The 50,646-nt window shown below is 50.2% G+C and carries 40 protein-coding genes; 20 read left to right on the top strand and 20 right to left on the bottom strand.

All coding sequences use genetic code 11. The annotated features are described in order from the left end of the window. Positions 1-587: 587 nt before the first annotated feature. The 6 genes from ACG2E4_RS14950 (at position 588) to ACG2E4_RS14925 (ending at position 8,068) form a co-directional block, all read left to right on the top strand. Entirely contained in the window at positions 588-1,112 is a 525-nt protein-coding gene (locus ACG2E4_RS14950) for a hypothetical protein (RefSeq protein ID WP_395259345.1), read from the top strand. Further along, a complete protein-coding gene (locus ACG2E4_RS14945; protein WP_395259346.1) occupies positions 1,109-1,693 on the top strand; it encodes a hypothetical protein in 585 nt (194 codons plus the stop codon). Before ACG2E4_RS14950 ends, ACG2E4_RS14945 begins: the two co-directional genes overlap by 4 nt. An 8-nt stretch (positions 1,694-1,701) precedes the next feature. Continuing rightward, positions 1,702-2,229, top strand: a complete 528-nt coding sequence (locus tag ACG2E4_RS14940; RefSeq protein ID WP_395259347.1) for a hypothetical protein — start codon at positions 1,702-1,704, stop codon at positions 2,227-2,229. Between the two features lie 843 nt (positions 2,230-3,072). Beyond that, entirely contained in the window at positions 3,073-3,672 is a 600-nt protein-coding gene (locus ACG2E4_RS14935; RefSeq protein WP_395277038.1) for a hypothetical protein, read from the top strand. Positions 3,673-3,782: 110 nt separating this feature from the next. Continuing rightward, positions 3,783-4,643, top strand: a complete 861-nt coding sequence (locus ACG2E4_RS14930) for a hypothetical protein (RefSeq protein WP_395259349.1) — start codon at positions 3,783-3,785, stop codon at positions 4,641-4,643. Beyond that, positions 4,640-8,068, top strand: coding sequence for a hypothetical protein (locus ACG2E4_RS14925; RefSeq protein ID WP_395277037.1), 3,429 nt, complete (start codon positions 4,640-4,642; stop codon positions 8,066-8,068). The genes ACG2E4_RS14930 and ACG2E4_RS14925 overlap by 4 nt, the downstream gene beginning before the upstream one ends. Positions 8,069-8,274: 206 nt before the next feature. Here the strand turns inward: ACG2E4_RS14925 and ACG2E4_RS14920 are convergent, their stop codons facing one another. The 5 genes from ACG2E4_RS14920 to alaS form a co-directional block, all read right to left on the bottom strand. Beyond that, on the bottom strand, positions 8,275-8,649 hold the full coding sequence (locus ACG2E4_RS14920; protein ID WP_395277036.1) for a hypothetical protein: 375 nt from the start codon (positions 8,647-8,649) through the stop codon (positions 8,275-8,277). A gap of 750 nt (positions 8,650-9,399) precedes the next feature. Further along, positions 9,400-10,665 (bottom strand): pyruvate dehydrogenase complex dihydrolipoamide acetyltransferase, encoded by a 1,266-nt coding sequence (locus ACG2E4_RS14915; RefSeq protein WP_395277035.1) that lies wholly within the window; start codon positions 10,663-10,665, stop codon positions 9,400-9,402. Between the two features lie 111 nt (positions 10,666-10,776). Then, complete coding sequence (locus ACG2E4_RS14910; protein WP_395277034.1) at positions 10,777-11,760, bottom strand: pyruvate dehydrogenase complex E1 component subunit beta; 984 nt, start codon at positions 11,758-11,760, stop codon at positions 10,777-10,779. A 109-nt stretch (positions 11,761-11,869) separates the two neighbouring features. Beyond that, the gene (gene pdhA, locus ACG2E4_RS14905; RefSeq protein ID WP_395259354.1) at positions 11,870-12,970 is read right to left on the bottom strand and encodes a pyruvate dehydrogenase (acetyl-transferring) E1 component subunit alpha; all 1,101 of its coding nucleotides are present in this window, start codon (positions 12,968-12,970) and stop codon (positions 11,870-11,872) included. Positions 12,971-13,057: 87 nt separating this feature from the next. Beyond that, the gene (alaS, locus tag ACG2E4_RS14900) at positions 13,058-15,742 is read right to left on the bottom strand and encodes an alanine--tRNA ligase (RefSeq protein WP_395277033.1); all 2,685 of its coding nucleotides are present in this window, start codon (positions 15,740-15,742) and stop codon (positions 13,058-13,060) included. A gap of 634 nt (positions 15,743-16,376) precedes the next feature. On the opposite strand from alaS, the gene ACG2E4_RS14895 reads away from it, so the two are divergent. After that, positions 16,377-16,946, top strand: a complete 570-nt coding sequence (locus ACG2E4_RS14895) for a DUF502 domain-containing protein (protein ID WP_395259356.1) — start codon at positions 16,377-16,379, stop codon at positions 16,944-16,946. Positions 16,947-17,113: 167 nt separating this feature from the next. Beyond that, entirely contained in the window at positions 17,114-17,857 is a 744-nt protein-coding gene (locus tag ACG2E4_RS14890; RefSeq protein WP_395277032.1) for a sugar transferase, read from the top strand. Positions 17,858-18,170: 313 nt separating this feature from the next. Here ACG2E4_RS14890 and ACG2E4_RS14885 read toward each other — a convergent pair whose 3' ends face one another. The 3 genes from ACG2E4_RS14885 to ACG2E4_RS14875 all read right to left on the bottom strand — a co-directional run bounded on the left by ACG2E4_RS14885 (position 18,171) and on the right by ACG2E4_RS14875 (position 20,579). After that, positions 18,171-19,097 (bottom strand): hypothetical protein, encoded by a 927-nt coding sequence (locus ACG2E4_RS14885; protein WP_395277031.1) that lies wholly within the window; start codon positions 19,095-19,097, stop codon positions 18,171-18,173. A 405-nt stretch (positions 19,098-19,502) separates the two neighbouring features. Then, a complete protein-coding gene (locus ACG2E4_RS14880; protein WP_395277030.1) occupies positions 19,503-20,093 on the bottom strand; it encodes an outer membrane protein in 591 nt (196 codons plus the stop codon). A 126-nt stretch (positions 20,094-20,219) separates the two neighbouring features. Further along, entirely contained in the window at positions 20,220-20,579 is a 360-nt protein-coding gene (locus ACG2E4_RS14875) for a response regulator (protein WP_395259360.1), read from the bottom strand. A gap of 210 nt (positions 20,580-20,789) precedes the next feature. On the opposite strand from ACG2E4_RS14875, the gene ACG2E4_RS14870 reads away from it, so the two are divergent. The 10 genes from ACG2E4_RS14870 (at position 20,790) to ACG2E4_RS14825 (ending at position 33,134) form a co-directional block, all read left to right on the top strand. Continuing rightward, complete coding sequence (locus ACG2E4_RS14870; RefSeq protein ID WP_395259361.1) at positions 20,790-21,266, top strand: NfeD family protein; 477 nt, start codon at positions 20,790-20,792, stop codon at positions 21,264-21,266. A 160-nt stretch (positions 21,267-21,426) separates the two neighbouring features. Next, positions 21,427-22,365, top strand: a complete 939-nt coding sequence (locus ACG2E4_RS14865; RefSeq protein WP_395259362.1) for an SPFH domain-containing protein — start codon at positions 21,427-21,429, stop codon at positions 22,363-22,365. Beyond that, positions 22,362-23,303 carry an SPFH domain-containing protein gene (locus ACG2E4_RS14860; RefSeq protein ID WP_395277029.1) on the top strand — a complete coding sequence of 314 codons (942 nt, stop codon included), beginning with the start codon at positions 22,362-22,364 and terminating at the stop codon, positions 23,301-23,303. Before ACG2E4_RS14865 ends, ACG2E4_RS14860 begins: the two co-directional genes overlap by 4 nt. Positions 23,304-23,404: 101 nt before the next feature. Beyond that, complete coding sequence (locus ACG2E4_RS14855; RefSeq protein WP_395259364.1) at positions 23,405-23,773, top strand: DUF3127 domain-containing protein; 369 nt, start codon at positions 23,405-23,407, stop codon at positions 23,771-23,773. A gap of 483 nt (positions 23,774-24,256) precedes the next feature. Beyond that, positions 24,257-24,847 (top strand): DUF4168 domain-containing protein, encoded by a 591-nt coding sequence (locus ACG2E4_RS14850; protein ID WP_395277028.1) that lies wholly within the window; start codon positions 24,257-24,259, stop codon positions 24,845-24,847. Positions 24,848-25,989: 1,142 nt separating this feature from the next. After that, the gene (locus ACG2E4_RS14845) at positions 25,990-26,751 is read left to right on the top strand and encodes a hypothetical protein (protein WP_395259366.1); all 762 of its coding nucleotides are present in this window, start codon (positions 25,990-25,992) and stop codon (positions 26,749-26,751) included. A 571-nt stretch (positions 26,752-27,322) separates the two neighbouring features. Beyond that, a complete protein-coding gene (locus ACG2E4_RS14840; protein WP_395277027.1) occupies positions 27,323-27,913 on the top strand; it encodes an RNA polymerase sigma factor in 591 nt (196 codons plus the stop codon). 95 nt (positions 27,914-28,008) lie between these two features. Then, positions 28,009-29,481: a DUF5666 domain-containing protein gene (locus ACG2E4_RS14835; protein ID WP_395277026.1), complete on the top strand. Its 1,473-nt coding sequence runs from the start codon at positions 28,009-28,011 to the stop codon at positions 29,479-29,481. 28 nt (positions 29,482-29,509) lie between these two features. Next, on the top strand, positions 29,510-30,475 hold the full coding sequence (locus tag ACG2E4_RS14830; RefSeq protein WP_395277025.1) for a FecR family protein: 966 nt from the start codon (positions 29,510-29,512) through the stop codon (positions 30,473-30,475). A gap of 16 nt (positions 30,476-30,491) precedes the next feature. Further along, complete coding sequence (locus tag ACG2E4_RS14825; protein WP_395277024.1) at positions 30,492-33,134, top strand: carboxypeptidase-like regulatory domain-containing protein; 2,643 nt, start codon at positions 30,492-30,494, stop codon at positions 33,132-33,134. Positions 33,135-33,357: 223 nt separating this feature from the next. Here ACG2E4_RS14825 and ACG2E4_RS14820 read toward each other — a convergent pair whose 3' ends face one another. Both ACG2E4_RS14820 and ACG2E4_RS14815 read right to left on the bottom strand, forming a co-directional pair. Next, on the bottom strand, positions 33,358-35,499 hold the full coding sequence (locus ACG2E4_RS14820; protein WP_395277023.1) for a PQQ-binding-like beta-propeller repeat protein: 2,142 nt from the start codon (positions 35,497-35,499) through the stop codon (positions 33,358-33,360). Between the two features lie 310 nt (positions 35,500-35,809). Further along, entirely contained in the window at positions 35,810-36,070 is a 261-nt protein-coding gene (locus ACG2E4_RS14815; RefSeq protein WP_395259372.1) for a hypothetical protein, read from the bottom strand. A 258-nt stretch (positions 36,071-36,328) separates the two neighbouring features. Here ACG2E4_RS14815 and ACG2E4_RS14810 point away from each other — a divergent pair, with 258 nt between their 5' ends. Further along, positions 36,329-38,785: a Lon protease family protein gene (locus ACG2E4_RS14810; protein WP_395277022.1), complete on the top strand. Its 2,457-nt coding sequence runs from the start codon at positions 36,329-36,331 to the stop codon at positions 38,783-38,785. Between the two features lie 5 nt (positions 38,786-38,790). After that, on the top strand, positions 38,791-39,642 hold the full coding sequence (locus tag ACG2E4_RS14805; RefSeq protein ID WP_395259374.1) for a universal stress protein: 852 nt from the start codon (positions 38,791-38,793) through the stop codon (positions 39,640-39,642). Between the two features lie 74 nt (positions 39,643-39,716). Here the strand turns inward: ACG2E4_RS14805 and ACG2E4_RS14800 are convergent, their stop codons facing one another. The 10 genes from ACG2E4_RS14800 to ACG2E4_RS14755 form a co-directional block, all read right to left on the bottom strand. Further along, on the bottom strand, positions 39,717-40,103 hold the full coding sequence (locus ACG2E4_RS14800) for a RidA family protein (protein ID WP_395259375.1): 387 nt from the start codon (positions 40,101-40,103) through the stop codon (positions 39,717-39,719). Positions 40,104-40,371: 268 nt separating this feature from the next. Beyond that, positions 40,372-41,754: an ATP-dependent RecD-like DNA helicase gene (locus ACG2E4_RS14795; protein ID WP_395259376.1), complete on the bottom strand. Its 1,383-nt coding sequence runs from the start codon at positions 41,752-41,754 to the stop codon at positions 40,372-40,374. Between the two features lie 226 nt (positions 41,755-41,980). Further along, positions 41,981-43,093, bottom strand: a complete 1,113-nt coding sequence (locus ACG2E4_RS14790) for an acyltransferase family protein (RefSeq protein ID WP_395259377.1) — start codon at positions 43,091-43,093, stop codon at positions 41,981-41,983. 228 nt (positions 43,094-43,321) lie between these two features. Then, a complete protein-coding gene (locus ACG2E4_RS14785) occupies positions 43,322-44,209 on the bottom strand; it encodes an alpha/beta hydrolase (protein ID WP_395277021.1) in 888 nt (295 codons plus the stop codon). A 96-nt stretch (positions 44,210-44,305) separates the two neighbouring features. Then, positions 44,306-44,965, bottom strand: coding sequence for a lactate utilization protein C (locus tag ACG2E4_RS14780; protein WP_395259379.1), 660 nt, complete (start codon positions 44,963-44,965; stop codon positions 44,306-44,308). Beyond that, positions 44,958-46,406 carry a LutB/LldF family L-lactate oxidation iron-sulfur protein gene (locus ACG2E4_RS14775; RefSeq protein ID WP_395277020.1) on the bottom strand — a complete coding sequence of 483 codons (1,449 nt, stop codon included), beginning with the start codon at positions 46,404-46,406 and terminating at the stop codon, positions 44,958-44,960. Before ACG2E4_RS14775 ends, ACG2E4_RS14780 begins: the two co-directional genes overlap by 8 nt. Positions 46,407-46,466: 60 nt before the next feature. Further along, complete coding sequence (locus ACG2E4_RS14770) at positions 46,467-47,198, bottom strand: (Fe-S)-binding protein (protein ID WP_395277019.1); 732 nt, start codon at positions 47,196-47,198, stop codon at positions 46,467-46,469. 27 nt (positions 47,199-47,225) lie between these two features. After that, the gene (locus ACG2E4_RS14765; protein ID WP_395277018.1) at positions 47,226-48,677 is read right to left on the bottom strand and encodes an FGGY-family carbohydrate kinase; all 1,452 of its coding nucleotides are present in this window, start codon (positions 48,675-48,677) and stop codon (positions 47,226-47,228) included. Between the two features lie 92 nt (positions 48,678-48,769). Then, complete coding sequence (locus ACG2E4_RS14760; RefSeq protein ID WP_395277017.1) at positions 48,770-50,053, bottom strand: TIM barrel protein; 1,284 nt, start codon at positions 50,051-50,053, stop codon at positions 48,770-48,772. A 315-nt stretch (positions 50,054-50,368) separates the two neighbouring features. Beyond that, positions 50,369-50,542, bottom strand: coding sequence for a hypothetical protein (locus ACG2E4_RS14755; protein WP_395259384.1), 174 nt, complete (start codon positions 50,540-50,542; stop codon positions 50,369-50,371). Between the last annotated feature and the right edge of the window lie 104 nt (positions 50,543-50,646).

Raw genomic sequence — 50,646 nt, 5'->3', positions numbered from 1 at the left:
TTGTGAGGATACCCAAATTTGAGCTACCGGGTACTATCGCTGGATATCATAATATCATTGGCTTAAGCCGTAATTTGTTCTACTTCGTGAATAATTCGGGTTAATAACTTCTTGATTCTTGAGTCCCTTGTGGATCAAGACAAAAAGAACAACTCTGTTTTAAAAAAACTACTACTATTTTCTTATTGAAGCTTCCTAACCCTCCTTCCCTGTTCATTTTTTGTACGGACAAAAAGAAAAAAAGCCACGATACAACCGATGATGGCCGGAATTGTCATGGAAAACCGCTGAATATTTCAATACTTTGCTACCCGTAATTAGAGTAATATCATCTGCTGGTGTACTCACCACTTAAAAAGTATAATAAAGCAAGTAGCGTAACAATAGGCAAAAACTCCCCCTTTGAAGGGGGTTTGGGGGATGTAGTACTCCCACATAACTGTTTGGCTACGTAACAAATTTAGTGGTTATAACACTAGCAACGTGCAGGAAAAGCGATTACAATCTCTTAATTAAAAATTTATAACTGGTATTCTCCTTACAGATCCCTGATTTTCCAGTTCGTTATCCCAAAATAAAATCCTAATATGATCATCTCCGGAATGAAGCGGTTACATCTCATATACATAATCGGGCTCAGCGTATTGCTTGCGGGTCTCCATGCCGGCAAAGTTAACGCGCAGGGGAACGATGTTTCCATCGATGTGTCTGCCAACGTTATCAGTTCCGTTGAGCTGCTGACCCTCCGGTCGATGCAGCTTTCCGGGGATGAAGCGATCAACGAGGTGATCCAGATTGATCCCACCACCAGTGCAAACGCAGGCAAGATGGTGGCCTACGGCACCCCCAATTCCGATATTCGCATCAGCTACCTCACCTCCCGTGAACTTACCCGGATGCAGGGAACCGAAACGCTCATGTTTAACTACCGTGTGGCGGGAAACCAGCAGGAAGACCAGGGCTCGGCCGAACTGCTTGATATCGAAAACCGGGAGTTCCGTTTCAACCAGGATGGTAAATTTTTCCTCTGGATCGGGGGAAATGTAGATATTTCAACGGCCACACCCGGCAACTACCAGGGAGAGTTCACCCTTGAAATTGAGTATATATGACAGCGCGGTTCTGCTCCATACTTGCGTTCCTGCTGGCCTCCGGATGGAGTGGTTACGCTCAGGAGATCGAGTTCGGCAAATATGGTCCCTACCAGTTTAGCGACGTACAAGTAGCCAACCAGGAGGGATTACATTTTGGCCAGGTCATTACCGAGAGCGGTTTTTATGAAAAAGATATCAGCAACAATATTCCCCGCGTGGAACTCACAGGCGTCAAGTACCTCGATGCCTACGTCTACATCACTACAACCGGGGGATGCGGCAGCTACCCGATGTCTGACCTGAATTTTCAACTTAAAGCAGCATACGACAATACCGGTGGCTCCCGCCTGATCTCCGAAGCCAAATTTCTGCCGGTATCTTCCAACAACGAGTATATTTTCGAATTTCCCATCCTGGAACGCAAAAGCCTGCCTCCCGGTCCACCTCCTCCTCCGCCAACAAACGCCTTTGAGCAGTCGAAAGTGGAGGAAACAGCATATATCTACCTGTTTGGAAACATCGACGTCGGTGACGTGGCCGCCGGCACTTATTGCAGTGAAATCAATGTAGAGATAAGCTATGTCAGTTATGACAACTAGTGTCTATTATGAATTGTAATAATAAATCGTACGTTTACGTGCTGCTCTTTCTGCCGTTTCTGTTGACTGCGCCGGCAGAGAACGGGTACAGCCAGTTTCTCGATCTCGAGCTGGATGTCGACTCGGAGCTTACCGCCACTACGGAGCGCCCGCTGCATTTTGGGACGCTCTCGCCCAACAGCGGGCGGGTTGAAATACCGTTTGGTGCGGTAAATATGGGCATATTCAGCATTCGGGCGCTTGAGCTGCAAAACCTGGTGGTCTCTATTGATATGCCGGAAGAGCTGCACCACGATAACCCGGCGGTGGAGGAAGCTGTACCACTGGACCTGCAGGCGCGCTACGGATATTCACCTCAAAATTACCAAACTTCCGAGCCTCTCCCGGAACTGACCAGCAGTATCACGGTGGCACCCACACCCGGACCGGGACCCTGGAGCATATTCTATATTTTTATCTACGGTTCCGTTAACCTGGGCAATGTGCCGGATGGCGTATACGGCAATGACATTGTACTTAATGTGGAGTACATTTAACGCGTTTTTCGGCTAACAGGGAGGTTTTGATAACATGCTCCTCACTACTTATCAAATTGATGGAAGTGTCTCATTTCGTCCCTCCCTGAAGCGACAATTCCCTGTGTGAGCTAACCTTTGCCCGTCCCGATACTTCTTTGAGTGGAAAAAGAGTGTTTTCCCAACCGGGGTGTTCCTTTTGGCTTGATCCAAAAGGAACCTAAAAGATCCAGGCGGTGAATAGGGCACCTGCTCAATTCAAGGCCGGGAAAAGCCGATCTATATTTTTGTCCTGTCTCCTCGTCAAACAGAAATCTTCCGTTTTGGAATGATGCTATAACCCGTTCATGCTACTTTCTCCTTCGAAATCCATAATCCCCAATTCATAATCCTTCATTCCCTTCCGGCCCAGAGTTTATAAGCCGCCCGGGACAAGCGCAGCAGCGGTGCGGTTTAGTTATTTGTAGAGTGGTTATTCGTTATTTGTTTGACCAATAACTGATAACCAACCTCCCCCGGTACCTTTTTGGGTTCGTTATTTGGTCGTCCAAAAAATGAATAGGGAAAGCGAATGAAGAAACCCAAAAGGAAAAGGGCTACATTAAAGCTTTATAACTTGCCTGATCCCACCTCCACCTGTATCATTGGGGCGAGTTGAAAACAGGACAAAAAGCGTGCGAGAATGCAAAATATTCCACTTGCTCTTCCCCTAATAAATGTACGCTTGCGGGCTCCAGAGCCCAATATTAAAGAATTCTTAATTAATCGATCTTAATTTTACAAACAGCTTCTTTTTGCTAGGTTAACGACAGAAACAAGCAACAACAACAGTTTTTTAAACCGTAACAAACATACATAAAAATCATGAAACGTTTACTCTCATTCATCCCCGCGTTGGCTTTCGTGCTGATATTAAGTGGTAGTGCTTTTGGTCAGACATTAAACTCATCAATTAATGCGGAAGCAACAGTAGTAACTAATATCAGCGAAGATAAAACCCAAGATGTTATTTTTGGTCAAATTCCACAAGATATTCAAAACACAACTCCTGCTTTAGACCCAACTGCAGATGATGGAGCGCCAGTTGGTGTCTCAGGCGGAACGGTCCAAATTGGATATATTGTCTTCAGTGGTAATAACGGAGCTACTCTGTCTGTTACTAATCCTGGTGCAACTGAACTCACAAATGGTGGCTACTCTATAGATTTTACTCCAACTCTTTGCTACGATGATGGAGACGCGACAACAAATAATTCTTCTTGTAGTAACACCGCAGAAGCGAATGGAACAGATGTAACTATTGATGGTACAGGAGACTATACGTTTGGCGGTACTGGCACTATTTGGATTGGTGGAGAATTGAGTAATCCCTTGGATGACACTGATAGTTCAACAAGTTCATTAACAAACGGTACTTATAATGGTTCAGTATCATTCACAGTAGATTATACTTTCTCTTCATAAACTTAACTCTATCTTCAAAAAGCTCCAGACAGATCATCTGGAGCTTTTTTTATACACCCCAACTTTCTATATATTGTGGCCTTATTTATCAGGTTAAAAACTATTAAGCTATGTTAAAGACCATATCAAAACCTATACAACAGGCTACAATATTTTTCGGGACGCTTCTCTTCGCGACGCTATTTTTCGCAACACAAGTCCAGGCGCAGGTCAGCATTGCGCCCACCTCGCTGTTTTTCGACAGCCAGAACCGCTTTGGTTCATTGACCATCAGCAACGGGGGGCAGCAGGCCCAGGAGATCTCCATCAGCACGGAGTTCGGCTATCCCACGTCGGTTGACGGGGATCTGCAGATTGTACGGGATTCGTTGCTGGCGCAGGAGAAATCGCTGGCCTCCTGGATGAAAGTATTTCCTCAAAATTTTACGCTTCAGCCCAACCAGCGGCAGGTCGTGCGGTTTGTGACCCAGCCGCCCCAGGGACTGGACCCCGGCGGGTACTGGTCGCGCGTGCAGGTTTCTTCCAACCCGGTGTCGCCCCCTATCGAGTCGGTGGAGGAAGGACAGGTCGGAGCCCAGATTAACCTCGTCGTCAACCAGGTCATCTCGGCCCATTTCAGAACCAGTGACGCCACCACCGGCGTTGAGGTAACGGGGGTCGACTTCACGCAGGCAGACAGTACCAATACCGGCGAAATAGCGGTCCACATGGAACAGACCGGCAACGCCCCGTTTATCGGGTCGGTCGGCGTCCAGGTGCAAAATGAGGCTGGTGAAACGGTGTTCGAGACTTCCACGACCAATTCGGTATACACCACCATCACCCGCACGTTCAGTTTCGATATTTCCGATCTCTCCCCCGGCACCTATACTGTTTCGGGGAGTGTGAGCAGCGAGCGCCGGGATATCAGCCAGGATAATTTGCTGCAAATAGAACCGGTCACCTTTGAACGTACAATAACGATTGAGTGAGAACATGGGCGGCCATAAAACATATCTCCGTTTGGGCAACGGCAATCATCCTGCTGTTTGCCTTTGCGCCGCCGTCTCACGCCCAGGAGGGTGATACCGAGGCCACCGAAGTCTATCTAACCTTTCGGTATCGCGGTATCGTCAATGTCTACGTTACCAGCTATTACAAAGACGACCAGTTTTACCTGCCGGTCAGCGAGCTTTTCAACGCGTTACAGATTCAACACCAGGTTGACCAGGGGACGCTCACGGTTTCCGGGAGCTACCTGGGGGAAACTGAATTTGAGCTCAACTTCCAGCAGCAGGTGGCCCGCGCCGGGGATACCGAAATGGAGCTGCGGGCCGACGATTTTATCATTCCCGACATCGACTATTTTGTAACCCCTACCGTTTTCGAGGAGCTTTTCGGGCTCACCTTTACCACAAATTTCAACAATCTCACCCTCGACCTGGAGACCGAGGACCGCATGCCGGTGGTCGCCCAGTACGAGCGGGAACAGCGCAGGCAGCAGCTGGACCGTGACGAGCCGCTTTACGAGCAAACCTTCTATCCCCTGCGCTACGACCGCGAACACAACGTTGTTGACGGGGCATTTCTGGATTACAACCTATCTGCGGTCTACAGTGGCGGTTCTGCCCTGTTTACCTTCAGCAATGCGATCGGGGGCGAGCTTTTGGCCGGAGACCTGCAGGGCAACCTGTTCGGGGCATTTTCACAACAGCAGCAGTCATTTACCACCAGCGGCCTGCGGTGGCGCTACGTTCAGCGAAACAACAGCTATTTCAGCAGTGCGGTTGTCGGGCAGACCAACTCCGAGGGGTTCGGCCAGCGTTCCATACGCGGGGTGCGGGTCACCAATAAACCTGTTGAGCCCCGCCGCCTTTTTGACCGCTACGCCATCGACGGCAACACCACGCCCCAGTCGGAAGTTGAGCTCTACCTGAATAATAGCCTGGTGGATTACCAGGAAGCCGATGAAAGCGGCAATTATCGCTTTGTGGTGCCGCTTACCTACGGGAGTACCAGTTATTCCATCCGCATCTATACCCCTTCCGGACAGGCAATAGAGCGCAACAGCCGCCTGCAGGTTCCATTTGACTATATTCCGAAGGGAGAAGTAGATTACTCGGTTAGCGCGGGTGAACTGACAAACCCGATCCTGGGGTTCACCGACGGCGGATATATGGCTGACGCCTCGGTTTCGGCCGGACTCAGCAACTGGCTGACTGCCCGGGCCTCTACCGAATACCTGACCCAATTTCACAACACGGTGCCCTCCTTTACCGGCACGCTCAATGCCCGGCTTTTCTCCAACTACCTGGTCAGCGCCAATGTCAATTCGGAAAATTTCTACCGGTTCAGCTCAAGCGTGGTGTACGGCAGCGGGGCCAGCTGGAGTCTATCCTACGACTACAATCCCGGTGACAGCCGGCTTTACAATGTGGGAGGCAGCGATCACCAGGCGCGGATCAATCTGTTTACCCTTTTTAACCTTGGGACGGTCCCGCTCAATATTCGCTGGTCTTCCACCTACCAGCAAAATGCCTCCTCCAGCCTGCTGCGCTATCGGGCCAACCTCAGCACACGGCTGGGCAGGCTCAATATCCGTTTGGGATACCAGGATCAACAGTCAGGGACGCTTGCTCTTGTGAGCACCCAATCTTCGCGGCTGACCAACTCCTACACCTACTCCATGGGGCGCAGACCCGACATCCCGCACTTGATCCGCGGCATGTTTATACGGGGACAGGTAAGCTATCTGCCCGGTATCCGGGAGTTTGAGGAGATGGAATTCCAGCTCTCCCGTGACCTGTTACGCACCGGCCGCCTGCAGCTCTCTTTTGGTCACAACTTTTTGGGAGATTTCAACACCGTGGGACTAAATGTAAGTATCGATTTAAACAACGTGAGGAGTAACACCTCTGCAACTTCCAACGGCTCGCAGTATTCCCTGACCCAAAATATTCGGGGCTCTGTCGGCTACGACGGTTACGGCGACCAGGTAATCCTCAACAACCGGCAGCAAGTGGGACAGGCCGGCACCGCCGTGCGCCTGTTTATTGACAACGACAACGACGGGGAATACAGGCAGGAGGTGGATGACCTGATCCGGGATCCGGCCGTGCGGCTGAACAGGAGCAGCGGACGAACTTCGGTCAACAATGGGCTCAACTACATCTCCCAGCTGCTGCCCTACTACCGGTATGACATCGAAATCAACAAGAGCGCACTCAGCAATCCCCTGCTGGTTCCCGAAGTAGAAAACTTTTCCATTATCACCGATCCCAACCAGTACAAGCCGATCGAAATACCGTTTTACCTTTCCGGGGTGATCTCCGGCCGGGTGGAACGACTGCAGGTGCAGGGAAGTGACAGCACGCGGAAAGGGCTTTCCGGGGTTCGGTTGTACCTGCAATCAAACTACCGGGATGCCGGGTCGCGTCGCCCCCACTCCGAAGAGATCCGCACATTTTCTGACGGCTCTTTCTATACCTACGAAGTGCCCCCGGGCAAGTACCACCTGTTTGTGGATCCAAACCAGCTGGAATTCCTGGGAGGAGACATCGAACCCGATACGATGAATATTGAAGTCAAAGCCCTTCCCGAAGGCGATTTCATTGAAAACCTGCTGTTTACCGTCGCCCCGGAAAAAGACACGCTAAGAACGAATACGCCTGAATCTCCCCGGGCGCAGTCGGACCAAACCCAATTTGTGGTACAGGTTGGCAGCTACCAGTACTACCGAAATGCGACCCAGGCCGCTGAGCGGGCCCGCAACGAATTCAATCAAACGTTCTCCATCCGGTTCAATCCCCAAACAAATTTAAATGCCGTGCGCTCTTCCCCCGTTACCGGTTGGGACGCAGCCCTGGAGTTACTTTCAAAAGTGCGCGCAATCCCGATCTTCGATAATCCAGCACTGGTAATTCAGGATAAAAAGCAGGGGTCCGTTCCGGTTCAGGTGGCCACTTTTACCACAAGACAGGAGGCCCGGCAGTTTATCAGTGAGACTAATGATACCCTGGAGTATGAACTCAATTATTATCAAAATCCGGCTGATGAGCTGTTCAAGGTCTACCTGCTAATCGATCCAACTATGGAAGACCCCGCCCAGAAAATTGAGCAGTTGCAAAACACCGACCGGTTCGGAACCACCTCTGCCATACAAACCGATTCCCTGATACTCCGGGAAACCGAGCTTGCCTACGAGATAAGGATCAGCGAGACAGATGAAGACCCGGATTCAGGCCTTGTTCTTCCCGAAGGGATTCCCAGTGGAGACGTTGAGAAAGGCTCCGCGCCGGGCGCCGCAATCACCATCAAGAACCTGGGAAGCTGGAGGCGAATCCTCGAGATCCAGGCCGCTCTTAAACAATTAAATCCTGATATAGCACCGATTGTCATCCTAAAGCCCAAAAACTAACGGCTGTCAACCGGACGCTAACGAAAATATTTAGCAGCTTCTGTTTTCAGAAGAGATAAATGCGCTTAAATAACAACAAAATCATGAGGTGGGATAGAAATTTATAGTTTCGATCACCGATCCAGAACTTATAAAATACCATGCAGTTTCTATCCTTTTTTTATATGGGAAGAAAATACGGGATAGAAAAGTCCTGTCTTACTTTTTTAAAAATAGTCAATAGTTGTGACAAGCGTACCACTGTACATGCCGCGATATCCCCGATCCCCGTTTTGCTGATCGGCTCCGGAGAACCTGATATTAACGTGTTCTGAATCTTCCTGGTTGGCCATATCCACTGACAACGTTACGCTGTCTCCCTCCGTGTTGGTCAACTTCAATTCTTTTTCGGATTCGATATGCACCTGTTTTCGATCCATTCCCGTCAGGGCGATTGTCCCGATCTCTCCATGTACCCCGTTCTCTGCAAACATAAGGTTGGGTTTGCTCTCCGAGGTTGCACTGACGCTGCTCTCTACCTTTACAGAAACACGCATGGTAGCCTGGGCGGTACTCTGGGCATGGCTCCAGATCGTTACCATCGTAAGTAGAAGAAAAGTCAGTATGTAATTCTTGTTAATCACCCTTTCTCCTGATCCGTTTTTCAGTTCAGGAGTATAATATTAAAAATTCTTAATATTATTAAATTTTAATGTTAATTAGTTTTTTCTAATAATATAAATACCTGTATACACACTTAAAACCGGTCTTTTACAATAGTTATATTTTCCATCAGCTATAAATCTGTCTTCAACAGGATTTTAGGATTAGAATTAAAAACCGGCATATCGTCTATTTGGCGAAAGTTGACTAGAAAGCACAGATACGAAAAAGGCTATTTTCTACAACTCGTTGAGGCGTGACATGTCGCGTCTGTACTGGATTTTGCCTCGGCTTCCGCGCCGCATTCAAGGCCGTTAGAGCACGGGAGATGTTTTTTATCTCCTCGTCAAACAGAAATCTTCCGATTGGGTATTGGTGCTATAGCCCGTTCATACAAACTCGCCTATAAAATCCATAATCCTTCCTTCTTATTCATAATCCCCACTCCGCTGCAGGCGTGGAGGGATAGAGAACGATGCCCTTTCTAAAACACCTAGGGGGTTCGAACAAGGCCCTGGTACCAAACCTATCGTGACTTTTTGTGGATACCCAGTCTAGACAAACCAGCAGCGTGGAAATAATGGATTGGCTTTCCTCTGAGGAAACTCAGGTCGCGTTGAGACTCTCGAAAACTAAAAAAGCCCCTCAGTGAGGGGCTTTTATTTAGAAGGTCAGATTTACTATTTCGTCTACAAGAGTATAGCGAGCGGATTTTCCAGCATGTTGCGGAGTGTATTCAGAAACTGGGCTGCCTTTGCGCCATCTACAATGCGGTGATCGCTGGAAAGCGTCACCTTCATCCGCTTGCCGGGGACCACCTCTCCATCCCTGACCACTGCTTCGTCGCGAATCGCTCCCACAGCAAGGATGCAGGCATTTGGTGGATTGATAATAGCGGTAAACTCCTCAATCCCAAACATCCCCAGGTTGCTGACTGTAAACGTGCTGCCTTCCATCTGTTCGGGCTGCAATTTTCTGTCCCGGGCGAGCTCGGCCAGTTCGCGCGTTTCAGCCCCGATCTGTTGCAGTCCCTTTTGATCGGTGTGGCGTATCACCGGGGTCATCAGTCCCTCATCAATGGCTACTGCCACCGCTACGTGAACATCCCCGTGCTTGACAATCTTGTTGGATTCTTCTATCCACGAGCTGTTTACATCCGGGTGCTTGCGAAGCGCGTGCGCGCAGGCTTTGACAATAATATCGTTGAAACTGATTTTTTGCTCGCTCACCTCGTTAACCCTGGAACGAGCTTCAAAGAGCGAATCAACATCGATATCAATCGTCTCATAAAAATGGGGACTGGTGAATTTGCTTTCGGAGAGGCGGCGTGCAATAGTTTTGCGCATTTGAGAGATCCGAATCTCCTCATCCTCCCGGCTGGCTGCAGGGGCGGGAGCTGCTGGCGGGGCGGCTGCCGGCTCATACTCTTCAATATCGCGCTTGATAATTCGCCCTTCCGGTCCTGAACCCTGCACGTTGGAAAGCTCAATACCTTTGTCTTCGGCAATGCGCCGGGCCAGCGGGGAAGCCTTAATTCTCCCGTTGCCACTACCCGAGGAAGTCTCCTCCTCCAGGTCGCTGAACAATGGATCGTACTCCTTTTCCTCCTCTTCTTCAGCTGCAGACGCCTTATCTTTTTTTGACGATTCGGAGGAGGCATCTCCGGATGTTCCCCCACCGTCACCAATGCCCTCCAGGAGTTCACTAATATCTTCCCCTTCCTCCCCGACAATAGCCATCGCTTCGCCAAGGGGAACGGCATCTCCCTCATCGGCCAGAATTTTCAGGATTGTTCCGGCATCAAAGACCTCGACCTCCATCGTAGCTTTATCGGTTTCCACTTCAGCTATAATATCACCGGATTCAACGTTATCCCCTTCCTGGACATTCCACTTAGCAATCACTCCTTCTTCCATCGTATCACTAAGCTTGGGCATCTCAATTTTAATGGCCATATCGTTTTACCTTAAATGATTATATAGTTTTGTTTAATTTTACATCGCAGACGATAAGCAGCAACTACCAGATCCCTGGACTGGCACCTGCCTGGAAAATAAACCAAAAAATTATTTGCGGTATGTTACCGTGTTGATCGCATCGATAACCTGGTCGGCACTCGGCAACCACATGTCGAACAGGTTCTTAGCAAAGGGCGCGCTGGTGTCCGGCAGTGTTACCCGCAACACCGGGGCATCCAGGTAGTCAAACGCCTCACGCTGGATCAGATAGCCCACTTCCGCCGCCAGTCCTCCAAAAGGGTGAGATTCATCCACGATGACACACCGGTTCGTTTTTTGGATCGACTTTACAATGGTCTCAATATCCAGCGGTTTTACCGTGCGGGGATCGATAATCTCCACATCCACTCCCTCTTTTTCCATCTGCTGGGCTGCCTGTTTGGCTACGTGGTACATCTTCCCATGAGCCACCACGGTCACATCGCTTCCCTCGCGCTTCACTTTAGCCTTGCCGATCGGGATGGTGAAGTCATCATCTTCCGGCACTTCGCCCTTGAGTCCGTACATCTGTTCCGACTCCATAAAAAGCACCGGATTGTTATCCCGGATAGCTGATTTCAGCAGTCCCTTTCCGTCGGCGGGCTCAGAAGTATAAATCACTTTCAATCCCGGGAAATGGGCATACATCGCATCATAGGCAACCGAGTGGGTAGCGCTGAGCTGTCCCGCAGAAGCGTTGGGGCCGCGAAACACGATCGGAACCGAGACCTGTCCCCCAAGCATATACCGAACTTTGGAAGCGTGATTTATGATCTGGTCAGCTGCCAGCACCGCAAAGTTGAAGGTCATAAACTCAACAATGGGGCGAAGGCCATTCATCGCCGCCCCCACACCAATACCCGCAAAACCGAGCTCGGATATGGGTGTGTCAATCATCCGCTTGGAACCGTATTTGTCCAGCAGCCCTTCCGTCACCTTGTAGGCGCCGTCATATTCAGCGACCTCTTCACCCATTACAAAAATATCTTCATCCTGCTCCATCTCTTCATCGATGGCAGCTCGTAGTGCTTCTCTGAATTGTAATTCAGCCATTGTTCAACGTTAGATTCTTAGTGTTATATCTTAGTTAGGTCTGGGGGGATCAGCATCTCCCGGCGCAAAAGCTCGCGAGCCGCGCACCACCCAACGATGTCCGCAACGATTACTTGTGGAACGGATGGTCATCTTCTACAAAAACATCTTTATACAGATGCTCTTCGTCAGGGAACTCACTTTCCTCGGCAAAATCAATCGCATCCAGAACGCGCTGCTCAATATCCTCCTGGATTTCGTCAATCTTGTCCTGATCAGCAAGCTCATTGTCCAGCAAATAGGATTTGATCCGTTCAATAGGATCCAGTTCCTCATACTCTTTCAGCTCCTCCTTTGTACGGTATTTCATCGGGTCAGACATTGAGTGCCCCCGGTAGCGGTAGGTGCGGATCTCCACAAACCACGGTTCGGAATTTTTGCGGATATCTGCAGCGATCTCTTTCATTTTTTCATAGACCGTGAAGACATCCATTCCGTTGATCACCGCACTTTTCATGCCATAAGCCTCGGAACGCTCGTGGATTTCGCCCACGGTATGGCGATGTACGGCAGTTCCCATGGCATAGCCGTTGTTTTCCACCGCATAGATGCAGGGCAGTCCCCAAAGCTTGCTCATGTTCAGCGTTTCGTGTAGAACGCCCTGGTCAACAGCGCCGTCTCCCAGGAAGCAGGCGGTAACCCGCCCCGTATCGCGATACTTGTTGGCAAAAGCGATGCCCCCGCCAATCGGGATGTGACCACCAACAATGCCGTAGCCGCCCCAGAAATTATTCTCCACGTTGGCAAAGTGCATTGAACCGCCCTTGCCTTTGGAGCAGCCGGTCACCTTGCCATAAAGTTCGGCCATGCCCTCTTTGGGGGTGACGCCCCGGCACAATCCCCAGCCGTGATCTCGGTAAGCGGTTATGATATCGTCGTCATCATTCAGGGCGTACACCGTTCCGGTAGAAACCGCCTCCTGCCCCATATAGAGATGCAAAAATCCTCCAAATTTCCCCTTTTGATACATCTGCATGGCACGCTCTTCAAACCGGCGCTGCAGATACATCTGCTCAAACATATCGACGACATCCTGCTCAGACAGGCCTAGTGACTTATGTTTTTTTCGGGTTGGAGACGGGAGTTCAGTACTTCGCACAATTTGTCCATTGGTACGAATACCGGTACCCGATGGTGTGAAGGTAATTTCTTTGTTTTTTTCTTTTGCCATAAAATAAACAGGGGTTTTAACTAGTGCTTAGAAGCCAAAATATACCTAAAAAAATGAAAGATTACAGACGTAAAGCGCTATAAAAATCTATTCCATATTTCTGCTGATAACTTTTTCAATATTTTGCAAAACGTGAGGCAATTTCTCGGTGTCCCGCCCCCCGGCAGTGGCTATACCTGGCTGGCCTCCGCCTCCGCCGCCCAGCATTTTGCCGAGCTCGCCGACGAGGGCGCCCGCTTTCAAATTCTTTTCCCTGATCAGGTCTTCGGTCACCGCCGCCGCGATGTAGACTTTGCCCTCTTCCTCAATTCTGGACCCCAGAACGGTCACCGTCGATTGTTTGCTTTTTTCGAGCGACTCATATCCAAGCTGCTTGAGCAGATCCATATCCGCACCCTCGATCTCCCCGGTCACCAGCTTGATACCCCCGGGGAGAATCTCCGCATCACGGATCAACCGGTCCAGCTTGTCGGAGCTCTGCTGCTTCTTCAACCGTTCCAACTCTTTTTCGAGTGCTTTTCGTTCTTCGATCAGCGACCTGATATCCCTGACGAGATGCTCGCTTTGCCCGATTTCGTTTCGGATGGAGCGGACAAGCTTTTTCTCCTCCCGGAGCAGGTCGTCGGCCCGGCGTCCCACCACCGCCTCAATACGGCGTATGCCGGCCGCGGCAGACGATTCACCCAGGAACCGGAGGTAGCCGAGTTCGCCGGTAGCTTCGGCATGGGTGCCCCCGCAGAGTTCTACCGAATATTCCTCATCAAACGTAATTACACGGACCCGTTCTCCATATTTTTCGCCAAACAACATCATTGCGCCCCGCTCTTTAGCCTCCTCGATGGGTACGGACCGCTCCTCCTGGCGTGGAATATTCTCCTGTATCTTGTCGTTGACCAGTTTCTCGATCTCCTCAAGCTCATCAGGGGTCACCTGCTCATAGTGCGAAAAGTCGAAACGCAGGTGCTGCGGGTCTACCAGCGAGCCCTTTTGGGCCACATGCGCACCCAGCACTTTGCGGAGCGCAGCGTGCACCAGGTGCGTGGCGGTATGATGTTTCCGAATTTCGCGGCGCCGTTCGCGATCAACCAGCGCCTCCCAGGTTCCTTCCGGATTCTCGGGCAGCGAGTCAACGTAATGTACGAAACGATCCTGTACTTTCTGCACATCCAGCACGCGCAGGTGCTCCTCTCCGCTGCTGATGATCCCGGTATCGGCCACCTGGCCGCCACTTTCCGCATAAAAAGGCGTTCTGTTTAGAATAAGTGCACAGCGGTCGCCCTCTTTCCGGTAGGCCACGATGCCGGTCTCCGCTGAAAGCTGGTCGTAGCCCACAAATTCAAATTCGTCGGTATCCATGACCTGCTGCCAGTCACCTTTTTCGGCTTGCTCTGCACTAAATGATCCGGCCGCACGGGCGCGATTTTGCTGTTCCTGCATTCGTTTGTTGAAGCCCTCCTTATCCACTTCCACGCCCCGTTCGCGGGCCATAAGTTCGGTCAGGTCGATGGGGAAACCATAGGTATCGTGCAGCTTGAAGGCGTCTTCCCCGGACAAAACCTCCCGGTTTTCGATCATCTCATTAAAAAGCTCAATCCCCTGCCCCAGCGTGTTGAGAAAACTGTTTTCTTCCGCGCGTATTACATTGGTAACATAATCCTGCTGTTTAATCAACACCGGGAACACCTCTTCGAACTGGTTCGCCAGTACAGGGACCAGCTTGTGAAAAAACGGCTCCTTCAGGTCCAGCTTATCCCAGCCGTAGCGGATGGCGCGCCGCAGGATCCGGCGTACCACATATCCACGCCCGTCGTTGCCGGGAGAAGCCCCGTCTGCGATGGCAAACGATACCGCCCGGATGTGGTCGGCGATAACCCGCATGGCAATATCGATCTCCGGGTCACGGCCGTAGGTCACCCCCGCCAGTTTCCCGATCTTATCCAGCAACGGGCCAAAAAGGTCGGTATCGTAGTTGGAGCGCTTGTCCTGCAGCACAGCTACTATCCGTTCAAAGCCCATGCCCGTATCCACATGCCGGGCGGGCAGTTTATCCAGCGAGCCGTCCGGCTGCCGGTTAAACTGGATAAAAACCAGGTTCCAGATCTCCATAACCCGGGGATCATCCCTGTTTACGAGCTCTGTCCCATCTTTCTTTTGTCGCTCCTCATCGGGACGAATATCCACGTGCACCTCGGAACAGGGTCCGCAAGGCCCCGTTTCGCCCATCTCCCAGAAGTTATCTTTCTTATCGAATTTGAGAATATGGTCCGGATCAATTGAGGTTTCCTCTTCCCACAGTTCAATAGACTCCTGGTCCACTGGCAGACCGTCTTTATCATCGCCCTCAAAAACGGTTGCATACAGGCGGTCGGGCTCCAGCCCCCATTCATCCACCAGCAGCTCCCACGCCCAGCGTATTGCCTCACGCTTAAAATAGTCGCCAAACGACCAGTTGCCCAACATCTCAAACAGCGTATGATGGTAGGTGTCGTGCCCCACCTCTTCCAGGTCGTTGTGCTTGCCACTCACCCGGATGCAGCGCTGGGTATCCGCTGCCCGTTTCCACACCTTTCCACCCGTTTTGTAGCCCTCTTCCTCCCCCATGAAAATAGGTTTAAACTGGTTCATCCCGGCATTGGTGAAGAGCAGCGTGGGATCATCCTGAGGAACAACCGGAGCACTGTCTACAATAATATGCTCTTTCTCCTCGAAAAATTTGAAGAATTCATTTCTGATTTGTGATGCACTTTTAACGGGCATGTAAATATATTCCAACTATTTGCGATTTTACGGAGCGACTGAAAATAGTAAAAAATGACCTTTTACTCATCCGGCAATTCAACTGTTTTTAAAACAAGCGATTTTTTAAAGCCGGCATAAAACTCAGAGCCGTACCATATCTTAGGTACAGCACAGTTAACGCCTTTTTAATCCTGGATGAATTGCCACCCACAAAGCAGTAGAGAACCATTTTTAGGGGCCTTTGTAGAACCTGCCATTTTGTTGGGAGATAGTTGTACTACCGACCTTAGTGCCCTTTTAACGGGAGTTCAACTCCCTCAGAACGAGAACTTGAGGGGGTTGCAAAACCCTCTTTTGATGAGTTTTTCCCGGAGATGGAGGGCAGGAGGATTCAACCCAGGTGGATTAACCGGATTATTCACCAAAAAGTGGTTGTGCACGACACCTGGCCACCAACAGACCTGCAGAGCTGCGTTGAGAAGCCATTGTCGGGGCAACGAAGTAGAACTAGCTGCAGCCAAATTTGAGCGACAGGTGACTTTCAATATATCATATAATATCATAGGCTTAACCTCGTATTTTACTATTTCGTGAATAAGCCGGGCTAAAACAAGCTGTTAACTGGTAAACGCATTAAAACCAACATTAAAATTAACATTCTTTACTCATGAAAAATCTATTCAACAACTTTTTTCGCGGTTTGTTACTCGTTTTCCCGGTGGGTGCCACCATATATATTATCTACGGGCTCGTTCGGTGGGCCAATGCCTCACTCAACACGCTTATATTCGAGCCTTTCAACGTCGACATCCCCGGACTTGGCATTTTTACCGTATTTTTCGGGGTTTCCCTGCTGGGTTATGTCTGCACCCGCGCCTTTGTGCGTCCCCTGGTCAACTATTTTGAACGGTTCCTGGCCAGCCTGCCGCTTGTCAAAATTATCTATACCTCGATCAAAGAGCTGACGGAGGCGTTCGTCGGGGAGAAGAAAAAATTCAACCGGCCGGTACTTATTGAGCTCAATGACACCGGGCTTAAACGGTTGGGATTTATCACCAGCGAGGATCTGACTGAATTTGGACTCAGCGATGCTGTCGCCGTCTACTGTCCACACTCCTACAACTTTTCAGGCAATTTCTTTTTTGTGGAACAAAGCAAGGTAACTCCGGTAAAAAAGAATTCCACCGAAATAATGAAGTATATAATCTCAGCAGGAGTGACTGATATTAACAGATAAATTACTGTTTTTTAAAAAATTTATACTTTTCAAAATTCACTTATATTTATTTAATTGTAACAGTGAACAAACTTCATGATCTTGTATACTAAAATAATTACGCTTATATCATCTACGATATTCACTAATATTATCGATCGCTATTACTTCATAAACCAAGTTGAACCATGCCTGCAAACGGACTATTGCCTAACAATCTTATGACGAACGGGCATCGTCTAAACTCCGAACTGCCCATTGAAGAAAAAATTCTTTTGGAAAAAAGTTTGGATTTTGTGTCGGAAAAAGATCAAAAAGGGCCGACGATTGACCTTTTTTTCCATGAGTTGACGGGTAATGAATCGCGCCCCAAGCGATATTTTGAAACCGTGGCCGGGCTTTTGGGATTTCTTCTTTTTGCTGCGACCCTGCCGATATTTTCGTTATTGATTATACTCACTTCCGGGAGACCCATTTTTGTGACAGATCATTTTATCGGGTACCGGGGATCCAAATTGAAACGCTTTTTTTATCGTGTGCGGCGGTCTCCGGGCAGCTCACAAAAAACACCGATCGGAAAATTTTTGAAGGCCACCGGTTTATACAAGTTGCCGAATTACATCAATATTTTGAATGGGGACATGGCCTTGGTAGGTCCCAATCCCCTGCCGGTGGAGAAGAGTGAAAAGCTCAATAAAAAATTTACCGATTTCTACAAGCGATTTGCCACAAAACCGGGTGTTATAGCAGTCAGAAACGGGCGTTCCTGGGATCTGGATCAAGACCCCTCTGTATTGAGCCACAGCTTGCAGTGTGAGCTCCGCTACCTGGTGTATCCCACCTTGAAAAAAGATTTTTACGTAATGCTTGGCAGCTTCGAAGATCGAGTCTGCCCACGACAAAAATCCCACAACAGCCAACCGGCCCTGTAACCGTATATAGCAAGACTAAAAAGGCAATTAGTTGCACGGTTTGCCGCTAATCCCTCTAAATACGTTGCACTTTATACGGTTATGGACATCTACCCTGGGCCCTGCCCAAAATGACAATTTATGACCAACAGAATGGGGTGTTTATTTTGGCTTGATCCAAAAGGGAAAAAGCTTCCGTAACTTTGCAAGCGAGTTCCAAGTAGTACCGGGAAATCCTCACATTCATCAATTGAGATGCCTTGGGGGGCAATTTTTCTCCTGAGTCAACGTCAAATAAGATATCTACCTATGCGAGTGTTGAAGAATAATCAGGCTAATAAACTTCCACAAAAGTACGCGGCCCCGGCTTGACATGCCGCTTAAGGTTATTTTCATCCCATTCGTCCGGAGATTTTCCAATGACCTCCTCTCTCAGATCCAGATAACTGTGCAGCTCTTTTTTGGCCAGCGCCCGGTATATTCCCCCTTCCATTCCCTTGAGTCCACAGATATACAGCAGTGTATTTTCTGCTTCAAGAATGGGATCCAGCAGCTCCGCATCATCCCAAAGGCAGGTTTGCACATAGCGTTTGGTGCCATCCGCCCGGCGATCTTCGCGTGATACGTAGGGTAGATAGGTAAAATTCGGGTATTTGTTGTCGAGGGGTTCAAAATAATCCGCATACAGCAGGTCCGTACGATACGGGCAGCCGAATATCAGCACAATATCATTCTCAAGGCCCGAATCCAGCAGTTCCATCACCATGCCACGAAAAGGCGCGATACCGGTGCCGGTCGCAAAAAAGATATAATTAAAATCGGTGGCATTTTCAGGGAGTAAAAACCGGCGGCCACTCGGGCCGGTCATTTTAACAGTATCTCCGGGCGAAAGGTCTGCCAGGTAATTGGAGCAGATGCCCAGATACAGGCTGTTGTCATCCCACTCCTCGATTGTTCGTTTTACCGTGGTTGATACGAACCGTGCTTCCCCGCGCTCCCCCTCCGTTGGTGAAGAAACCGAATAGAGCCTCAACTTGTGGGGGCGCCCGTTTTCATCCTCTCCCGGAGGTAAAATTCCGATCGACTGGCCCACGCGTATCCTTCCCTCCAGTTCGGTTCCTGAGATGTCAAACGTGAGGTGGCGTACATAATTGGGACTGGCCTCCTTGGTGCAGATCCAGTTTTCCACCACCGGAACTTCTACAGGATCGCGTGGGCTGTAAATATTTAGTTCTACTTCGGGAAGTTTAATCTCGGGCATCATTTCTCCATTTAAATGTGGCACTATCAGTTGGATAACTTCAACTTTTCAGAAGCTGATGCCCGATAAATAAACAAAATTATTTACAAACAAAAAGCCCCGCAGAGCGGGGCTTAAAAGAGACAGGAAATCAATTTTAACGTAAACTCGGGTTATGGAATGTAGTAAAACAAGTACGAGAAGATGTTGTCTACCGGCCTTAGAAATTTTTGTCGGTACAGTGACCGCAGCCAGTGCGTTAAGAAACCAAAGCCGGGTGAGATCCGCGTTTTCCAGCGGATCGAGTTCAATGGTTTTAGCTCAAAAGAGGGCTTTTATGAACAATGAATACCGTTCGGGGAGAGTTGTACTCCCGCTTTATATCCCAAATAAGGGTCACCAGGCATCAGGCTTTGCAAAGGTCTCTCAGAGATAAAACATCAGTCCGACAGTAAATACGTTACCACTAAAATCGGCATCATCGAAGTTCTGTTCGTTTTTATCCGGATTCAAAAACATATACCTGTAATCGGCGTTCAGGGCGGCATTGGAATTGATTGGCAACTCGAGACCCAAGCCCAGGTGATAGCCGAAATTAAACTCGTTGTCGTTCTCATCCGTTAAAGGGCCTTCGGCATCGTAAATCGTGTAGTAGGCTCCTATTCCCGCCAGTCCATAGGGAGCAAAATTTTTGCTTACCGGGGCGAAAAACATCAATGACCCGGTTACGGGAACAAACTTGGTTTGGAGTTGTTGCCCCGCAAACTCATAGGTTTGACCCGCCCGGTACTCTACGGACCCCTCAATGCCCAGTACGGGTCCCAGGCGAAGGCGTGTTTGAACTCCACCGTACAAATTACCTTGATCAGCGTCAGCCGCCTTGTAATATCCCAAGCGCGGCCCAAAGCCGATTGTATTTTTAATAGCGGCCCTGTCTGAACTTGTGGATTGAGCCTGGGTTAATAACGGCACCGTTAAAAATGACAATACAAAGAGTGGCAACAGCAGTCTCTTCATTATTCCGATATTTTTTTGAACATTGGCGTTTACACCTACCTTTAATGGTATATAACGCCTTATGTTCCTCTCGATAAAAACTACGGTTGCTATCGCTTGTTGATCTATTTACTGCAAACAATCCTGCTATGAGGCCATATCAAGCGACCTGCTCAACTCCTGATAGGAGACCGGTTTTGTAAGAAAATCCAGGTATTTCACCCGTTTAATCCGGTTTTTATAGATTTCATCCGAATTTCCGGTCACAAAAATAACGGGCGTTGGATTTTCACTGTTGATCGCCTGCATAGCGTCTATCCCATCGATCTGCCCGTCCAGCCGGATATCCATTAATATCAGATCGGGCTTGTGCCGCTTGGTGGCCTCTACCGCCGCTTCCCCCGTGGTCACTTTGGCTACGACATTGTGGCCATTTTTCAGGACCATCTTCTCAAGCATCAGGGCGATGATCATCTCGTCCTCAACAATAAGTATATTCCTCTTCATGATTCTCTTTGCTAACTTTTTCAATTTTGCTGACTCAACAGGACAAGAGTCCCGGCGAAACCACCTGTTACACTCACCAGGCATTAATATTTTTTAATGTAGGAGGAAATCACTTTCTGATCCCCATAGAAAAATCAAATTCGGGTCGATTATTGATTTATTTTTTATAACATTTTCTAAGAGTTTACTAAACCTTAAAACCAACGCAATATGGATGGAGAACTGCTGACCTGGATTTTTATGATCGGGGGAGTGCTCCTGATGGTTATCGAGATGGTGGTTCCCGGCGGGGTCTCTTTCTTTCTCGGATTGAGCGGGATACTGGTCGGCGGGCTTCGCCTGCTGGGCTTTTTAACGGAACCAACCACGGCAGTACTGGCATGGCTCCTGTCCTCTATCGGGTTGATTTTACTGATGCGGCCGGTAATGAAGAAATACTGGGGTGGAGAAAGTTCTTTCAAGCTGGCCGACGAGGATTTTGAAGCGATCGACGAAGTGGTGGAGGTCGTCGAGCCGGTCAATCCCGATGACAACTCCGGGCGAATCCGCTACCAGGGCATCTCCTGGCAGGCGCGAACACTGGAGGGAAAGCTACACAAAGGCCAGAAAGCGCGAATCAAGTTCAGGGACAACGTCACCTGGATTGTGGAACCACTTGACGAGATCCAGGATGGGAATATGTCGTAGGCTCATTTCGGGACTTGCCCAGCCTGTGGAGGTACGTCGAATATTTTACACAAAAATATCCTTTTTCACCTGTAACTTTACGGCTTTTACCATCATCGAGAGGGTTTTAAGCCGTTCAAATTACATTTTGACTAAAATCACAAATCATTGAGGAAATACCATGTGGACTTTTTTATTGATTCTGATCCTCATCGGCGTGTTTATCGTCACCAAGGTTTTTATGGTGGTGGAAATGCGGGAAGAGGTCATCAAAGAACGCCTCGGCAAATACCATGAGACGCTCAAGCCGGGCTTTCACTTCCTGATCCCCTTTGTGGATCGCCCCGCCTACCGGCAGGAGATGCGCGAGCAGGTGATCGACGTTCCCAGCCAAACCTGTATCACCAAAGACAACATCGAGGTGGAAGTGGACGGGCTGGTGTACATCAAGGTGATGGATTCCTACAAAGCCAGTTACGGGATCAGCGATTACCGCCCGGCGGCCGTAAACCTGGCACAGACCACCATGCGGAGCGAAATCGGGAAGATTACGCTGGACGAGACGTTCTCGGAGCGCGAGCAGATGAACGAAAATATTGTCCGCGAGATCGACAAGGCCTCCGATCCGTGGGGCATCAAGGTGATGCGGTACGAAATTAAAAATATTCGTCCCTCCAGCGACGTCATCAACACCCTGGAAAAGCAGATGGAGGCCGAACGCGACAAGCGCGCCGAAATTACGGAATCAACCGGAACCCGTGATGCCCGCATCAACGAGTCGCAGGGGGAGCGGCAGTCGGCGATCCTGCTCTCCGAGGCGAACCGCCAGAAACGGATCAACGAGGCCAGGGGAAAAGCCCGGGAGATGGAACTGATTGCCAACGCCACCGCCAAGGGCCTGGGCCGCATTGCCGAGGCGATTGAACAGCCCGGCGGACCGCTGGCCGTTAAAACGCGGCTGACCGAACAGTTTATTGATCAGCTTGGCAAGGTCATGGAAGGAGCCAACATCTCGGTGCTCCCCACCGAAACCGCCAACCTTAAAACCTTTTTTGAAGGCGTAGAAAAAGTGAGCGACCACACCCAGCCCAATTCCAGATCAACAGGAGACCTGCAATGATAGAGACGATCAGCAAAGTAGTACTCGGAATACTCGCAATTTACATCCTCTACAAATTTATCCAGTCGATTCAACTGGTTCCCACGCAAAAAGCCTACATTGTGGAACGGCTCGGCCGGTACCAGAAGACACTGGGACCCGGTTTTCACGCCCTCATTCCGTTCCTGGACCAGGTGAAATACCGGCAGGATCTGCGGGAGGAAACGATCGAGGTGGAACCCCAGGAGTGCTTCACCAAAGACAATGTTAAGGTGGAAGTGGACGGGGTGATCTACCTGAGCGTCATCGACCCGGTCAACGCCAGCTACGGGGTCACCGACTACCGTTTTGCCTCGGTTCAACTGGCGCAAACCACGACCCGCTCGGTCATCGGCACGATGGACCTCGACGACACGTTCGAAGAGCGCGCCCTGATCAACAAAGAGGTGGTGGAAGTGCTCAGCGAGATGGAAAAGTCATGGGGCATCCGCGTGCACCGCTACGAAATAAAAAATATTGTAACGCCCCGCACGATCCAGCGGGCGATGGAGCGGCAGATGACCGCCGAAAGAGAACGACGCGCCACGATAGCCCATTCTGAAGGCGTCATGGAATCATCCATCAACGATGCCGAAGGCGTGAAACGGGAAGTCATCAACGTCTCCGAGGGCGAAATGCAGCGGCGAATCAACGAGGCGGAAGGGGTGGCCCAGGAGATTGAAGAGCTGGCCGAGGCAACGGCCACTTCAATCGAAGCGATCGCCAAGGCCCTGAATACGCAAAAAGGCAAAGAGGCAATGCAGATGCGCCTGGCCGAAAAATATATTGACCAGCTGGCCAAGCTTTCGGATGAGGAAAATGAGGTTATCATCCCGACCGATATCACCAATTATGATGCCGTCATGAAGGGACTTTCCCTGGATAAGATCTCGATCGTACCGGACCGGGAGCAGGCGTAAATTTTCCCGTTCAACACTCCAATTTTTTATTGATATAAATCCCAGGCATCCATATCCTGAACCAATGTATGGAACATTGAATATTCAGGTTATCATTTATTATGGATTTGCAGATTGAAGGCAAGGTAGTACAAGTGTTGGAAGAGGAGTCGGGAACCAGTAAAAATGGTCCCTGGCGCAAGCAGGAGTTCATCCTGGAAACGCAGGACCAGTATCCCAAAAAAGTTTGTATCACCCAGTGGGGCGACAATATCGACCAGTTCAACGTGCAGGAAGGCGAAACGATCACCGCACATATCGATATCCAGAGTCGCGAGTACAACGGCCGCTGGTATACCGATGTTAAAGCGTGGAAAATTGAACGGGGACAAGGTGGAAATCCAGGAGGTCCTCCGGAGGATGATGTACCTTTTAATGACCAGGAGCCCACCATTGACATGGACAACCTGGATGACGATGTCCCGTTTTAGGAAACATCCTTTCTGAGAGTGGCAGACCTGTTGTAAAACAGCACTCAACCCGCGGTACTGCCGCAGCTTTTTACTGAAAGATGACTTTGCAAAACCCTCAATTCCTCGTTTTGAGGAAGTTGTACTTCCGTTAGCAAGGTCAATAAAGTCGGTGGTGCAACCACCTCCCAACAAAATAGTGGGTTCTGCAAAGATCCCTGAAAATATCGCCATTATCCGGGACCTGTTTGGGATTGCGGAGAAACGAGCACACCAACAGGGGCGATTCCAACAGTCAGACTCCCGATCTTAAGCCACTGTTGAATAATCAGAATGTTGACCGGCCACCCAATTCAGTTTAACCGAAAATATTTGCTTGATTTTACAACGAGGTATTAAAAAGTAAATATCCCGATACCGTGGGGAATAATACGCACAACCTCTCGTTGGTCGATTCATTATGTATAACGATATACGTTAAATTTAATCTTCATAAAGGTAATAATGACTATTTTTCCGAAATATTTAGCATCAATTGTACTGGCAATATCTCTCCTGGGATGTCAAAATGATACTCCCGAGCAGACACCGCCCGAATCATCGCAGCCGCAATCCGGGCAACAATCGCAGCAACCCGGCCCAATGGGTGCAATGCAGCAGCAGGCTCCGGAGGTTGATCTTTCTGATGAGGAAGTGGGTACATTTGCGGATGCCATCATGAATGCCCAGCAGATTCAGATGAAAGCGCAGCAGCAGATGGTGGGAATTATCAAGGAAGAAGGGCTTGACGTTGAAACCTATCAGCAGATCGCAAAATCGACACAGATGGGAGAGTCGCCCGAAGAGAGTGGAGCCAGCCAAGAAGATATAGAGAAGTTCGAGAGTGCTTCTGAAGCTATGCAGGAAGCCCAAAAAGAGATTCAAAATCAAATAGCCTCGGCCGTAGAAGAGACCGGTATGGAGATGCAGCGATTCCAGGAAATCAACAGGGCCGTCCAGCAGGATCCCGAACTGCAAAAGCAGATACGATCAAAACTGCAGGAGCGGATGCAAGGTCAAGGCCAGGGCGTACCGGGAATGCCGCAAGGCAACTAAGGACAGAACGCTTTTCAGGCCGATTATTTAAATAGCCTGCCTTTAAGGCAGGCTATTTTTTTTTCGCCTTCTCCCGCAAGGGAGACACTGCACCTGCTTGATCCAATCTCTAACTTGTGATTTGCCTTCAGATCTCGATCCCGCGTGTTTGTTCCTTTTATCGACTTCATGGTTGTTCTCGCTGTCAATTTATCACTCCTGCAAACATATTTTCAAGGCAGGGCCGAATCAGTTGCATCGCTATGCGCTCTAACCTGTTTTTATCAGCCTTTTTCCCAATTTTTTCACCGGACAACTGTGCATATAAACACATAAATTAACAGGCCCTTTCTCGATCTATAGAAATTGCGTGATTCAGGATAACCAAAAAACATCAAGATAATCTCCCTCCTTGAGGATAGTGCTAAAATCCATGTTTTTACGGAATCTGGGAGAAGGTGTTCAACTAAACTGGAAGAGTCCGCTCAGCGATTTGCAGCCCCCTGGCTCAACTTCAGGAACGGCTGAAGTTGAGCGTCTCCCCGCAAGAGGAGACGGATATACCCCGTTCTTACATGGAACGACCGTTAAAAGCAGCCCGGGAATTTTGAGCTTTAGGGGAACATTAGTACTCCATTTTCGCTAACAATATCCTTATGCAGAATCTCAAACCCAGTGAGACAAAAACGCTCACTCACAACGAGAAGGATTTAAAAATTATTTAACAATAAAAGCTCCTGTGATTTCGTACCTTTCAACTTCTGCAAATTGAATAGTATCTACAGCAGGCAGGCAAAACCCCCGGCAGGCAGATCCACAATTCCATCATGTTTTCCTGCAGGAAACTTTTGGAACGCAGTCGGAGATCCTGCACCGATTTGTCAATAACATCTAAACATAAAGAGAGTCGATCATGGAAGAAGAATTAGAAACGATATCCGAAGAGGAAAAAGAGCAGTTTCGCGATCTTTATAAAAAGATTTTAGAGGCTATTGACGCCAACCGCGAAGATGAGAAAGAGCCCACCGCTTGACCCATTCCCGCCTGGCTGAAAAAAATTCAGACTTCATTAGGGGTACCCCTCCGGTTAGTGTGTATTGCAAGTGAAAATGGGACTCATCCCGAGCAATCTTTCACAAAACCCAATGTTGAGGTACTTACCCATGAACGTTCCAAAACTATTGGCCCTGTTAACAGTAACCGCCGGCTTATTACTTATAGTTACCGGCTGTGACGTTGGCGGCACCAGTGCCGACGGTCCAAAAGAAGTGGCCGTCAACATGAAGCTTCAGCCGACCCCCAAGGCGAAGGTAACATCCGCAACATCACCCACAACACTTTCTGTCGACACCCTCACTGAAATAAAATTTTTGGTAGAGGAGCTGGAACTGGAAAGTGCGATTGCTGGTGACACGCTTGATTTTGAAGCCGAAGACCTTGTGGTCAACCTGCCGCTGGATGGCAGTGAATTCCAGCTGACTTCCAAAACCGTGCCCGAGGGAGTGTACGAAGAGTTTGAACTGGAGATTGAAAACGATGATGACGTACAGGAAGTAAACGATCCCGACTTTTATGACAATGACAGAACGTACTCTATCGTAATTAAAGGGGTATACAACGGTGAAGCTTTTACCTACCGCTCAGAAGAGGATTTTGAAATCGAACTTGAACTGAATCCCCCGCTGGAGATCACCGAAAACAGCGCCTCCTTTGCAGTCAACATCAGTATTGATCCCGCCATCTGGTTTGCAGACTCACAGAGCGGCAACTCGCTGGATCCGACGGATCCGTCAAACCGAGAGAAAATTGATGCCAATATTGAACGATCCTTTGAAGCGGAAAGTGAAGAAGAGGACGACGATGATATCGATGATGACGACGACAATGATGAGGATCAGGATGAAGACGATGACGATGATGACTAGTGTCGTTGTTATTAGGTTCGCAAAGTACAAGTTGCGTCTAAGTATTTTAAATTCGGCATGAAGGCAAAATATGCACACCTAACTACTGCACGAATTAATCTCATCACAGTAACTTCACCAGGAAATATCATCGACAACTCCGGCATACCAACCCGGACAGGAGTCCCGCTTCGTCAGGGCTCCTGTTTATTTTGTACAACCCGGCTTCTCGCAGGAGATCTCCTCCAGGTTTAATGCCGGGCATCGGGACAAATTCGAAACAAAATTACAGGCTATAAATGGAGCGTTTAATGCGCAACCAACCGGGTTTACGAAACATAATGGTTTTACAAAATCCGCTATATCCAAAGCCTGGCTACACCATGTTAGAGGGCTTTGAAAAACCAGGAGTGTTGGTCAAGATCAACCCCTAATCGGATGCGGAACCGCAGTTTATATCCCAAAAATGAGGGTTTCGAATCCGCGAAAATGACGATATTGGCCAAAATAACGGTTTTGCAAAGCCCTCTTTTACTTAACTTGCGGACAGAAAAGGAGAACTTTTAAAACCAAAAATATCAGTCGATAGCAGATGGCAGATCCCGCTCTTATTCAGCTTATCCTGGTTGCATTGGCCACGTCTCCGGTAGAAGAGCTGGACCAGGCTGGGCTGGCCGCCCGGATCAGGCAGGGCGACCACGATGCATTCAGATCGTTTTACGAGGCGCATCACCAGTCGCTGTTCCGGTTTCTGCGCAGTAAAAACATCGATTCAGCAACCACAAAGGATCTCATCCAGCAGGCGTTTGTCTATATCTGGGAACATCGCGATACCATCGATCCTGCAAAATCCCTGCGCGCCTACCTGTTTAAAATTTCATACACCCGGATGCTGAATCATGTGCGGGATCACAAAAAATTTGACGGCTCACAACCGATTCCCACGAAACAGACCAACCATACCCCCGAAGACGAGGCCCGAGCCAAGGAGCTGAATGTAGCGATCTCCGCCGCAATCGCTGCCATGCCGGAACGGCGCAGCCAGGTCTTCGAACTCTGCTTCATGCAGCAGCTGACCTATAAAGAGGTGGCTGACGCACTGGATCTGAGCGTAAAAACGATCGAAAATCACATGGGATTGGCCCTCAAGGATATGAGAAAAGCGCTTCAACAATATATATGAATCCGGGTTGGGGGTATCCCCCGCCACCGCGTGTATTACGGGTAGAAACCCATATTTATCCGGAATCAATTACTGACTGATTAACCAATGCAATTATGAATACTTCAAAATCAAACTTCTGCCTTCATCACACCATCCCTGTTCTGCTCGTGCTTCTTCTGGTGTTCGCAGCAAGCTGCACGCTCGACGGACTGGATGATGAAATTAACGACTCTGTCACCCAGGAAGACCTGCAAGCGGCCAGCCAGATTTTGGGAGAATCACTCTCCTCTGACAACAGCGGCTTGATGCTAAGCCTGAACGATGCCCTGACAACCATGTCTACTGATGGATTTGTGACGGATGGAACGAGACCGAAAGCCAATGGCTCATCCCTCCAAAATGACGACAGCGGACGGGGCAATGAGTCGAATTACAGCTATTCATACGATGCTGCCACCGGAATACATACAATATCATTCACCCGATCGGTTGACCGGCCGCTGTTCAGCAAGACGGTTACCGATACGCTCAAATATATTTTCAGAGACAACAACGGAAATTTTGTAGAGCTACCCCGGCGGGAGCGAGAGCGCATTGAGTCGATCGACTACAACAGCTACCGGCAGGGGTCAACAGAAACCCCCTCCAAAACCTCGTCTTTTCTCCGTACCGACACATTGATCATCAGCGGCGTCTCTTCGGCGTCGTCCACCCTGCGGATCGACGGGGTCCACAACGGGAGTGGAACATTCAGAACGGAACGGGCCGGTAGACCCGTTACCGAACGGGGATACCAGCTTGAAATCAACTTCCTGAATATCGAGATCGACAAAGCGGTGGCCGGCCGGGAACTCCGGCAAGGAGTGACGGGGACCCTGACCTGGGAGATGAGTATCGAAAAGAATACCGATGGAAATGGAGATACGCAGACCCTCACCGGCACCATCGAGATGAACGGGGATAGAACGGCCCTGCTGCGTTTCCAGAATTTCCTGAAGATATTCCATGTAAACCTGGATGACGGCGACGTAAAGGACGTGGATCGCGAATTTGAAGGACGTGTAACTTCGGTGAACGAGGAGCGCCGGTCGTTTACCCTGCGCAGCGGACGTGAAGTTTTTGTCAACGACCAGACTGAATTTGATGATGACTACCGTTCCCTCCGCCAGGTTCGGAATGCGCTGCAAAATGGTACTGAAGTATGGGCCGAAGGAGAGGGATACCGCGAAGGAAACCGCTTTCTTGCCACTGAAGTTGAATTTGAACGAGAAGATGATGGCGATGACATCGGTGAAGATGGCAGTCACGAATTTGAAGCCCGCGTTACCTCCGTCAACCTTGGCTTGAATACCGTAACCCTCGCGGGAGAGGTCGTCGTCAGGGTTAACAGCCAGACCGTTGTTGACGATGACAGCGATTACCGCTCACTCCAGGAGGTCAGTGACGCCCTGGCCCGGGGCGTTGCAGTGGTAGCGGAAGGAGAAGCTGTCGTACCCGCCGATACGAGTGAGGCCAACCTTCGTGCTCTCGAGATCTCTTTCGAAACCGAGGACGAGAACAGTGATGATGACGACAATGACGATTAACATCCAATTGAACTCCCAATAAAAGATCATGGACGATCAGCTATCACATAACGATCCGGATCTCGAGCTGGCCCGTCAAATAGGAGATCTGCTGGAGCACGGGCAGTCGCTGGAATCAGTGGATGATCCGCTCATTCGCGAACTGGCGGCCTACCGCAAGCGGCAACATCGATCGCTGGCCCGGGAACCGATTGACAGCGAGGCTCTTTGGAATCGAATCCACCAGGCAACAACCCGCAGCGGTCCGGCTCCCGCTGCCCGCATATTCTCCATGCCGGCGGTGCGCTGGGCTGCGGCCGCGGCGATCCTGGTGGCTGCCCTGTCAGGAATACTGTATTTACAGTTCTTACAGGAACCTCAACTGGTTGCGGAGTCGGCCTCCGCAGTTGAAACCGTGCAACTTCCTGACGGTTCCGAAGTTACGCTTCGTCCGCATTCCAGGCTCTTTTCTGTCTCCGAGACCAACGACCAGCTTCTTTACAAACTTTCGGGTGAAGGATATTTTGAAGTTATCACAGATCCCTCGCGCACGTTTGCCGTTGCAGCTGGAAGAGGACGCGTAGATGTGCTCGGCACCAGGTTTACTGTAAGCAGCTGGGGAAACCGTACCCAGGTATTCCTGGAAGAGGGAACCGTTCGTTTTGAGGGGTCCTCAAAAACGGATGCCCTGGTTCTTGAACCAGGACAAGCCGCCGTATTGAACCAGTATCAGGCAAATCCCGTGCTCACTGAGGGCTCCGCATCAGAGTTTACCGACTGGCTGCGCAACGAGCTGGTCTTTGAGAACAGGTCTGCCAAGCGTATATTTGACGAGATTGAACAACATTTCGGGATCACCATCTCCGCCCCGCAAAATGTGACGGAGATGTATCTCAGCGGGTCGCTTTCCCTTGAAGATCGAGAAAAAACCCTTGCGTACCTGGGACAAACACTGGACGGCCGATTCCGGCAGACGGGTGAACGGTCCTACGCCTTTATAACTAACCGAGAGTAGATATCGAACCAATCACATGATCCAATTGCGGGTTCTGTTTCTTTGCCTGTTGACGGCAACTCATTTTTCTCTTCCCCTTGCGGAGGGAGTCGCCCAGTCTGCCTCCGGGCAACGTCCCCTTCCGGAAATTCTCCGGCAAATCCAGGAAGAGACCGGATTTCGATTTCTATATCGTGAAGCCCTGGTTTCGGGCATTCACCTTGATTTTTCCACAAAGCCGTCCCCTTCATTCGAAGAGCTCCGCCAGGTACTTCAGCCTCACAACCTGGAGATCAGGGTAGACAGTGCCTACAACCAGGTCATAATTATAAAGCAGGAACCATCAGCGCCCGGACAGGAGTCCAAGTCCATCACAATAAGCGGACAGGTAGTGGATGCCGCGACGGGTGAGCGCCTGCCGTTTGCCACAATCACCTGGCAGCAGGAGGGCCAAACCCGGGGGAAAAGCGCCAACAGCAGCGGGCGTTTTCAGCTGAATTATCCCTCCGGTGGATCCAAACTGGAGTTAACTTCTTCCTACGTCGGATATCTCCCCGAAACAGTCCGGCTGGATCTCTCCGCCCGGTCCCTTGAGGAGGTCACTTTTCGCCTGGATCCCCAGCGTATAGACGGTAACGAGCTGGTCGTTACCGGTACGAGCTATTACGGGCAGCTGGATCAAAATGAATCCGGCCTGGTTGATATCGGTACCTTCAGTCCGCTGGGCAGCTCCAACTCCGTCCGGGCGCTCCAGGTGCTCCCCTCCACCTCCCTTTCCCCCGCCCTCAGCGGAGATATGCACATACGGGGTAGCCCTGCCGACGGTTTCCACCTGCTTATCGACGGTCTTACAGTGTTTAATCAGAGTCACCTTTTCGGGCTGTTGGACAGCTTTAACGCCGATGTGCTGCAACGCAGCGCATTTTACTATGATATCGCCCCGGCCCAGTACCCGGCTCCACCCGGCGGCACCCTTTCAATGGTTACACAGACAGGCTCACTCAACAACTTTTCAGCATCTGTCGGGGCCAGCAACACCTCGTACAGGCTTACAATGGAGGGCCCCCTGCGCAAGGGAAACAGCAGCTGGATGGTTTCGGGACGCAGTTCGTACCTGAATGCGGTAGACTGGCTCAACAATTCGAAACTGGTACAGTGGGGACTCAATGTGAATCGATCCCGCGAGATATTGGATGAGAACCTGGTCAACATCGAGACCCGGCTTGTTCAGCCCGGAAAGACAGACGCCCATTTCTTTGATCTGCACGGCAAACTGTATGTCGAAAATCAGGACGGCAGCCGTCTGATATTCAGCGGATATTTTGGAGGAGATCGTACCAGCCAGGAGGCCGAACGCCTGTATCGAACCTTTCGGTCCGCCTCCCAGAATATCGAATTCCGGGATGTGGCAACCACCAACGACTGGAGTAACGGTACCTCCAGCGTGCAATACCAGGATCAGCTATCAGAATCACTATACATCCACTCAACGGCAGGATTCAGCATTTATCAATCGGAATTTTCAAAAGACGATTTCAGCTATACCCGGATCAACCAGGATAACGACACGTTTCAGCTGTTTACATTCCCTTTTGAGAACCGGAGCATCCTCAACGAACTGAAAGCCGAACAGCAGCTCGATCTGCATTTCGAGCCCTGGCAGTTGACGGCCGGAATATCATACCATTATTACCTGGGAGAATATTTTGAGGATTCTTTCAACCGGCCCGGCTTTTTCACCTCCATGAAGTCGCACAAAATTGATCTCTATGCACAGCTCGACTATACCGGCATTGACTGGGCCGACATATCGGGTGGAACCCGGCTGCATTACTACAGTAACGGCGAATACCTGAGGTGGTCTCCGCGCCTGAAATTACGACTATTCCCACAGTCAGCGGTTTCCGTGGGTGGCGGATACAGCCGAAACTTCCAGTTCCTCAACAAAATCTCACTCAGCAACACTGTTACATCTGACATCTGGATTATGGCCAATTCCGACCAGCCGCCCACAGGCGTTGAATACTACTCGGCAGGACTCTACCTGGAACCGAACCACTGGCTAAATGCACAAATTGAGGGATATTACAAGCAGTTTGACCATGTACGTCTCCACGAAATCAACGCATTGTCCCTGACCAACACTTTTAACAACGCCCCTTGGTACATCGACAACAGCGGCAAAGGACAAGGCGTGGAATTCCTGGCAAAAGCCAACAGCGGGCAGTGGGGCATAACCCAAACATTTACAATCTCGGAGATGCTCCTCTCAAACCCGGTGATTAATGATGGCGATCCATTTTTTGCGGACTGGGACCGAACGTATCGCTATGGTATTACACTAGACGGTAAGCTTACACCCGGCGTGTTTCTCTACCTGAGCTGGATGTATGCCAGCGGCGTCCCCAACCGGCTGGCTACATTCGGCGCTGCCAATGCTCAGCGGCTGGACCATTACCAGCGAACAGATGTTACTCTTGAGTATAAACGCTCCCTCTCTTTTGGAGAGCTGAACGGCTCGCTATCCATCTTTAATCTTTTTGACCGCAGCAACACCTGGTATCGGGAACTGGCCTTTGTGCTGGACCGGGAGGCCGCACAGAACCGGTTCAGAACGGTACCTGTCGATGTCTATGATATAGGCTTTCAGCCCTCGTTCAATCTCTCTCTCAGCTTTTGAACATGATAATCTTCTTCCCTCTCCCACACTGATATCGCGTCAAACCCTCTATCGCGGTCTGTTCCTGATCGGACGCAGATAAACACCGATCAGGCTGATCTACGGAGATCGTTCATGCAGAAACACTGTTATAACTATTATTCCGTGGTGGTTTGCAGCATCCGTGTCATCTGCTTTCCGGTAAATCTGAATCTTCATCGTTGACATGGCACCAGAAACCAAGTCATTCCGGCAGCGCAAACGCTACATAACTGTCCCCACCCGGCGTACCCAGCTTTGTTCCCCCGCATGCCACCACGATATACTGCTTTCCATCGACTTCATAGGTACTGGGGGTGGCAAAGGCGGCTGCAGGAAGCGTCGTCTCCCACAGCAGTTCACCGGTCTCCTTGTCAAAAGCCCTGAACTTCCCGTCGCTGGTACCGGCAATAAACAGCAGGCCGCTGGCCGTCACAACAGGCCCTCCATAGTTTTGCGTCCCGGTTTTGGGATCCCCCTCATCCCGCAACCCGGTATGGTCGCCCAGCGTTACTTTCCACAGGTATTCTCCGGAATTCAGGTCAATCGCATTCAGGGTGCCCCAGGGCGGGCTTATCGCTGGATATCCATTGCTGTCGACAAACCTGGTGTACCCTGAAATCTGGTAGGGAACCTCCGGGCGGGCGGTATCCGGTTGATCCGGGACCGGTTCCCCGCTACTGTTGGACAGCTGTTCTTCATTGAATAAATAAGCTATCAACGCCTCGGTTTCCGGATCAGACAACTGGCTCCCAAAGGCAGGCATCATGCCTTTTCCGCCTGTAATAATATTTTCCACGTACTCTTTGGAACGGGTATTGTCCAGCCCTGTTAGCGCCGGAAACCCACTGGCGGGGTTTCCGGAACGGTCGGGACCGTGACACGTTGTACAATTTGTGGTATACAGGCGTTTACCGGGGCTCATCTTTTGCAGTTCCTCTTCAGGGATCGCCGGGCTAATGCGGATATGCCACGCCATCTGGTTGCTGTTTACATACAGGATGCCTTGGGGATCTGCGGCAGCGCCTCCCCATTCGGCCCCGCCGTCCAGCCCCGGGAAGACGATGGTTCCCTGCGCACTCAACGGCGTAAACGGTCCTTCGAAACGACTATTGCGCACCGTTTCCCTTAACTCTTCACGATTCTCGGCATAGGGGCTGATATCGTCCGGGGTCAGCGTCTGCCGGGCATAGGGAGCGGGTCTGGTCGGAAACGGCTGCGTAGGCCAGGTGTGCTCTCCCCCTACGTACGATTCAGGGACCGGACGCTCTTCGATCGGGAACAACGGCTCACCGGTCTCCCGGTCAAACAGGAACACAAAACCCTGTTTTGTTGTCTGTGCCACCGCATCGATCTCTTTACCACCCCGGGTAACGGTCAACAGGTTGGGTGGGGCGGGCAGATCCCGATCCAGTATGTCATGATGTACAAACTGGTAGTGCCAAATCCGCTCCCCGGTTTCGGCATCCAGGGCCAGCAGTGAATTGGCAAAAAGATTTTTGCCCTTTCGGTTGCCCCCGTAAAAATCATACGACGCTGATCCCGTAGGTATATAAACGATGCCGCGCCGGCGGTCTACGGCCATGCCTGCCCAGTTGTTGGCTCCCCCGATTGCGGGATTTTCATAGGCATTTTTCGGCCATGTTTCATACCCAAATTCGCCCGGTTTGGGGATCGTGTGAAATACCCACTCCACCTCACCGGTTTTAATATTAAACGCCTGTATATGACCCTTGGCGGCCCCGGGTCCCTCTGAAACCCGCAACGGCATGACAACAAGATCCCGGTAAACCGTACCCGGCGTGGTTGACATCACCATTTTATCCTGGGCTTCCCGCTCCAAACCGGCCTTCAGGCTCACCCGTCCGCTGTCACCAAAAGCCGGAATCGCGTTGCCGGTAGCGGCATCAAGCGTGTAGAGCCATTCTCCGTGTGTATATAGAATTCGTTTGTCATTACCCTCTTCCCAGTAGACCAGTCCGCGGCTGCTGTTTAATCGGGGAGGTCCTTCCCCCCTCTTTCGCCAATATTCCTGTCCTGTAGCCGCATTAAGAGCAAACGGCTGTACCGTAGCCGTCATCCCGTAAAGAGTGTCATTTACGATGACGGGATTGGTCTGAACCTGCCCGGTATCCTGTGTGTGATATTCCCATGCAACCTCCAGCTTGTCCACATTTCGGGGCGTTATCTGCCCGAGTTCAGAGTATTGATTTCGCTCTGGTCCCCCCTGGTATTCATACCAGTTTTTTCCAGAACCCATTGTCCCTTCCGGTGAACATCCCCGGGAAAAAAGTCCAGTTATAACAAGTACACCCGCCGCCATTATTAATTTCAAGTATTGTTTCATCGGCAAACTCGAATCTCCATGTTAAATCCCCATTTCCATTTGTATTCCCGGTACCGATCACGTGCCCGCTCAACGGTGGGAAAATAATCTCGCGATCAGTATCAAGCTACTATACAAAGGATTTTACATAAATTCACGCAGAATGGGCTGCGAAAGCAGGATCTCTCTCCCCTTTTTGATTTTACAGAAATGGCCGAGGGGACTTGACTGCCAGGCTTCTGAGCCCGGAAGTCGTTATCAGGCTATGATTTTAGCATTCTCGTCGCTCCTCGGGTTCATGGGATGTTGTAACACCCGGTCTTGTACTCCTTCATTCCAAAAAATAGATATCCGGATCATCAATTACGCCAGAACCATTTTTGGCATCGGGGATATCCGCGGAATAGAGAAACTCTCTTGCCTGTTCCGGGTCATCCACATCAAAAAGCAGTATTACTTCGTCCGGTTCATCCACGTTGCGCCACAGCTTTTTGAGTTGCATGCCCGCCTCCCGTTGTGCATTTTTGTGGGACTCAAAAACCTCTCTCCATCGAACAAAATCCTCTACCTTGTGCCTGACGAGTACCTCCATTGTCTGTCTCCCTGCCTGTTATTTTTCTTTAGAAATTGACGTGAGAATCGAATATATCCGACTTCCTTAACCAAATATTAAAGGCCATCGCAAATCCAACGGTTGTTCAACACCCTCTCCTTTCATTGTAACAAATTCTTGCAAATGTTGAGTTCAATTTAAATTCTACCAAGCGCCTTTGGAACGAGAAAAAGTTTACACACATTAAGTTAGCATACATCACCGAGTAATAGTAACGATCGAACAAATTATACTCCTGTGAAAAAACTAGATCCTGTATCACTCAACAACGTTTGCGATGCCGACCAGTTTAATTTTGAGACCACGGAAGAGATCAAGGATTATACCACCATCCTGGGGCAGGATCGCCTCTCCACGGCGCTGCAGATGGGGGTGGAGATGGACCGAACCGGCTACAATATTTTCGCTCTTGGACCGCAAAAAACGGACAAGGAAACCCATATAAGGCATTTCCTGCAGGAACGGGCCAAACAGGAAGAAACGCCCCCCGACATCTGTTACGTGAACAACTTCGATGACAGCCTGAAGCCGGATAAACTGTTAATGCCGGCCGGACGAGGAAGAACCCTGCAGGAAATGATGGACGAGCTGTTGGAAGACCTGATTCCCACCCTGGAATCCTCCTTTGAGACGGAGGAGTATCAAAACCGCCGGCAGGCGCTGAAAGACCAGGTTCAGCAAGAACAGGACAAAACGTTTGAAGACCTGCAGCAGAAAGCAAAGGAAAAAGGGCTGGCCCTGATCCGTACGCCCTCAGGCTTCTCTTTTGCTCCCACCCGGGATGGCAACCTGATGAGTGAAAAGGAAGTCCAGGAGCTCCCGGAAGAGGAGCGTAGAAAGCTGGAAGAGCATATGCAGGAGCTGCAAAAAGAGCTCCAGGAAATCATCCAGAAGATGCCCGCCAACAAGCGGAAGGTGCGCGACCGGATGAAGAAACTGGATCGCGAAATCGCCACTTATGCCATAAAGGAGCTTTTCAAGGAGATCCGGAACGCGTTTTCTGATCTTGACCACGTTCAGGCTTTTCTCAACAAGGTTGAAACCGATATCGTGGAAAATGTGCAGGCGATCCTTGGTAATCAGCAGGGACAACAGGGGGGTATGGCCGCCATGATGCAGCAGATGAGCGGTCAGAACGCCGGAGGAATGAATCGGCCCTCCAAATCCAGCCCGGAGGATCACCCGATCCTGCAGCGCTACCGGGTGAACGTTCTTGTGGATCACCAGGATACCGAAGGCGCACCGGTCATCTATGAAGACAATCCCAGTTATAAAAATTTACTGGGTCGCGTCGAATACAAATCAAAAATGGGAGCACTTACCACCAATTTTAACCTGATCAAACCCGGGGCCCTCCATAAAGCGAACGGGGGTTACCTGGTGTTGGATGCCCGCCGTGTTTTACTGGAGCCGTTTGCCTGGGAGGGACTAAAGCGCGCTATTAAATCCGGAGACCTGAAAATTGAATCGCTGGGCGATTCCTACAGTATGATCAGCACCGTTTCCCTGGAACCGGAACCCCTGGACCTGAAGGTGAAAGTGGTGTTGCTGGGCGAGCGGCTGCTCTATTATATGCTCTGCAATCTCGATCCCGACTTTAACGCCCTCTTCAAAATCGAGGCCGATTTTGAAGATGAGATGGATCGCAATTCGGACAATCAGCAGCTGTACTCCAAGCTGCTGGCGGGTCTTGTCCAGCAGCACGACCTGCGGCATTTTGACAAGCACGCCGTTTCACGAGTCATCGAGCAGAGCGCACGCATGGTCGGGGATAATGAAAAGCTTTCGACCCAAACCGAAGAGTTGAGCGACCTTCTTGTTCAGGCCGATTTCTGGGCCGGGAAAAATAATCATGATGTCGTTCAGCGAGAGGATGTCCAGCAGGCGATCGAACAGCAGGTGTATCGTGCCAGCCGTATTCGGGATAAAATCCAGGAATCCATTGAACGCAATCAAATCTTTATCGATACCGAGGGTACGGAGATCGGACAAGTCAACGGTCTTTCAGTAATTAAGCTGGGCGAACTGATGTTTGGCAAGCCCAACCGGATTACCGCCCGTATTCAGATCGGGAAAGGAGAAATCATCGATATCGAACGCGAGGTGGATATGAGTGGTCCCATTCACTCCAAAGGTGTACTCATACTGAAGGGATTCCTGGGAGACCGCTACGCCCAGCACCGCCCGCTCTCGCTTTCGGCCAGCCTTGTTTTTGAACAATCCTACTCCAACATCGACGGAGACAGCGCCTCCTCCGCCGAGCTGTATGCCCTGCTTTCGGCTATCGGCAAAATTCCGCTGCGGCAGTCGCTGAGCGTAACCGGCTCGGTCAACCAGCACGGTAAAATTCAACCGATCGGAGGAGTCAATGAAAAAATCGAGGGCTTTTTTGATGTGTGCAAAAAGAGTGGACTCACCGGCGAACAGGGCGTGCTGATTCCCCGCGCCAACGTCAAAAACCTGATGCTCCGGCAGGATGTAGTTGATGCGGCAGAAGCAGATCAGTTTCACATCTATGCTGTAGAAACAGTTGATGAAGGGATGGAAATTCTGACGGGAATGGAGATGGGCATGGCCGACGAAGAGTGCAATTATCCCGATGGTACCATCAATGCAAGGGTGGTTAACCAGCTTGACCAGCTGGCCCAAAACAGGAAAGCTTTTGCTTCGACCACGAATGGAAAGCAGGAATAAAACTGATGACTGAAGAACTTCCGGATATCGGCTTTCGGCGCATTCTCGTAGCCCTCGACACTTCAAATCACAGCCGGGCCGCCCTGCAGGCAGCCGCCTACCTGGCCAAACTCTCCGAAGCCGAACTCAGGGGGTTGTATGTAAGTGATGCGACCTGGCACCAGATCAGCCGTCTTTCGCTGATCTCTGAGGTAAGTGAACTAACCGGTGAACCGCGTACGTTCAGCGAGGAAGATATCAGCAGACAGAGCAAACTAGTGGAAAACAGGATCCGGGACCTGCTGAAACAGGTGGCAGGCACAATGGAAATTCCCCATACCCTCGATTCGGTTCAGGGCTCGATTGAAGATGAACTGATCAAGGCATCCGAGGAGGCCGACCTGATCACCATCGGTCGGGCCGGGCATTCCCACAAACAGGAGAGCAAGCTGGGTAAAACGGCCCGGTTTATAGTCCGCCGATCCTCCAAACCGGTGCTTATGCTGGAGCACGGACTATCGATTGGCGGGGCTCCGGTCATCTGCATCTACGACGGGACCGAGCAAGCGCAACGCAGCCTGGAACTGGCACTGAAGATTGCCCGGAAGAGCAGTACCCGGCTTCTCGTCATCGGGCTGGCCAACCAGTCTGATTCGGTAAACAACAGGAATAAAGAGATTGAAGAGCGGGTCCAAAACGCCAGTATTCCGGTTCGCCTGCACCTGCTCAAACAGCACAATATCTGGAACGTCACCCGCCTGCTGAATAAACTGTACGGCAGCTTGCTGGTCATGCCCAAAGATCAACCCCTGATCAGGGAAGAATGGGCCGGCAAAATTTTTCATATGGCAAAATGTCCCCTGCTGCTGATAAGTTAGCCCGGATTTTCACGAAATAGTATACTTGTAGTATATAAGCCCGATTAGAAGTATTGAACTGCTTACCAACAAGTTCAGTCAACAATGGCGACCGCCTCAATCTCTACCAGCATATCGGGATCAATCAGCCGACTGATCTCGATCATGCTGGTGGCCGGCTGAATGTCTTCAAAAAAAAGACCGTGCGCGCGGCCAATATCTTCCCACTGGTCAATATTCCGTACATAAATTCGGGTCCGTACAACATCTTCAAGCGAAGCCCCCGCTTTCCGCAGTGCATGATCGATATTATTAATAATCTGCACCGTTTGCCGGTAGGGATCACCCTTGCCGATCACGTCCCCGTTTTCATCCGTTGCCGTCGTACCTGAAATATACACCTGGTTGCCCTTTCGCACAGCGCGACAATATCCGACAATGTCCTCCCATTTTGTGCCTGAAGATATATGCTGCTTTTCCATTGCGGTCCTCCCCGATTTTTAATGGCTGATCAATAAAGTTTGTGTTGCCATAGATTGATATTTCTTTACCGTATATAAAGGTACGCAGAGAATCGACAAACTCCCATTGGGAATTACGAAACCAAATGCGTTCGCTGATTGAGTATATTTTTTTCGATCTGCATGATGTCAGTCAACGCCCGCGTTTTAAAAAATTTATGGGGGACCCGGAAGCTTTTTGCACTTGTAACTTGACAATATTAATTACGCTTTTTTCTGATGCCAAGTACTAGTTTTGACGCTTTTGGATATCCATCAAGTCGCTCTCACGGGCAGCCTGGGCGCGCTGTTTTTTGTAGAAGTCCAGCAGTCGCGGATCTTTGATAATATCCCGCGAGGTTATTTTCTTTTTCAGGTAGAGACCGTTAAAACTGGTACAGCGACTGAGTCCCACGTACAGCTGCCCGTTGACAAACGCCCCTCTGCCGAGATCCAGGAATACCTGCTCAAAGGTAAGCCCCTGGCTTTTATGGATTGTCATGGCCCACGCCAATTTTACCGGGTACTGAATGAACGTCCCTTTAATCTCCTCCTCCACCCGGTTTCGGCGCTTGTTGTACCTGTACTTGATGTTGTGCCAGGTTTCTTTTTCCAGTTCATGCGTTTCCCCGTTTTCCAGCCGAACCGTAATCGATTCTTTTTCCAGGTGCTCAATTTTGGCGATCGTTCCGTTGACCCACCGATGCCCCTCAAGGTCATTTTTGATAAATATCACCTGCGCCCCCTCCTTCAACTCCAGCACCTGGTCGGTCGGAAACCGATCTTTGGGAAATTCTCCCTCCACCCTGGCGTGATACCGGTGGGAAGGAGAGTCAATCAAATCAAGCCGGCGATTATTTTCATGGTTGGCCACCCGGTTGGTTGTGGTCAGCGTAACTACATAATCTTCCTTGCCCGGCAGGTAATTTGGTGCGTGCCGTTTGTTCAGCTCCCGCAGGTGACGCTGGTCTACCAACCCTGTACGCACCCGGTTCAGCAATTTGACAAACGCCTTATCCTCCTGCCGGTAGACCTTGAACAACTCTACAAAATTAAAATCGGCTTCTTCAAATACCGGGGCATCAAAAAAATATTCAGATTCGTAGGTATTGGAAAAGATATCCTGTTCCACCGGATCATTCTGAACGACGGGCGGCAACTGGAAAATATCTCCAAACAGTACCATCTGCTTGCCTCCAAAAGGCTGGTACCTGTTCCCCGTGTTCAACCTCAGTGAATGGTCGATCGCCTGGAAAATATCTGAACGAAGCATGGAGAGCTCGTCGATAATAATCATATCCACCTTCTCGAGCAGGCGGCGACGGGAGCTCCCCGACCGGAACTCCTTGATCGATTCATCCCCGGGCAGCAGCGGCTTGAATGGAAACAGAAACAATGAATGCAGGGTGACGCCCCCTACATTTATGGCTGCAATCCCTGAAAAAGCGGTAACCAGCGAGCGCTTGATCGCATTTTCTGAAAGATAATGAAGAAACGTAGATTTGCCTGTTCCCGCTTTCCCGGTGATGACAAAATTTTCTCTTGACGTATTGATCCTGCTAAACAGCTTTTCCAGGAAAGGATCGTTCGGATAATTTTCAGGAAGTTGTATACGTGGATTCTGTGCGCTCATGTCAGGTATATCATACTATTTCTTTTAAGAGACCTTTGCAGAACCTGCTATTTTGTTGGGAGGGAGTTGTACTACCGACCTTGGTGACCTTTTAACGGGAGTAGAACGCCCCCAGAACGAGGAATTGAGGGTTTTACAAAGCCCTCTTTTAAACCAAACATACTAAAAGTACAACAATATTGAACCCGGTTAGACGGTGGTCTTTTCCGGCAGAGTGCACTCAGCATTAAATTGAGATAAATATCTTCCGCTTGTACAGGAAATAGGTCATGTACCACATCATGCCCAATACGATTAGCGAGGTTACGACACCTATCCAAGCTCCGGGAACGGATACCAGTCCCAGGATATCCACAGTAAATACCTCTACCATGCTGTAAAACCAGTCAACACCCCCCAATTCACTGAACAGATAGATAAATAGGGGATTCATTCCCACAATAGCAAAAAAGCGAGCGTTGCCGGTATATATTTTTTTCACATCAAACAGGTAAAATGATACAGCCAGCGCCAACAGACACCAGCCCCCGCTGGCGATGGTAAAGGAAGAGGTGGCAATTCGCTTGACAATAGGTGTCACCGGATCGAGCAGATATCCCACAAGGAGCAATCCTATGCCATATATTAGCAGTTTTTTAATTTTTTCAACCGATCCCCGGCTGCTTATCAACAGCTGTCCGGCGATCACTCCCCAGATCGTATGGGCCGCTGTGGGAATGGCATTAACGGCTACCCAGTGCCCTCCGCTGAGTTTCCCCATAAGCACCAGGTCAAGCCAGGCACCGAAATTTTTGTCTGGTGTAAAAGGCTGATTGAACCCATCAACCCACCAGAGACGGTACAGAAGTTCCGTAAGGAGTAGCAGGCCAGCGGAGAATCCAATCTGAAATTTCCAGCTTTTACGCATTATCAGAAATGCCAGCAGATAAGTGAAAGAGAGCTGTGAGAGCACATTCCAGAGTTCAAATACAATTTCACCCGCATAGATACAGTGAAGAAGCAAACCCAGGGCAAGTAACACAATAGACCGGTTAACGGCATGCTGCAAGGTTGAACTCCAGGAATCCCCGCGTGCCCACCGTTTACCAAATGAGATCGGCATGGCCACCCCGACAATGAACATAAAAAACGGCTGTACGAGATCCCAGAAACGGAGTCCATTCCACGGGTGATGATGAAACTGAGTGCCGATGGTGCTGATAAGGCTCCCTTCGAAATACGGGTCAACGACGGCAAACCAGAGACCGGCCCCCTCGGCAATAAGCAAAAACATGGTGAGTCCCCGATAAAAATCCAGCGAGAGCAATCGGCCATATCTATCCAGTAGTGAGTTGTCCATATCCTCCATCTTAACCCCCTGTTACCTATTGATTGTAATATCCCTCTCCTGCCAATATGTACATATACAGGAAACGAAAAACCAATACTTTACAAAAAGCATGTTCCCTGCCTAAAGGCATGATGCGCCACGGCCCGACATATCGGAAACTGCACAAAAAAATCGGCCTCCTACCGGTGGAACCAGCCTACCAACGAATTTAAGCCCTTCGCTGGAAAAATCCATTTATTAACGATGGAAGCTCTGGCTGACAAACGTTAGAACCTGCGGCAGTGCCGATCGCCAGTAATCCCAGGTATGCCCCCCGTCTCGTATCCGGAATTCGTGCTCAATCTCCTTGTCGATCATGGCGCTGTGCAAGGCCATATTACCTTTCACGAGGAAATCATCATCTCCACAGTCGATATAGTAGTCTACCGTATTCAGCGAGTCGGCATTCCCGTTTTCCACGATATCCAGTATCGAATTTTGGCGATAATGGTCCGTAAAGCGCTGTTTTCCAGTCAATCCCTCTTCAAACGGAATCTGAAAGACGCCGTCCCAGGTCTCCTGGTCCATCTCTTCAATCTCTTCATCCAGAAAAACGGCCGCACTCAGTGGAGCGGCAGCAGTAAACAGCTCGTGATGTTTCAGTGCCAGGATCAGAGTTCCGTACCCGCCCATGGAAAGTCCGGCCACCGCCCGAAACTCTTTTGAGCTGCGTGTGCGGTAGGTGGAATCGATGCCCGGAATAAACTCATCCACAAAAAAGTCTTCATACCGGGTATCCCCGTCATGGCTGTTGATATACCAGCTAACCCCTGCATCCGGCATCACGATAATCATTTCTGAAACATCGATATTGTCATGTTGCCGGTCCACGATCTTTTTAACCTGCCCGAACTGGATCCAGCCATCTTCATTGTCAGTATATCCATGCAACAGGTAGAGCACCGGGTATTCTCGGTTCGTATCGTCATAATTCGGCGGAAGATAGATGCTGTAGTTGACCTTCTTCTCAAGAATAGAACTCTGGAAGGTCAAACCCTCCCGGACGCTCCCCTGCTGTGCCAGTAGTTGAGAAGTAACCAGTAAAAAAAGAGCGAGCAGGGTACTTATGCGAGTTAATATATTCATACGTAAGATGATCTGCTGTCGGATTAAAATGTGAGAAGGGCCGGCGTGCTCGAACATCCGATTTCTGATCCCTTCATAGCTTTAAATCGAATATAACTATTTTGAGGCTATAAGCACTTCCAGCCGGCGGGGACCGTGAACGCCCTCTACGCGGTTCAGCTCAATATCGGAGGTAGCCGAGGGGCCCGAAATAAAGGTAAGCGGGGGGCCGTCCTGTTGAATCTTTTCATTAAATCGTTCGAACGCCTCCGGGACAACTTCTACGATCTGATCTTCCCGCACAATACACAGGTGGTAGTCGGGCAGCAGCGTGAGCGCCCGGCGCCCTTGCCCGGGTCCGGCATCCAGGATGATGGTTCCCGTTTCTGCCACGGCAAGGGCACACGTCGTTACCACGCCGTCCGATTCATCCAGCTGTCGGTGCGAAAGCGGCTGGTCGACCTCGTCATGCAGCAGCTCAAGATCAGCCGGCAGCCACCGCTCCGGAAACTGGGCGGGCACCACCAGGCGTTCCACCTTCTCCTTTTGACAAGCTGCCGAAATAACAGATTGCAGGTCCTTTTCCTCAACCCGCTGGATGGTCGCTTTGTACTCACCGGTTCGCTCGGCAAACAGGTCGGTCAGCTGTGCATCATCCAGCGATCCCTTCCGCCGGTATTCCCGCGGAACAGGTATATCACCCGGTTCCTCATCCTCCGGAACTCCCGAAAGTGCCGTTCGTACCCGATTCAGTATCTCTTCTCTTCCGTCACTCATCGTTGTCTCGTTCCTTCCACCATTCTCTGAATGTTTGTTTGGGGATCGGTTTCAAATCACGCATGGCGGTCCACCCGGAGAGCTGTCCTGGCAGCTTTGAGATGGTGCCGTCACGCTCAAAAAATCCCTGTCCCACACGCGCAATCTTTTGAGCCCGTTCGTAGCGCGATCGTTTTTTAAACGCCCGTGCCATCAGCTTCATGCCGATATGCTCCTCATCCATCTTGTTTTTCAGACCGCCGCCCCGCATTTTCTTATCTACAATTTTGCCCCGCAGATGTACGAGTACTTCAGGGATATTAATTTTCACCGGGCACACCTCGTAACAGGCGCCGCACAGGCTGGAGGCATACGGCAGCGATGCTACGCCATCATCTTCCAGTCCTTTGAGCTGTGGTGTCAGTATCGCTCCAATGGGACCGGGATACACCGAATTGTAGGCATGTCCACCGGTACGCTCGTACACCGGACACACATTCAGGCAGGCACTGCAGCGGATGCAGTTGAGGGTCTGCCGCCCTACCTCGTCACCCAATACATTCGTCCGGCCGTTGTCCAGCAGCACCAGGTGAAATTCCTGCGGCCCGTCCCCCTCCGTTACGCCGGTCCAAAATGAGTTGTAGGGATTCATACGCTCGGCCGTGGCCGAACGGGGCAGCAGCTGCATGAACACTTCAAAATCGCGCCAGGTGGGTATCAGTTTTTCGATGCCCATCACCGTGATCAGCGTTTCCGGGAGCGTGGTACACATCCGGCCGTTTCCCTCTGATTCCACGACAGAGATCGTTCCGCTTTCCGCCACGGCAAAGTTCCCCCCGCTGATTCCCACCTTTGCACTCAAAAATTTCTTGCGCAGGTAAAGGCGCGCCGCCTCGGCCAGGTCCTCGGGGCGATCACTCAGTTCCTTTTGGTTCAGTTTTTTCTTGAAGAGCTCACGGATCTCCGCCCGGTTTTTGTGAATCGCCGGCACCAGTATATGTGAAGGTTCATCTTCAGCCAGTTGCACAATCAGTTCCGCCAGGTCGGTTTCCAGTGCCTGTATCCCTTCGCCGGCCAGCGCCTTGTTTAATTTTATTTCGTCGGTTGTGATCGATTTCACCTTGACCACCTCTTCGACCTGCTGCTGCTTCACGAGGTCCACGATGATTCGGTTGGCCTCCTCAGCATCCCGCGCCCAGTGTACCGTTCCCCCGGCCCGCTGTACCGACTCCTCGAGCTGCAGCAGGTACCGGTCCAGGTGACGCATCGTGCGCTGCTTGATCTTGTTTCCCGCCTCGCGCAGGGCTTCCCAGTCCGGCTTTTCATCGACTACTTCCTGGCGTTTGTCCCGGATGGTATGAGTGGCATGACCGATGTTTCTGCGCAGCTGGGTGTTGTCGAGGTACGCCTTGGCCGAAGCCTGGAATGTGGGCGTCTGTTGAATGTCGGATTTTGCACTCATGGTTACTGTATTCTGTTAAATTGAGCAGATTGCCGTGCTGCCGGGTTCATTCTCAAAGCCTCAGTCTTCCGTCGAGGCCAATATTTCTGCGAGATGCACGGTTTTTACCCCGCCGCGCTGACGCTGCAGGGCACCCCCGATATGCATCAGGCAGGAGTTGTCACCAGCGATACAGACCTCCGCCCCGGTATCTTTTATATGCCGAATTTTGTCGCCGAGCATTGCCATGGAGGTATCCGCATTTTTGACAGCAAATGTTCCGCCAAAGCCGCAGCACTCCTCCGCAGCGGGGAGCTCTATAAGGTCCAGTCCCTTTACGTTGCGGAGCAGCCGTAACGGGGCATCGCCGACCTTTAGCATCCGCAGGGAGTGGCAGGTCGGATGATACGTAACGCGGTGCGGGTAGTAGGCTCCCACATCCTCCACTCCCAGTTCATCCACCAAAAACTGGGACAGCTCAAACACGCGGGGTACAACCCGATCCACTTCCCGCGCCAGTCCCTGGTCTTCGGCCCGCTCAGCCACTTTATGATAAAATTCGTGAACCATGGCCACGCAGGAAGCCGAGGGTGCCACAATTGCTTCGGCATCCCCGAAAACCTCCACAAATTTACGCACCAGGGGGATTGCCTCATCATGGTACCCGGTGTTGTAATGCATCTGCCCGCAGCAGGTCTGTTCCATCGGGAATTCCACAGTATGACCCAGCCGCTCCAGCAGCTGCACCGTTGCCTTGCCCGTATCCGGGAATAGAGTGTCGTTAAAGCATGTTATAAATAGAGAGATCTGCATTCCGTTTTGTCTTACCCTTCAACTCTTTTAAATGCGTTCAGCGGATGATTTCCAGCGATATTCTTCAATGCCTGTATCCTGCAGTGGTGTATGCAATGTAAGATCAAGTAATTCTTTTTGCGCGTCTTTCCCAAATGATTCCGGGTCATTTATCACCAGGGCCGCTCCCAGGGCCGAGGCGTTAGACAGGGAAGCGGTATATACTTTCTTCCCGGGAAACGCGCTGGCCAGCATCTTCATATAAAATTTGTTTTGGCTGAATCCCCCCGTCACAATCAGTTTATTCAGCTTTTGCTCCCCCTCAACCAGGCCTATACAGTCGGTTTGAATGGAAACCAGGTCCAGCATAAGCTGGTGATAGGCTTCCTGGTATGATTCAAAAGAATTCAGTTTCCAGTTTCCAGCCTCTTTTTGCGGGTACGGGCCGGACCCGTAAGCCTGTTCAAGCTGAAGTCTTTTTGCTGGATTTCCTTCATTAATCAGGGATCGCAGCAAACCGGGGTCCAGTTCGGGGGCTGAAGCCGTACTTTCCCGGTTAAAATGAGATTCCAGCCGGCGTTTTTGATGCATGTACTCCTTACCCAAAAATAGTCTTGAGGCTTTAACCTGCTCACCATAGATATTCATGTAGCACAGGCAGTCTCGTTTCAACTCCTCGAATGTAAGCGGATCGGTATTGAAGGGATTAAACGAGATACTCCAGGTACCCGTGGATACCAGCAAAAAAGGATCCTCAAGCGCAATCAGGTATGGTGCCAGTGCGGCTGAACTGTCGTGAATACCGTTCCCTATCTGAATATCCAGATCCGTTCCCACAGGGGGATAAGTTGCTCCCACTGGTTTGATATCGGGTAGCAGACCGAGCATTCTCTCGGCCTCCAGCCAGCGATGATATCCATTTTCCCTGAAATTCCACATCCCCGTATGGCATCCTATACTTGTCAGTTCAGAATGTACCTTGTCCGTAAAAAGGTAGCTCAAGTACTGGGGAAAATGCAGGGTGTGATTTATTTTCTTAAACTGTTCCTGCTTGCGATATTTAAGCCAGTAGAGCTGCAGGCCGGAATTGAGCATCCCCATCGGGGGAGAAGCCGTTTCAATTGAAAACTGGCTCTGCCCGCCATACTGGTCATAAAACTTTTGCTGCAGCGGTTCGGGATAATCTTTCAAGTAATTGTATAGCGGGGTAACAGGCTGTCCCTCCTTATCGAGATGAACCAGCGTTGCGCCATAGGTAGAAAAATTAAGCTTTTCTACCCTGTAATCCTCATTACCGGTTACATTTTCAAACTGCTTGCCAATCCAGTGCACCAGCTGCTCGAGATCCTCACAGGAATCCCCGTCATCATCAGTGGTCTGGTCCAGTTCTGTACTATTTTGAAAAACGACCCTGTATCTTTCGTCAAAAAGCAGAAATTTCTTGTTGGTCTTCCCGATATCAAAAACGGCTGTAACCGGTATTCCTTCCTCTTGTTTCAATGGTATAAATCTGTTGTTTACTTAAAAATAATGGTTCTCCGCAACCGGCATTATCCTGAAAATACAGTCAGCCGGTCCAGTACTTGTGCGTTTTACAGCCCTGTGGCCCGGGTCTCTGAGCCGCGCTCTTCCACCAGCTTGTTGCGGACCTCCAGTTGTCGGTATAGCTGAAGCGGATCGGCCGCCGCCTTGTTTCGAATTCGGGCTTCCCTCAGCAGCGGCCGGACATCGGTCTGGCAGGCGTCCTGCAACGTTTCCTGGGCCAGCACCGGGTCATTTGAATTCCTTGCCTCCTCCAGTAGTTCTCGATCTACCAGCATCGCTTTTGCATAGGCCTGGTTTATCGCCTCCACCGACTGCAACAGGTCTTCCAGCGGATCTTTAACATTGTGACTGGCGTCAATCATCCATGCAATATTCTGCCTGAGATCGGCGGGATTCTCCGTACCCTGAACCAGCTCATTAAAAATCAGGAACAGTTGGTACGGCTTTATGGTCCCCGTTGTGAGATCATCATCGCCGTATTTCGAGTCATTAAAATGGAATCCACCCAGCTTGTCTTCCATCAGCAGGGTAGCCACAATCTGTTCTATATTGGTATTCGGCAGATGGTGTCCAAGATCTACCAGCGTCTGTGCCCTATCTCCGAGTTTATTCGCCAGGAGAAACGAAGTGCCCCAGTCCGGGATCACCATCGAGTAAAAATTGGGTTCATACGGTTTATACTCGATCAGTATCTCCCAGTCTGCGGGAAGCGCCGCATATATCTGCTCCAGTGATGCCTGGGTATTGGACAGGGCTTTTTGAAAGTTCTGCTGCCCCGGGAAATTTGACCCGTCCGCCAGCCACACCGTCAATGCTTTGGATCCGAGTTGTTTGCCATACCCGATGACCTCAATATTATGGTCAATAGCCTGTTGTCGAACGGCTTGATCCGTATGACACAGCGAGCCGAACTTGTAGGAGTGTTCCTGGCCTTCCTGGTCCTGGAACGTATTGGAATTGACCGCATCAAAAACAAGATCATGCTGTTCAGCCAGTTCCCTGACAGCGGCGCTGTCCTCCGGTATATCCCAGGGAATATGCAGTGAAATAGCCCCGCTCGAGCGATTCAACGCATGAAGAATGCCAACATCAGCAATTTTTTCCTCCAGATTTCCGGGCTCCCCCCCTATGGGAAACCGCCCGAAACGGGTTCCGCCCGCTCCAAGCGCCCAGCTGGGAATAGCCACCTGGAAAGCTGCCAGATGATCGATCAACTCTTCGACAGGATGATCCTGTTTAACCAGCTGATCTGCCAGCGACTCAAACCGGTGCTCGTGTCGTTGAGTATAGTTCCGGTTGTGGTCTTCAATTTGCTGCTGATCAATCTTCATTCAAAAACTGGTTTATTTAACTGTTAAGAGATCTTTGCAAAGCCGTTGTCTTGTCGAACTTAAAATCAACTCGTATTCAACACATTTATTTGCGCAATATAAACTGCCATTACGAATTCATTGACTTCAATTCCGGACAAAACCCCGGCTTTAAAAAGGCCTTTGTTCACTGATTTCGACAGAAAATAAGTGCTGCGCGTTACTGTAACCAGGGTCGGGTAATGAACTGTATTTTGATTCCCGGAATCCCGTTACATTGACATTGCCGCACCAACAGATGCCATTGTGAGTTATAAAAACTCTCCCCGAACCTGACTACAACTCCTGCTCTTTAACCCAGAAGGGAGCCGTAATAAACCATAGAACCATCCCGAAAATCATGTATAGTTTATGATCTTCGAGGGACAGTTCCTGTAGAAAGACCAGCACTGACGGCAAGAGCGTCAGTGCCAGCCCGGTTAAGGAGAGTATGATTAGCAGTATTCTCATAACTAAAAGAACGCGTTTAGGGGTTAACCTTAAGCAGCCAATGCATGTTTAATGCGATTAATGGGTTCATCGTTTTGCCAATTGATGTACTGCAATAGCGTCAC

The organism is Halalkalibaculum sp. DA384 (genome assembly GCF_043951955.1).
Classification (GTDB): domain Bacteria; phylum Bacteroidota; class Rhodothermia; order Balneolales; family Balneolaceae; genus JAMQKA01.
Note: the sequence above shows the minus strand (reverse complement) of the source record. Positions and strands in the feature narration are given on the sequence as shown.

Excerpts from the sequence above, each read along its gene's own strand:
- ACG2E4_RS14950 (WP_395259345.1), top strand. The coding sequence starts at position 588 with ATGATCATCTCCGGAATGAAGCGGTTACATCTCATATACATAATCGGG.
- ACG2E4_RS14945 (WP_395259346.1), top strand. The coding sequence starts at position 1,109 with ATGACAGCGCGGTTCTGCTCCATACTTGCGTTCCTGCTGGCCTCCGGA.
- ACG2E4_RS14940 (WP_395259347.1), top strand. The coding sequence starts at position 1,702 with ATGAATTGTAATAATAAATCGTACGTTTACGTGCTGCTCTTTCTGCCG.
- ACG2E4_RS14935 (WP_395277038.1), top strand. The coding sequence starts at position 3,073 with ATGAAACGTTTACTCTCATTCATCCCCGCGTTGGCTTTCGTGCTGATA.
- ACG2E4_RS14930 (WP_395259349.1), top strand. The coding sequence starts at position 3,783 with ATGTTAAAGACCATATCAAAACCTATACAACAGGCTACAATATTTTTC.
- ACG2E4_RS14920 (WP_395277036.1), bottom strand. The coding sequence starts at position 8,649 with ATGGTAACGATCTGGAGCCATGCCCAGAGTACCGCCCAGGCTACCATG.
- ACG2E4_RS14915 (WP_395277035.1), bottom strand. The coding sequence starts at position 10,665 with ATGGCCATTAAAATTGAGATGCCCAAGCTTAGTGATACGATGGAAGAA.
- ACG2E4_RS14910 (WP_395277034.1), bottom strand. The coding sequence starts at position 11,760 with ATGGCTGAATTACAATTCAGAGAAGCACTACGAGCTGCCATCGATGAA.
- pdhA (WP_395259354.1), bottom strand. The coding sequence starts at position 12,970 with ATGGCAAAAGAAAAAAACAAAGAAATTACCTTCACACCATCGGGTACC.
- ACG2E4_RS14895 (WP_395259356.1), top strand. The coding sequence starts at position 16,377 with ATGAAAAATCTATTCAACAACTTTTTTCGCGGTTTGTTACTCGTTTTC.
- ACG2E4_RS14890 (WP_395277032.1), top strand. The coding sequence starts at position 17,114 with ATGCCTGCAAACGGACTATTGCCTAACAATCTTATGACGAACGGGCAT.
- ACG2E4_RS14885 (WP_395277031.1), bottom strand. The coding sequence starts at position 19,097 with ATGCCCGAGATTAAACTTCCCGAAGTAGAACTAAATATTTACAGCCCA.
- ACG2E4_RS14880 (WP_395277030.1), bottom strand. The coding sequence starts at position 20,093 with ATGAAGAGACTGCTGTTGCCACTCTTTGTATTGTCATTTTTAACGGTG.
- ACG2E4_RS14875 (WP_395259360.1), bottom strand. The coding sequence starts at position 20,579 with ATGAAGAGGAATATACTTATTGTTGAGGACGAGATGATCATCGCCCTG.
- ACG2E4_RS14870 (WP_395259361.1), top strand. The coding sequence starts at position 20,790 with ATGGATGGAGAACTGCTGACCTGGATTTTTATGATCGGGGGAGTGCTC.
- ACG2E4_RS14865 (WP_395259362.1), top strand. The coding sequence starts at position 21,427 with ATGTGGACTTTTTTATTGATTCTGATCCTCATCGGCGTGTTTATCGTC.
- ACG2E4_RS14860 (WP_395277029.1), top strand. The coding sequence starts at position 22,362 with ATGATAGAGACGATCAGCAAAGTAGTACTCGGAATACTCGCAATTTAC.
- ACG2E4_RS14855 (WP_395259364.1), top strand. The coding sequence starts at position 23,405 with ATGGATTTGCAGATTGAAGGCAAGGTAGTACAAGTGTTGGAAGAGGAG.
- ACG2E4_RS14850 (WP_395277028.1), top strand. The coding sequence starts at position 24,257 with ATGACTATTTTTCCGAAATATTTAGCATCAATTGTACTGGCAATATCT.
- ACG2E4_RS14845 (WP_395259366.1), top strand. The coding sequence starts at position 25,990 with ATGAACGTTCCAAAACTATTGGCCCTGTTAACAGTAACCGCCGGCTTA.
- ACG2E4_RS14840 (WP_395277027.1), top strand. The coding sequence starts at position 27,323 with ATGGCAGATCCCGCTCTTATTCAGCTTATCCTGGTTGCATTGGCCACG.
- ACG2E4_RS14835 (WP_395277026.1), top strand. The coding sequence starts at position 28,009 with ATGAATACTTCAAAATCAAACTTCTGCCTTCATCACACCATCCCTGTT.
- ACG2E4_RS14830 (WP_395277025.1), top strand. The coding sequence starts at position 29,510 with ATGGACGATCAGCTATCACATAACGATCCGGATCTCGAGCTGGCCCGT.
- ACG2E4_RS14825 (WP_395277024.1), top strand. The coding sequence starts at position 30,492 with ATGATCCAATTGCGGGTTCTGTTTCTTTGCCTGTTGACGGCAACTCAT.
- ACG2E4_RS14820 (WP_395277023.1), bottom strand. The coding sequence starts at position 35,499 with ATGAAACAATACTTGAAATTAATAATGGCGGCGGGTGTACTTGTTATA.
- ACG2E4_RS14815 (WP_395259372.1), bottom strand. The coding sequence starts at position 36,070 with ATGGAGGTACTCGTCAGGCACAAGGTAGAGGATTTTGTTCGATGGAGA.
- ACG2E4_RS14805 (WP_395259374.1), top strand. The coding sequence starts at position 38,791 with ATGACTGAAGAACTTCCGGATATCGGCTTTCGGCGCATTCTCGTAGCC.
- ACG2E4_RS14800 (WP_395259375.1), bottom strand. The coding sequence starts at position 40,103 with ATGGAAAAGCAGCATATATCTTCAGGCACAAAATGGGAGGACATTGTC.
- ACG2E4_RS14795 (WP_395259376.1), bottom strand. The coding sequence starts at position 41,754 with ATGAGCGCACAGAATCCACGTATACAACTTCCTGAAAATTATCCGAAC.
- ACG2E4_RS14790 (WP_395259377.1), bottom strand. The coding sequence starts at position 43,093 with ATGGACAACTCACTACTGGATAGATATGGCCGATTGCTCTCGCTGGAT.
- ACG2E4_RS14785 (WP_395277021.1), bottom strand. The coding sequence starts at position 44,209 with ATGAATATATTAACTCGCATAAGTACCCTGCTCGCTCTTTTTTTACTG.
- ACG2E4_RS14780 (WP_395259379.1), bottom strand. The coding sequence starts at position 44,965 with ATGAGTGACGGAAGAGAAGAGATACTGAATCGGGTACGAACGGCACTT.
- ACG2E4_RS14775 (WP_395277020.1), bottom strand. The coding sequence starts at position 46,406 with ATGAGTGCAAAATCCGACATTCAACAGACGCCCACATTCCAGGCTTCG.
- ACG2E4_RS14770 (WP_395277019.1), bottom strand. The coding sequence starts at position 47,198 with ATGCAGATCTCTCTATTTATAACATGCTTTAACGACACTCTATTCCCG.
- ACG2E4_RS14760 (WP_395277017.1), bottom strand. The coding sequence starts at position 50,053 with ATGAAGATTGATCAGCAGCAAATTGAAGACCACAACCGGAACTATACT.
- ACG2E4_RS14755 (WP_395259384.1), bottom strand. The coding sequence starts at position 50,542 with ATGAGAATACTGCTAATCATACTCTCCTTAACCGGGCTGGCACTGACG.